Annotated in this window: 52 protein-coding genes and 1 riboswitch (1 of these 53 only partly in view); of the genes, 28 read left to right on the top strand and 24 right to left on the bottom strand. The window is 70.7% G+C overall.

Going from position 1 to position 56,614, the window contains the following annotated elements; translation table 11 throughout:
* From H483_RS34155 to H483_RS39705, 4 genes are all read left to right on the top strand, one after another.
* A protein-coding gene (locus tag H483_RS34155) for an HNH endonuclease signature motif containing protein (protein ID WP_017837863.1) crosses the window boundary here: on the top strand, positions 1–1,023 show its 3' portion. Its footprint begins 258 nt before the window's first position; the window shows 1,023 of its 1,281 coding nt (coding positions 259–1,281); the start codon falls outside the window, past its left edge; its stop codon occupies positions 1,021–1,023.
* Between the two features lie 55 nt (positions 1,024–1,078).
* Positions 1,079–3,385: a phosphate acetyltransferase gene (gene pta, locus H483_RS34150; protein ID WP_017837862.1), complete on the top strand. Its 2,307-nt coding sequence runs from the start codon at positions 1,079–1,081 to the stop codon at positions 3,383–3,385.
* Positions 3,382–4,593: an acetate kinase gene (locus H483_RS34145; RefSeq protein ID WP_017837861.1), complete on the top strand. Its 1,212-nt coding sequence runs from the start codon at positions 3,382–3,384 to the stop codon at positions 4,591–4,593. Before pta ends, H483_RS34145 begins: the two co-directional genes overlap by 4 nt.
* Positions 4,594–4,690: 97 nt before the next feature.
* The gene (locus H483_RS39705; RefSeq protein WP_193746894.1) at positions 4,691–6,313 is read left to right on the top strand and encodes a thrombospondin type 3 repeat-containing protein; all 1,623 of its coding nucleotides are present in this window, start codon (positions 4,691–4,693) and stop codon (positions 6,311–6,313) included.
* A gap of 95 nt (positions 6,314–6,408) precedes the next feature.
* Here H483_RS39705 and H483_RS34135 read toward each other — a convergent pair whose 3' ends face one another.
* Genes H483_RS34135 through H483_RS34125 form a run of 3 tightly spaced genes read right to left on the bottom strand, consistent with a single transcriptional unit; the run spans position 6,409 to position 11,449 of the window.
* Positions 6,409–8,883, bottom strand: a complete 2,475-nt coding sequence (locus H483_RS34135) for a serine/threonine protein kinase (RefSeq protein ID WP_017837860.1) — start codon at positions 8,881–8,883, stop codon at positions 6,409–6,411.
* The gene (locus H483_RS34130) at positions 8,880–9,986 is read right to left on the bottom strand and encodes a glutamate ABC transporter substrate-binding protein (protein ID WP_238556349.1); all 1,107 of its coding nucleotides are present in this window, start codon (positions 9,984–9,986) and stop codon (positions 8,880–8,882) included. The genes H483_RS34135 and H483_RS34130 overlap by 4 nt, the downstream gene beginning before the upstream one ends.
* Positions 9,983–11,449 (bottom strand): hypothetical protein, encoded by a 1,467-nt coding sequence (locus H483_RS34125; RefSeq protein ID WP_017837858.1) that lies wholly within the window; start codon positions 11,447–11,449, stop codon positions 9,983–9,985. The genes H483_RS34130 and H483_RS34125 overlap by 4 nt, the downstream gene beginning before the upstream one ends.
* Positions 11,450–11,622: 173 nt before the next feature.
* Between H483_RS34125 and H483_RS34120 the strand changes: the two genes are divergently transcribed.
* Complete coding sequence (locus H483_RS34120) at positions 11,623–12,705, top strand: NUDIX domain-containing protein (protein ID WP_017837857.1); 1,083 nt, start codon at positions 11,623–11,625, stop codon at positions 12,703–12,705.
* Between the two features lie 63 nt (positions 12,706–12,768).
* Entirely contained in the window at positions 12,769–14,589 is a 1,821-nt protein-coding gene (locus tag H483_RS34115; protein WP_017837856.1) for an alkaline phosphatase D family protein, read from the top strand.
* A gap of 48 nt (positions 14,590–14,637) precedes the next feature.
* Here H483_RS34115 and thiE read toward each other — a convergent pair whose 3' ends face one another.
* On the bottom strand, positions 14,638–15,363 hold the full coding sequence (gene thiE / locus H483_RS34110; protein ID WP_017837855.1) for a thiamine phosphate synthase: 726 nt from the start codon (positions 15,361–15,363) through the stop codon (positions 14,638–14,640).
* 40 nt (positions 15,364–15,403) lie between these two features.
* On the opposite strand from thiE, the gene H483_RS34105 reads away from it, so the two are divergent.
* From H483_RS34105 to H483_RS34095, 3 genes are all read left to right on the top strand, one after another.
* Positions 15,404–16,645, top strand: a complete 1,242-nt coding sequence (locus tag H483_RS34105; RefSeq protein ID WP_017837854.1) for an FAD-dependent oxidoreductase — start codon at positions 15,404–15,406, stop codon at positions 16,643–16,645.
* Between the two features lie 77 nt (positions 16,646–16,722).
* Positions 16,723–16,923, top strand: coding sequence for a sulfur carrier protein ThiS (thiS, locus tag H483_RS34100; RefSeq protein WP_017837853.1), 201 nt, complete (start codon positions 16,723–16,725; stop codon positions 16,921–16,923).
* A gap of 22 nt (positions 16,924–16,945) precedes the next feature.
* Complete coding sequence (locus H483_RS34095) at positions 16,946–17,713, top strand: thiazole synthase (protein ID WP_256378857.1); 768 nt, start codon at positions 16,946–16,948, stop codon at positions 17,711–17,713.
* An 87-nt stretch (positions 17,714–17,800) separates the two neighbouring features.
* Here H483_RS34095 and H483_RS34090 read toward each other — a convergent pair whose 3' ends face one another.
* Positions 17,801–18,451 (bottom strand): DUF1707 domain-containing protein, encoded by a 651-nt coding sequence (locus tag H483_RS34090; RefSeq protein ID WP_017837851.1) that lies wholly within the window; start codon positions 18,449–18,451, stop codon positions 17,801–17,803.
* An 86-nt stretch (positions 18,452–18,537) separates the two neighbouring features.
* Between H483_RS34090 and H483_RS34085 the strand changes: the two genes are divergently transcribed.
* A complete protein-coding gene (locus tag H483_RS34085; RefSeq protein ID WP_017837850.1) occupies positions 18,538–19,452 on the top strand; it encodes an ABC transporter ATP-binding protein in 915 nt (304 codons plus the stop codon).
* Positions 19,449–20,213 carry an ABC transporter permease gene (locus H483_RS34080; RefSeq protein ID WP_017837849.1) on the top strand — a complete coding sequence of 255 codons (765 nt, stop codon included), beginning with the start codon at positions 19,449–19,451 and terminating at the stop codon, positions 20,211–20,213. Before H483_RS34085 ends, H483_RS34080 begins: the two co-directional genes overlap by 4 nt.
* A gap of 112 nt (positions 20,214–20,325) precedes the next feature.
* Here H483_RS34080 and thiC read toward each other — a convergent pair whose 3' ends face one another.
* Complete coding sequence (thiC, locus tag H483_RS34075) at positions 20,326–22,029, bottom strand: phosphomethylpyrimidine synthase ThiC (protein WP_042330043.1); 1,704 nt, start codon at positions 22,027–22,029, stop codon at positions 20,326–20,328.
* A riboswitch (TPP riboswitch) is annotated at positions 22,025–22,139 on the bottom strand. Its footprint overlaps the gene before it by 5 nt.
* Before the next feature lie 73 nt (positions 22,140–22,212).
* Between thiC and H483_RS34070 the strand changes: the two genes are divergently transcribed.
* A complete protein-coding gene (locus tag H483_RS34070; RefSeq protein WP_017837847.1) occupies positions 22,213–22,509 on the top strand; it encodes a GNAT family N-acetyltransferase in 297 nt (98 codons plus the stop codon).
* 49 nt (positions 22,510–22,558) lie between these two features.
* Positions 22,559–23,014: a CD225/dispanin family protein gene (locus H483_RS34065; protein ID WP_017837846.1), complete on the top strand. Its 456-nt coding sequence runs from the start codon at positions 22,559–22,561 to the stop codon at positions 23,012–23,014.
* A gap of 76 nt (positions 23,015–23,090) precedes the next feature.
* Here H483_RS34065 and H483_RS34060 read toward each other — a convergent pair whose 3' ends face one another.
* The 5 genes from H483_RS34060 to H483_RS34040 form a co-directional block, all read right to left on the bottom strand.
* On the bottom strand, positions 23,091–23,507 hold the full coding sequence (locus H483_RS34060) for a CoA-binding protein (RefSeq protein WP_017837845.1): 417 nt from the start codon (positions 23,505–23,507) through the stop codon (positions 23,091–23,093).
* 123 nt (positions 23,508–23,630) lie between these two features.
* Positions 23,631–24,524 carry a polyphosphate kinase 2 gene (gene ppk2 / locus H483_RS34055; protein WP_017837844.1) on the bottom strand — a complete coding sequence of 298 codons (894 nt, stop codon included), beginning with the start codon at positions 24,522–24,524 and terminating at the stop codon, positions 23,631–23,633.
* A gap of 37 nt (positions 24,525–24,561) precedes the next feature.
* Positions 24,562–25,362, bottom strand: a complete 801-nt coding sequence (locus tag H483_RS34050) for an exodeoxyribonuclease III (RefSeq protein ID WP_017837843.1) — start codon at positions 25,360–25,362, stop codon at positions 24,562–24,564.
* A 13-nt stretch (positions 25,363–25,375) separates the two neighbouring features.
* Entirely contained in the window at positions 25,376–26,512 is a 1,137-nt protein-coding gene (locus tag H483_RS34045) for a GNAT family N-acetyltransferase (protein WP_017837842.1), read from the bottom strand.
* The gene (locus tag H483_RS34040; protein ID WP_017837841.1) at positions 26,505–27,179 is read right to left on the bottom strand and encodes a peptide deformylase; all 675 of its coding nucleotides are present in this window, start codon (positions 27,177–27,179) and stop codon (positions 26,505–26,507) included. The genes H483_RS34045 and H483_RS34040 overlap by 8 nt, the downstream gene beginning before the upstream one ends.
* Positions 27,180–27,277: 98 nt before the next feature.
* On the opposite strand from H483_RS34040, the gene H483_RS34035 reads away from it, so the two are divergent.
* The 3 genes from H483_RS34035 (at position 27,278) to H483_RS34025 (ending at position 28,716) form a co-directional block, all read left to right on the top strand.
* Positions 27,278–27,613: a DUF3263 domain-containing protein gene (locus H483_RS34035; RefSeq protein ID WP_017837840.1), complete on the top strand. Its 336-nt coding sequence runs from the start codon at positions 27,278–27,280 to the stop codon at positions 27,611–27,613.
* Between the two features lie 15 nt (positions 27,614–27,628).
* Positions 27,629–28,312 carry a LytR C-terminal domain-containing protein gene (locus tag H483_RS34030; RefSeq protein ID WP_017837839.1) on the top strand — a complete coding sequence of 228 codons (684 nt, stop codon included), beginning with the start codon at positions 27,629–27,631 and terminating at the stop codon, positions 28,310–28,312.
* An 89-nt stretch (positions 28,313–28,401) separates the two neighbouring features.
* Complete coding sequence (locus tag H483_RS34025) at positions 28,402–28,716, top strand: hypothetical protein (RefSeq protein ID WP_017837838.1); 315 nt, start codon at positions 28,402–28,404, stop codon at positions 28,714–28,716.
* Between the two features lie 91 nt (positions 28,717–28,807).
* On the opposite strand, the gene H483_RS34020 is transcribed toward H483_RS34025, so the two are convergent.
* From H483_RS34020 to H483_RS33980, 9 genes are all read right to left on the bottom strand, one after another.
* On the bottom strand, positions 28,808–29,176 hold the full coding sequence (locus H483_RS34020; protein ID WP_017837837.1) for a monovalent cation/H(+) antiporter subunit G: 369 nt from the start codon (positions 29,174–29,176) through the stop codon (positions 28,808–28,810).
* Positions 29,173–29,466 carry a monovalent cation/H+ antiporter complex subunit F gene (locus tag H483_RS34015; RefSeq protein WP_017837836.1) on the bottom strand — a complete coding sequence of 98 codons (294 nt, stop codon included), beginning with the start codon at positions 29,464–29,466 and terminating at the stop codon, positions 29,173–29,175. The genes H483_RS34020 and H483_RS34015 overlap by 4 nt, the downstream gene beginning before the upstream one ends.
* Positions 29,463–30,140, bottom strand: a complete 678-nt coding sequence (locus H483_RS34010; RefSeq protein ID WP_017837835.1) for a Na+/H+ antiporter subunit E — start codon at positions 30,138–30,140, stop codon at positions 29,463–29,465. The genes H483_RS34015 and H483_RS34010 overlap by 4 nt, the downstream gene beginning before the upstream one ends.
* 1 nt (position 30,141) lies before the next feature.
* Positions 30,142–31,767 carry a Na+/H+ antiporter subunit D gene (locus tag H483_RS34005; RefSeq protein WP_017837834.1) on the bottom strand — a complete coding sequence of 542 codons (1,626 nt, stop codon included), beginning with the start codon at positions 31,765–31,767 and terminating at the stop codon, positions 30,142–30,144.
* Positions 31,764–32,402 (bottom strand): Na(+)/H(+) antiporter subunit C, encoded by a 639-nt coding sequence (locus tag H483_RS34000; RefSeq protein WP_017837833.1) that lies wholly within the window; start codon positions 32,400–32,402, stop codon positions 31,764–31,766. The genes H483_RS34005 and H483_RS34000 overlap by 4 nt, the downstream gene beginning before the upstream one ends.
* Entirely contained in the window at positions 32,399–35,443 is a 3,045-nt protein-coding gene (locus tag H483_RS33995; RefSeq protein WP_017837832.1) for a Na+/H+ antiporter subunit A, read from the bottom strand. Before H483_RS33995 ends, H483_RS34000 begins: the two co-directional genes overlap by 4 nt.
* A gap of 132 nt (positions 35,444–35,575) precedes the next feature.
* A complete protein-coding gene (locus H483_RS33990; protein WP_017837831.1) occupies positions 35,576–36,100 on the bottom strand; it encodes a hypothetical protein in 525 nt (174 codons plus the stop codon).
* Positions 36,101–36,290: 190 nt separating this feature from the next.
* Positions 36,291–38,609, bottom strand: coding sequence for an AAA family ATPase (locus H483_RS33985; protein ID WP_017837830.1), 2,319 nt, complete (start codon positions 38,607–38,609; stop codon positions 36,291–36,293).
* Between the two features lie 118 nt (positions 38,610–38,727).
* The gene (locus H483_RS33980; protein WP_017837829.1) at positions 38,728–40,194 is read right to left on the bottom strand and encodes a M20/M25/M40 family metallo-hydrolase; all 1,467 of its coding nucleotides are present in this window, start codon (positions 40,192–40,194) and stop codon (positions 38,728–38,730) included.
* An 81-nt stretch (positions 40,195–40,275) separates the two neighbouring features.
* Here H483_RS33980 and H483_RS33975 point away from each other — a divergent pair, with 81 nt between their 5' ends.
* A complete protein-coding gene (locus tag H483_RS33975) occupies positions 40,276–40,971 on the top strand; it encodes a hypothetical protein (protein WP_031265072.1) in 696 nt (231 codons plus the stop codon).
* A gap of 68 nt (positions 40,972–41,039) precedes the next feature.
* Here the strand turns inward: H483_RS33975 and H483_RS33970 are convergent, their stop codons facing one another.
* Complete coding sequence (locus H483_RS33970) at positions 41,040–41,795, bottom strand: hypothetical protein (RefSeq protein ID WP_017837827.1); 756 nt, start codon at positions 41,793–41,795, stop codon at positions 41,040–41,042.
* Between the two features lie 5 nt (positions 41,796–41,800).
* Positions 41,801–42,277, bottom strand: coding sequence for an SRPBCC family protein (locus H483_RS33965; RefSeq protein ID WP_017837826.1), 477 nt, complete (start codon positions 42,275–42,277; stop codon positions 41,801–41,803).
* A 283-nt stretch (positions 42,278–42,560) separates the two neighbouring features.
* Between H483_RS33965 and groL the strand changes: the two genes are divergently transcribed.
* The 7 genes from groL (at position 42,561) to H483_RS33950 (ending at position 48,196) form a co-directional block, all read left to right on the top strand.
* Complete coding sequence (groL, locus tag H483_RS33960; RefSeq protein WP_017837825.1) at positions 42,561–44,183, top strand: chaperonin GroEL; 1,623 nt, start codon at positions 42,561–42,563, stop codon at positions 44,181–44,183.
* Between the two features lie 304 nt (positions 44,184–44,487).
* Positions 44,488–44,631 carry a hypothetical protein gene (locus tag H483_RS39700; protein WP_017837824.1) on the top strand — a complete coding sequence of 48 codons (144 nt, stop codon included), beginning with the start codon at positions 44,488–44,490 and terminating at the stop codon, positions 44,629–44,631.
* Positions 44,632–44,697: 66 nt separating this feature from the next.
* Positions 44,698–44,856, top strand: coding sequence for a hypothetical protein (locus H483_RS39695; protein WP_017837823.1), 159 nt, complete (start codon positions 44,698–44,700; stop codon positions 44,854–44,856).
* A 378-nt stretch (positions 44,857–45,234) separates the two neighbouring features.
* Positions 45,235–45,387 carry a hypothetical protein gene (locus H483_RS39690; protein ID WP_017837822.1) on the top strand — a complete coding sequence of 51 codons (153 nt, stop codon included), beginning with the start codon at positions 45,235–45,237 and terminating at the stop codon, positions 45,385–45,387.
* 116 nt (positions 45,388–45,503) lie between these two features.
* Entirely contained in the window at positions 45,504–45,665 is a 162-nt protein-coding gene (locus tag H483_RS39685) for a hypothetical protein (RefSeq protein WP_017837821.1), read from the top strand.
* A gap of 369 nt (positions 45,666–46,034) precedes the next feature.
* The gene (locus H483_RS33955) at positions 46,035–47,144 is read left to right on the top strand and encodes an alpha/beta hydrolase family protein (RefSeq protein ID WP_017837820.1); all 1,110 of its coding nucleotides are present in this window, start codon (positions 46,035–46,037) and stop codon (positions 47,142–47,144) included.
* Between the two features lie 152 nt (positions 47,145–47,296).
* The gene (locus tag H483_RS33950) at positions 47,297–48,196 is read left to right on the top strand and encodes an alpha/beta fold hydrolase (protein WP_017837819.1); all 900 of its coding nucleotides are present in this window, start codon (positions 47,297–47,299) and stop codon (positions 48,194–48,196) included.
* Here the strand turns inward: H483_RS33950 and H483_RS33945 are convergent.
* A complete protein-coding gene (locus H483_RS33945) occupies positions 48,156–50,351 on the bottom strand; it encodes a prolyl oligopeptidase family protein (protein ID WP_256378856.1) in 2,196 nt (731 codons plus the stop codon). The two genes, H483_RS33950 and H483_RS33945, sit on opposite strands and share 41 nt — an antisense overlap.
* A gap of 134 nt (positions 50,352–50,485) precedes the next feature.
* Here H483_RS33945 and H483_RS39680 point away from each other — a divergent pair, with 134 nt between their 5' ends.
* Both H483_RS39680 and lpdA read left to right on the top strand, forming a co-directional pair.
* Positions 50,486–50,638 (top strand): hypothetical protein, encoded by a 153-nt coding sequence (locus H483_RS39680; RefSeq protein WP_017837817.1) that lies wholly within the window; start codon positions 50,486–50,488, stop codon positions 50,636–50,638.
* A 123-nt stretch (positions 50,639–50,761) separates the two neighbouring features.
* Positions 50,762–52,156 (top strand): dihydrolipoyl dehydrogenase, encoded by a 1,395-nt coding sequence (gene lpdA, locus H483_RS33940; protein WP_017837816.1) that lies wholly within the window; start codon positions 50,762–50,764, stop codon positions 52,154–52,156.
* A gap of 178 nt (positions 52,157–52,334) precedes the next feature.
* Here the strand turns inward: lpdA and H483_RS33935 are convergent, their stop codons facing one another.
* Entirely contained in the window at positions 52,335–53,111 is a 777-nt protein-coding gene (locus H483_RS33935; protein ID WP_017837815.1) for a hypothetical protein, read from the bottom strand.
* 226 nt (positions 53,112–53,337) lie between these two features.
* Here H483_RS33935 and H483_RS33930 point away from each other — a divergent pair, with 226 nt between their 5' ends.
* Both H483_RS33930 and H483_RS33925 read left to right on the top strand, forming a co-directional pair.
* Positions 53,338–54,066, top strand: a complete 729-nt coding sequence (locus tag H483_RS33930) for an HAD family phosphatase (protein WP_017837814.1) — start codon at positions 53,338–53,340, stop codon at positions 54,064–54,066.
* The gene (locus H483_RS33925; protein WP_017837813.1) at positions 54,063–56,564 is read left to right on the top strand and encodes a glycoside hydrolase family 65 protein; all 2,502 of its coding nucleotides are present in this window, start codon (positions 54,063–54,065) and stop codon (positions 56,562–56,564) included. The genes H483_RS33930 and H483_RS33925 overlap by 4 nt, the downstream gene beginning before the upstream one ends.
* The last annotated feature ends 50 nt before the right edge of the window (positions 56,565–56,614 follow it).

Genomic DNA, 56,614 nt, shown 5'->3' with positions numbered 1-56,614 from the left:
CTGCTGGCGGAGAACCTGGGGTTATCCAGAGGAGCCGTCCACGGGCGGATCGAGGCGGGCGGGAGGCAGGCCACCCCGGCCGGGCGGGCGGCGGCGGTCGGGGAGATCACCGCCGAGCACGAGCGGGTCATCGCTAAGGCGGTCTCCGGGCTCCCCGGGTCGATCGGCGGGGCCGCGGCGACCCGGTTCGCTGAGGAGCTCACCGAGTTCGCGCGCACCGTCGCTCCGGCAGAGTTGCGGGCCGAGGCCGCCCGGCGCGTTTCGGCCCTGTGCCCTGGCCGCGGCAAGGATCGCGAGGACCATCAGGAACGACAACGGTCGGCGCGGCTCGGCGCGGTCCGGCGCGACGGGACCAGCACTCTGACCATGACGCTGACGCCGCGCGGACGAGCGCTGGTCGAGCGTGCGCTGTGTGACTTCGGCGGACCCGGCGGGGCCGTGGCGGGTGAACCCGGGTCGGACCAGCGAACCCCGGAGCAGCGGGCGCACGACGCGCTCGTGCACCAGTGGGCTCTCGGCTCGACCGTCGACCCCGCCCGGCCCAAGGGGATCGCCACCATCGTGGTGCGCGTAACCCCGGAGCAACTCGAGCACCCCGACGCGCTGGTGGAGACCGACTCCGGTACCCAACTCAGCGTCCGTCAGGCCGTCTCGATGGCCGGGACGCTCCCGTGGTTCGTCTCGTTGCTGCGCGACGGTCTCGAGGAACTGCACCGGATCGACGTCGATTCCCACCCCGGCCGCCGCCTGGCCTCCGCCATTCAGCGCCTGGTTCTGTACGCCGCGCACGGAGGGTGCACCTTTCCGGGATGCTCCGCGCCAGCCAGAAGAAGCCAGTTCCATCATGTGAAGGAGTGGTCGAGAGGCGGGCCGACCACGGTCGGAAACGGTACGTTGGGCTGTCCCGTGCACCACGCCTTCGTCGGTGACGGCCCGTCGGCATGGACCACCCGTGCCGACCCCGCCGCTCCTGGTCGCTGTACCTGGGTGCCGCCCGGGGTCGACAGGCTCACCGATGTCTAGGGCCGCACGGGGTGTACTGGGTGTGCCGGGCCGCTCGCGCTGTCACAATGCCCTCGTGCCCGATTCCGCCGTGCCCGATTCCCCCGTACCCGAGACCCTCCTGGCTGAGCCCTCCGCGCCCACGATCCCGTCCCCGGTTACCGAGGTCCCCCTGTCCTCCTCCGCGGTCTACGTCGCCGCGCCCGAGGGCGACACCGGGAAATCGACCGTCGCTCTGGGCCTGCTGCGGATCCTCGCCGGGACCGTCCAGAGGGTGGGGGTGTTCCGTCCGGTCACCGTCGCGCCACGCGTCGCCGATTCCGGGACCGGACAAGGCGCGGACTCCGCCAAGGGAACAGACCCCGCGCGCGACCGCATCGTGGAGATGCTGCTCCAGCACACCACCGTGGATCTCGACTACGAGGACTGCGTCGGCGTGACCAACGTCCGGGTGCACGAGGATCGCGAGTCGGCGCTCGCCGAGATCGTGGACCGATACCACGTGGTGGCCAGGCAGTGCGATGTGGTGGTGATCCTCGGGACCGATTACACGGGCGTGCCCAGCCCCACCGAGTTCGACTTCAACGCCACCCTCGCGGTGAACCTCGGCGCGCCCGTTCTGCTGGTGCTCCGCGGCGCCGATCGGACTCCGGGGGAGATCGGCACCAACGCCCGATTGACCCTGGAGGAGCTCCGGCAGGAGCACGCCCACCCAGTGGGCGTCGTCGTCAACCGGTGCGACCCTGAGGACCTGGAGGCCGTTCAGGCCGAGCTCGCGCCCCTGGACCTGCCCGCCTGGACGCTGCCCAGCCAGGCCCTTCTCACCGCGCCCACTATGGGCGAACTGGTCGAGGCCGTGGACGGCACGCTCTACTCCGGTGACCCGGCCCTGCTGGACCGCGAGGTCATGAACCTCATGGTGGGCGGGATGACCGGCGAGCGCATTCTGGAGCGGTTGGTGGACGGCATGGTCGTGATCGTGCCCGCCGACCGGACCGATGCCGTGCTCGCGGTCCTCACCGCGCACGCAGCGGAGGGGTTCCCGTCGTTGGCCGGGATGATCTGGAACGGCGGTCTCATGCCGAACGCGGCGATGGACCGACTGGTCAGGGGGATGCGCTCGACGTTGCCGATCGTCTGCACCTCCCACGGCACCTACGACACCGCCCGCCTGGCGGCGGACACACGCGGGCGCGTCTACTCCGGGTCCGGGCGGAAGGTCGAGACGGCGCTGAGCCTGATGGAGACCCACATCGACACCGAGGAGCTGCTGGCCCGTCTGCGCGTGGACACCCCCAGTGTGATGACGCCGCAGATGTTCGAGCACCAGCTCCTAGAGCGTGCCCGCGCGGACAAGCGTCACATCGTGCTCCCCGAGGGTGACGACGACCGCATCCTCCACGCCGCGGGTCGGCTGCTGCGTCGAGATGTCGCCGATCTGACCATCCTGGGCGATTCCGAGACCGTGCGCCGACGCGCGGACGAACTGGGGATCGACCTGGCCGGGGCGCAGATCCTCGATCCGCGACACAGCGAGCACGCCGAGCCGTTCGCCCGGCAGTACGCGACGCTGCGCGAGCACAAGGGCATGACCCTGGACGTCGCCCGCGACCGAATGCTCGACATCTCCTACTTCGCCACCATGATGGTGCACACCGGCCTCGCCGACGGAATGGTCTCCGGCGCCGCCCACACGACCGCGCACACCATCCGGCCCGCACTGGAGATCATCCGGACGAAGCCGGGCGTGAAGACCGTGTCCAGCGTGTTCCTCATGTGCCTGTCCGACCACGTTCTGGCCTTCGGCGACTGCGCTGTGGTCCCCGCTCCGACCGCCGAACAGCTCGCCGACATCGCGTTGTCCTCCGCCGAGACGGCATCCCGGTTCGGCGTGGAGCCACGGGTCGCGCTGCTCTCGTACTCCACCGGCGACTCAGGCAGCGGAGCAGACGTGGACAAGGTGCGCGAGGCCACCGAGATCGTGTGCGCGCGCATCGCCGCCGCGGGCGAGGGGGACCCGGTGGCGGACCTCATGGTGGACGGGCCGCTGCAGTTCGATGCCGCCGTCGACCCCACCGTGGCTCGCAAGAAGATGCCGGACTCGCCGATCGCCGGCCGCGCCACCGTGCTGATCTTCCCCGACCTCAACACGGGCAACAACACCTACAAGGCGGTGCAGCGTACCGCCGGCGCCGTGGCGATCGGCCCGGTCCTGCAGGGGCTCCGCAAGCCCATCAACGACCTCTCGCGTGGTGCGCTGGTCGAGGACATCGTCAACACCGTCGCCATCACCGCCGTTCAGGCGCAGGGCTCAGGCGTTAAGGCGCAGGGCTCGGCCGTTCAGGCGCAGGGCTCGGCCGGCGACCAGGCAGGCGACTCGTGACCCGCGTCCTCGTCATCAACTCGGGGTCGTCCTCCCTTAAGCTTCAGATCATCGACACCGCGGTCGAGGCGGAACTGGCGTGGGCGCTGGTCGAACGGATCGGAGAACCCGTCGGCACCCTGGCCGTGCGTCGCGGTGACCTGGCCGGCTCGCCGGGTGAGGAGAGCACCGTCGAGGCCGCCTTCCCGGACCACACCGCAGCGCTGAGCCGGGTCCTGGAGGAGGCGGGGCGGCTCGGCGCTCACCCCACCGACCTGGGGGTCGAGGCGATCGGCCACAGGGTGGTCCACGGCGGGCCGGACTTCCACGAACCGGTCGAGGTCACTCCCGAGGTGGAGGCGGGCATCGAGAGGCTCGAGCTGCTGGCGCCGCTCCACAATCCCGCCAACCTGCGCGGGATTCGCGTGGCGCGGGATCTGCTTCCGGGCCTGCCGCACGTCGCGGTGTTCGACACGGGGTTCTTCCACACGCTGCCCGCCGCCGCGCACACCTACGCGATCGATCGTGCGGTGGCGAAGGCCTGGGATCTGCGCCGCTACGGTTTCCACGGCACCAGCCACGAATTCGTCTCGCGTCGCACGGCAGAGGTCCTTGGGCGCCCGTACGACGAGGTGAACCAGATCGTGCTGCATCTCGGCAACGGGGCCTCGGCCTCGGCGATCGCCGGCGGTCGGGCGGTCGATACCTCCATGGGGCTCACGCCGCTCGAGGGTCTGGTCATGGGCACCCGTCCCGGTGACCTCGACCCCGGTCTGATCATTCACCTCATCCGCGATCGCGGCATGTCGCCTGAGGACGTCTCCACACTTCTCAACCGTAGGTCGGGTCTGGAAGGGTTGGCGCGGGCGAGTGACTTCCGCGAGTTGCTCGCGCGGGTCGACGATGGTGACCGCGACGCCGCTCTGGCCTACGAGGTGGTCGTCCATCGCCTGCGCCGCTACATCGGCGGATACTGGGCGGTTCTCGGCGACGTCGACGCCATCACCTTCACTGCCGGCGTGGGTGAGAACGTCGCCCGACTGCGTGCGGACGTGTTGTCCACCCTCGGCGGTTGGGGGGTGGAACTCGACCCGCAGGCCAACGAGGACGGGACGGGCGAGCGGATCATCTCGCGCGCCGGTGGCCGGGTCGCGGTCCTGGTGGTCCCGACGGATGAGGAGCTGGCGATCGCCCGGGCGTGCGACACGGTCCTGGGGTTGGGAAGATAGGCTGGCGGTGCGGAGCGCCCTTTACATAAGAACGTTCTTAGTAATAGGGTGTGGGTTCTCCTCCCGCGCGTCAGGCCGGGACTGACGAAGCTGGTCGATGACGAAACCTCCAGGATCCGAGCCTGCCGCCGGATGCGCTGCCGAGAGTGCCGCCGAACCCGCCCGCGAATCGCGGCGCGGCCGGCCACGCCGTCGTCGAAGGAGCGGTCTGATCCCTGTCGCCCTCGCGGCCGCGGTCACCCTGGTGCTCGGCGGAGCATCCGTCGCCCGGGCCGTCTCCGCCTCGCCCCTGGACGCTCATACCGACCTCGAGTTCTCCCTCGACGGCACCACGTGGTCGGACGCGCCGGACCTCGTCCTGGGGTCGTGGGGGTGCGACCTCGCCGGCGGGCCCGCGCACACCGATCCCGAGGGTGCGATCGGGGGCACCCCCGGGGTGGACCCGTGTTCGATGGCGCCGGGCCAGTCGATCGACAGGACCTATCACGTCCGCAACGCCACCTCGACAGGGCGGACCGGGCGATACGCGGTGGGGGTCGGCGACTACCTCGTCTCCGGCGAGGCCGAGTTCGACGTGGGCAGCACCCTCACAGGCGCCGTTGAGGTCGACTCCCGGACCGTGACCCTCTACGGCGCCGACACGCCCCGCGCCGACGAGTCCCCGGCTCGCGGGACTACGGTGGCGGCTCTCGACCTCGCTCCCGGGCAGACGGCGACGGTGGTCGACCAGGTGTCCGTGCCCCTCGATGTGGAGAACTACACGCAGCGGCAGAGCGTGAGTCCGATGATCTGGGTGTCCTTCTCCGACATCGGTGTGGTGGACACCGACGGAGACGGTCTGCCCGACCTCGTCGAGGACCAGCTCGGCCTCGATCCCACCGACCCGGTCAACCGCCTGCCCGACGGCAGGACCGGCCGGAGCTTCGGGCCCGAGCCGTTCCTGCCTTTGGCGTCCGAGGGGAGTGTGCTCGACGTGGATAACTCGACCCTCCCGCCCGGTCTCAGGCTCGAGGACGGGGTCCTGGTGGGCACGCCCACCAGGGCCGGGACCTACGACATCGGGTTCACCGTCACCCTGCCCGACGGGGCCACCTACGAGTCCATACGACGAGTGGTGATCCGTCCCGGACCCGGCGGTGGCTCCGTGGACCTGCCCGACCTCATCTGGCCGGTGGTGATCGTCGGGGTGATCGGACTCATCCTGGGTCCGGCGCTCGGGTCCCTGGGTGGGTCCCTGGGTGGGGTGATCGGGGACTCACTCGGCGGCTCACTCGGTGGAGGGACGGGTGGATGGCCCGGTGGGTCGGCCGGCGGGTCCCCGGACGGGTCCTCCGACGGCTCGGCCTCATCCGGTTCCGCACCCGGCGAGGCTGCGCCCGCCAGCCCCGGACCCGGACCCAGCCCCGGACCCAGCCCCGGACCCAGCCCCGGACCAAGCCCCGGACCCGGCCCCGGCGACTCTGCGCCCGTGTCCCCGCCGCGCTCCCCGTCCTCCCCGGCGGGCCCCGGTGGCACCGGCGAGCTCCCCGCGAACGTGGTGACGCCGCGCGAGGGCGCGCCGTCGTCGGAATGGTCGCGTGCCAACTCCCAGGTGCACGGGTCGCTGGCGGAGACCGGTGTGGGAGCGACGGACCTGCTGCTCTGGGCCCTCACCGCCGCTGCGGCGGGAGTGACCCTGATCCTGCTGGCCAGCCGGCGGCGCCGCGAGCCCGAGAACTGAGACGACGAGAGGTGGGGACCCGAGGGCCGGGGTCCGGACACCGGGAAACCGATCGCCGGGCATCCGAGGTCCGGGGATCCGACACCCTGACGGCGTCAGAACAGGGTTCGAGGCCGGATGCTGTTGGCCTGGTCCACCAACCGGAAGCGCTGCTGTCGGGTCTCGGTGGACCGCGCGAGCGACCGCAACACCGTCTCCGCGCCCGTTCTCAGACCGAACTCGGTGAACGGCACCCCGCGCATCAGTGGCGAAGGTGAGGGGTCGTTTCCGGGGAGCTGGATCCAACTCAGTGCCGTGGTCAGCACGGTGAGGCGGATCTGGACGGCCCGGTGCTCACCGGCGGACAGGTTGGCGACGCGGCGGGCGGCCTCGCGTAGGTGGGATTCCTCGGTCTCCCGCAGGGGCCGCCCCTGGCACAGCAGCAGGATCGCGGTGAGATTGGCCAGGGCCGAGTACCGCGAGTTGGGCGGGACCCGGTCCAGCTCCTCGATCGCTGCCGCGACCTCTCCGCGCCTCTGCAGCTGCCGCGCCAACCCGAATGCGGAACTGACCACCGACCGGTCCACGGACCACACCGTGCGGTAGAAGTGCTCGCTCGACCGCGCCCACCGTGCCCGGTCCGCCTCCGGGCAGACGTCGAGGATGAGCTCGGCGGTCGCCGCGAGCGCCAGCTTGGGCCCGTTCTCCCCCGGCATGGCAGACAACACCTGCTGGAACTTCGGATAGGCACCCACGGGATCCCCCTTGAGCAGGGCGATCACCCCGACGTACCAGACCAGGCGCCACTCCGAGCGGAGCCGATCGGAGTTCTCCTCCAGCAACGCCTCGGCCGAGGCGAGGTCTCCGCTCTCGAGGTAGGCGCGGGCGAGCGACATGATCACCCCCACGCTGTCGTGGGCCTCGGACTCGGAGTCCGAGTACAGCTCGCGGAGCGTGTCGATCCGCTGCTCCACGGAGGTGTAGGAGGTGGCGGCCAGGATGCGCCCGGCGGGATCGGAGGACTCCATCAGCGGCACGGGCAGGGCGTCGACGAGCTCGGCGCCGGTCAGGGTGGTGTCGCGGGCGTGACCGTCGACGAGGAAATCGGTCGGCTCCACCGTGAACAACGTGCCGAACGTGGACCGCTGTGGTGAGAACACCGAGGAGAACGCGGGATGCGGGATCCCGGTACGCAGCGCGAGGACCTCGCGCAAGACGCCCATCAGCTGGCCGGCCATCCCGTTGGCGCTGCGGAACCGGGTGCTCGGGTCCTCGCTGGTGGAGCGCAACAGGAAGCGGTAGAGCGAGTCGTACCGGCTGAACACCGGCTCCTCGACGGGGGAGGGGATCCCGTCTGCGTAGCGGCCGTCGACCACCGGCAGACGGACGATCAACGACGCCAGGGTGCGCCCCACGGTGTAGAGGTCGGAGGCGATGGTGGGGCCGGTCTCGGGGATCTCCGGCGCCTGGAAGCCCGGTGTGCCGTAGATGTGCCCGTAGTCACCGACGCCCGAGACCGCGCCCATGTCGATGAGCTTGACGTGGTCCTCCGTGAGCATGATGTTCTCGGGCTTGAGGTCGTTGTAGACCAGCCCCACGGAGTGCAGGTAGGACAGCGCTGTGAGGGCCTCGAGGACGTACGCGATCGCCTTCTCCACCGGCAGGACGCGGCCGGGCGCCGACCTGCGCACGTCCCGCAGGCTGGGCCCGCCGACGTACTCCATGACGATGTAACCGCCGTGGGTGGGCGAGGTGGCCCAGTCGTCGTGGATGAAGTTGTAGATCCTCACGATCGACGGGTGGGAGAGTTCGGCCAGGATCTCCCGCTCCGCCACCGCCACCTCCTGCGCCTCCGCCTGGTCGGCGTGGAGCAGGCCCTTGAGCACGACCCACCGGTCGGACACGTTGTGGTCGACGGCGAGGTAGATCCAGCCCATCCCACCGTGAGCGAGCGCGCCGCGGACCTCGTACTGGTCGGCCACCACGTCGCCGGGTCGGAGTTCGGGCCGCGGGAGTCGTCCGTCGGAGGCCTCGCACTCCGCCTCGATGTCCTCCGGCGAGAGCATGGCCGAGTGGGGATCCACCGGGATGATGTAGGGCAGGTCCACCAGCCCCTCAGACGCCGGGCTCGGTCGGTCCTCGGGCTTACTGGGCTGTCGCATCCGGAACGGCGCCGAGCCGGCGCGGTCACCGGTGGGCAGGTCGCCGGTTCGGGCGGAGGGCCGCTCCACGGGGACCGCGCGGGTGCGCGACTCGGGGTCCTCGGTGGCGTCCTCGGTGGCCACGGGTCCGGTGACGGCGCCCGCCTCGTCCGCATCGGTGACCGGGGTGCCGCCGGAGTCCTCGAGGTATCCGGTCATCGAGACGACGCCCGTGGCCGCGATGGCGCCGGTCGCCGCCATCGCCCCGGTCGCTTCCATCGCCCCGGTGGCGGGCATCGCGCCGGTGGCGGGCATCGCCCCGGTGGCGGGCATCGCGCCCGTGACGGCCACGGCCGACGTGTCCTGCGTCGGCTCGGGCCGGAACGTGGCCTGGGTTCCGGCGGTCGGCTCGTCGGGGGCGGGTCCGTCATCCGCGCCGCGGTAGCTCATCGCGGTTCCTCCGGCACGTAGGTCGGCGCGGGCATCCCGGGGCTCGGGCCCAGTCCGGAGAGCCAGGTGGAGTACATCTGGTTCCACGTTCCATCGGCCCGGATCCGCTCGAGCGTCGAGTTGACCTGCCGGACCAGACCATCCGTGTCGTTCCCGGGGGTCGACTTGGCGATGCCCACCCCGTACGGCTCCGCGTTGAGCTGCGGGCCGACGATCTCCAGGTACGGATCCTGGGCGGTGATGCCCACCAGGATGGCGTCGTCGGTGGTGATGGCGTCCACCTGGTTCTGTTGGATGGCCACCAGGCAGTCGGCCCACGTGTTGACCGACAGCACCGTGAGCCGGTCCAGCTCCTCCCACAGGCGGGAGGCCGACGTGGTTCCCGCCGCCACGCACACGCGCCGGCCCTCGAGGTGCTCGATCTCGGTGATCCCGGAGCCCCGCACGGCCAGCACTCGCTGGTAGGCGCGGTAATACGGCACCGAGAAGGTGATCACCTCCCGGCGCGCGCAGGTGATGGACATCGACCGGATCACCACGTCGACCTGGTTGTTCTCCAACGCCTCGATCCGATTGGCCGAGGTCAGGGACCGGAACTCCACCTGGCCGGGATCCCCGAAGATGTCCCGGGCGATCTCCCGGGCCAGGTCCACGTCGAAGCCGGTGAGCTGACCGGTGGCCGGGTCACGGAAGGAGAACAGGTTGGACCCCTGGTCCAGGCCCACGATCAACCGTCCCCGATCGCGGATGCGGGGGACGCGTTCCTCGGGTGTGGCGTCATCCGGGCGCAGGCTCGGGAGCGGGTCGCAGGACTCGTCCGCCGAGACCTGGGGTAGCCCGGTCGGACTCTCGGTGGTGACGACCGCTCCGGCCGGGAGCGGCATCACTGCGGAGACCTCGGGGATGCCGACGTAGTCGGATCCGGTCACCACCGAGGCCGTCTCCCGGCCCGACCCGCCGTCGTCACCGCGCGCCTCGTCGTCGTCGTCGACCCCACACGCGCCGGAGACCGCCAGGGCCGCCACCAGGACACCCCCGGTCACCACGCGGGCGGCTCGCCGCCCGGCGCTCCCCCCGGACCGCCACGTCCCCCGCGCACTCACAGGTACTCCCTGATCCGGGGGGCGATCCCCACGATGACGGCGAAGGCGGCGAGCGCGGACAACGCCATGATGAGGTCCGGCCCTGTGGCAGAGGTACGCCGTGCGTTGTCGATACGTGTGCGCAGGGTGTCGCGGGCCTCCTCGATCGCGTCCTGCATCGACTCGTCGAACTCGTCGAAGGCGGCCCCCGAATCGCCCTCGCCCTGTCCCGAGGAGATGAGGATCGCCCCCTGGTAGTCACCTTGCTGATAGAGCGAATCCGCGCGGTTCTGCGCGGCCATCCACTCGTCCAGGGCCTCGATCGCGCTGGTGACGGCGCCGTCTCCGTCCAGGCTGGTGCGGCTGCGGGACTCCTCGTCGGAGTCGAGGTATACGGTCAACGTGTCGCGGACGCCGCCCAGGATGGCGGCCCGTTCGGCCGCGGACCCCTCGGGATCGGTCCGCCTCACCAGGTTCAACGTCTCCTGCGCGCGCACCTTCTGGGCGTTGATCCGCTGTCGGGTCAGTTCGTTCATCGGAGCCGCGCCCTCGGACAGTCCGCGCGCGTTGTTGTTGGCGGCCAGGAACCCGGCGATCATGGTGAGCAGGAAGGTCGCCACCATGAGCACCGAGGCCAGCGCCAACGCGGGGTTGACCCGCCGCCCGGTGATCTTCCACAACCACTGTTGCAGCAGCACCAGCACCGCGATCGCCAGCCCCAGCAGCACGAAGGATCCCCATGGCGGCGAGGACCACTCGCGGTCGGACTCCCCGACGGAAGTCGACTGGCGGTCGTACAGGTCGGCGGCCGCGGGAAGGATCGTGTCCTGCATGAGGGTGGAGGCCGACGCGAGGTACGCCGAACCGACCGGGTTGGCGACCCGGTTGTTGGTCCGGGCCGTCTCCACGAGTCCGGTGTAGGTGGTCAACTGGGCGTTGATGTGCGCGAGTTGGTCGATCGACTCCTCGTCCGAGCGGTCGAGGCCCTGCGAGGCGGCGATGATCGACGCCGAGGAGGCGGCGATGGCCTGCAGGTAGCGATCCCTGAGCTCGGCGGGTTCGATACCCCCGGTGATGAACGCGGTGTTGGCCGCCGAGTCGGCGATGGTCAGGGAGCTGTACAGGGTCTGGGAGGCGTTGGCCACGGGTTCGACCTCGGCCAGCAGGGTCTCGTGGTGGCTCTGGCGTTGGGTGATGGTCTGCGACGCCACGGTGCCGCCGAACAGCACCGCCACGATCGCGACCACCGCGAAGACCGACATCCGACCCGGCGTGGTGAGGGCGTCGTTCCAGAATCGTGCGGCCCGGCGGCGCACCGGACGTCGGCGGCTGAACGCGATGTCCTCGGAGCCGGATCCCACGGACGTGCCCCCGCCGGGACCCCCGCCCGCCCCCGGAGTGGACCCGGAGCGCGCGCCCGGAGTGGAACCCGGCTGCGAGCCGGGCCTCGCGTCGCGTCTCTGCGTGAGGGTCGGGAGGCCCATCTGGTCACTCACCTCCCGGTTCTCTCGCCGCCGATGCCGGGGATCCGGTGGGCGTGTGTCCCAGGTTAGTGAAGTGGCGCGGCGGCGTCGGGCAGACTGGACGAGGAGTGCGCGGTTCCGCCCGATCCGGGGCGGATCCGATCCGGTGAGGCGTCCGGTGGAGTGGAGGACCAGTGGCCACGAGTGAGGGTGACGGTAACGGCTGGGTCGTGTCCGCGGGCGGCGACCGACGATGGGGACGCTTCGGTGCCGCGGGCCTGCTCCTGCGCGCGGCCGATCCGACGGATCCGGACATCCCGCTCGTCCTGTTGCAGCACCGTGCGGTGTGGACGGCCTCCGGTGACACCTGGGCCCTGCCCGGAGGAGCGCGTGACTCCTCGGAGGACGCGTCGCAGGCGGCCCTGCGGGAGACGCAGGAGGAGGCCGAGATCAGGCCCGCCGACGTGGTGGTCCGGGCCGTGCGGGTGACGTCGCGGATGCCCGGCACGGTGTGGCACCGGCCCGGGCTGGACATGCGCCACGTGTCCGAGATGATGCGTCGCCTGCGGCCCGACCAGAAGCACTCGGACGATCCGGCGGTCCGCGCCCGGACGATCCCGCCGCTGGTGCAGGAGTCGACCGACGCGGTGGAGTGGACGTACACGACCGTGGTCGCCGACGCCCCGCGCGCGCTGGAGACGGTGCCGAACAACGAGAGTCTGGAACTGCGGTGGGTGCCCGAGACCCGGGTCGCCGAGCTGCCACTGATGCCCGCGTTCGCCCAGGCCTGGGCGAACGGGCTCCGCTCCCGACCGGTGGAACTCGTGGTGGACGTGGCCAACGTCCTGGGCTCCCGGCCGGACGGGTGGTGGAGGGATCGGGCCGGCGCCACCGCACGTCTGCTCGAGGAGCTGAGTACGACCATGCCCCGGACGATCGAGCTGCCCGACGGGTTCGGGTGGGTGGCCCGCGCGCACGCCGTGATCGAGGGGGCCGCCAGACGGGCCGAGCACTCCGGTCCGTTCGTTGTCCACCGCGCGTCCGGTTCGGGCGACGACGCGATCGTCGACCTCGCCACCGATCTCGCCACGGATCTCGCCCCAGGCATTGATATAGATCTCGATACAGGGTCCTCTGCCGTGCCCGCCGGAGACGGGGCCGGTGAGGGTGAGGCGGGCGGGTCCCGCCGGGTGGTCGTGGTGACGGCCGACCGGGGGCTGCGGGCCAGACTGCCGCAGGGCGTCGTCGCCGTCGGCCCCCGAGCTCTGCTCGACTAGGGACTGCGCCCCTTCCGCTGCCGTAGCACACGTCACGCCGCGGGCCGGGTGCACACTGGTGCAATGAGTCAGCCCCCCACACCGCCCGAGATCCTGGTCGGACCCATACTGCGGTACGTCGACAGCACGGACGCGACGGTGTGGCTCGAGGTGTCCGCGCCGTGCACGGTGACCCTCCGGGCCGGGGACAGCGAGGCCTCCGAGCGATCGTGGGGTGTCCACGGGCACCACTTCGCGGTGCTGCACCTGCGTGATCTCGAGCCGGGGGTCGAGACGCCGTACCAGGTGGCGCTGGACGGCGCGCCCGCCTGGCCCGTGGAACCGGGGCGCCCCAGCGTCATCCGCACCCCGAGGGCCGACGACACCGTCCGCCTGGCTTTCGGCTCCTGTCGACGTGGTGAGAGCCAGACCCCGGTGGCGTTGCGCCGGATCGGGGCCGACGCGCTGGTCGCGCTGGCGCACCAGATGGCCCGCACGCCGCACGACGACTGGCCCGATGCCATGCTGCTGCTCGGCGACCAGGTGTACGCCGACATCCCCAGCCGCGAGATCACCGAGCGGCTGGCCGCGCGTCGCCGTGCCGGTCAGGGGCCGCGGTCGGTGCGCGACTCCGCCGGGGACGGCGGTGACCGCGACGTGTCCGGGGAGATCTGCGACTTCGAGGAGTACTCCTGGCTGTACCACGAGTCGTGGCGGGACCCGGATGTCCGCTGGCTGCTGTCGACCGTGCCCAGCTGCATGATCCTCGACGACCACGACCTGCGCGACGACTGGAACTCCTCGCACGCCTGGCGCCGCGAGATGACGGCCCAGCCGTGGTGGCGCGACCGCGTGAGGGGGGCGTTCGCCAGTTACTTCGTCTACCAGCACCTGGGCAATCTCGCGCCGCGGGAGCTTGAGCAGGACGAGGTGTACCGGGCGGTCCGGGGTGCCCGGTCCGATGCCGAACGCGAACGGATCCTCGACGAGTTCGCCCTGTCCGCCGACGCCGACCGGGGCACCGCGCGGTGGAGCTTCAGTCGCGACTTCGGGCGGGTGCGGGTGGTGATGCTCGACGTGCGGGCCTCCCGCCGGCTGGACCCCGCCGACCGGCGCGTGATGGACCCGCAGGAGTGGGAGTGGGCGCGGGAGGCCTGCCTCGGGGCCGAGGTCGACCACCTGGTGATCGCGTCGTCCCTGCCCGCGTTCATGCTGCCGGCGCTGCATCATCTCGAGGGGTGGAACGAGGCGGTGAGCCGCGACCGGCCGGACAAGCCGCTGAGCGCCCGGATCGGCGAATGGGTGCGGCTGACGGTGGACCTCGAGCACTGGGCGGCCTTCCGCAACAGTTTCGACGACCTGATCGGGTTGCTCACCGAGGTGGCGGCCGGGGATCACGGGCGCGCTCCCGCCTCGATCCTCATGCTGGGCGGCGACGTCCACTGCTCCTACCTCGAGGAGGTCGAGCTCACCGCGCCCCGGGCGCGGAACTCGCCCACCAGGGTCCACCAGTTGGTCATGTCCCCGTTCCGCAATCCTCTACAGAAGTCGATCCGGATGGTCAACCGGATCTCGGTCCGGAATCCCGCGCCCGCGCTGACCCGCCGGCTCGCCGAGGTGGTCGGTGTGCGCGAGCCACAGGTCAGGTGGGACGTCACCGACGGGATCTGGTTCCACAACGGGGTCATGACCCTTGTACTGCGCGGCCGTCGCGCCACCGTCAAGGTGGAACACGCGTACGTGGAGTGGCCCGCACGCGGCCTGGGGAGGGTCCTCACGCTGCTACCCGGTCTGGCGCCGGACTCCTGGGGCCGGAGAGGACGACGACGACGAGGTGGGGACGACCTCGAGGCCAAGCCCCGTCAGGTCCTGCGCAGGACGCTGACCAAGGAGCTCACCGACTGACCGGGCACTCGCCGGCCCGCGACCTGTACCGCCCCGCGTGGTGGCGGGTCAGTCCAGCCCCGAGCGCAGGTCGCGCGCCGCGGCCGTGGGGTCGTCCGCGTCGGTGATCGCGCGGACCACCACCGCCCGCCGGGCTCCCGCGACCAGCACGTCGGGGAGGTTCTGCCGGTTGATCCCGCCGATGGCGAACCAGGGCTTGGCCCCGGGGTGGTCCGCCCTCGCCGCCGCGTGCCCGACCAGGTCCAGGCCCGGAGCGTGGCGGCCGGGCTTGGTGGGCGTGGGCCACACCGGGCCGGTGCAGAAGTAGTCGACCTGCGGGTCCGCCACCGCGGCGTCGACCTCCCCGGGGGCATGGCACGACAGGCCTATCACCACGTCGTCGCCGACCACGCGGCGCGCCCATTCCACCGGCAGGTCGTCCTGGCCCACGTGCAGTACGTCCGCACCCGACGCCACCGCCACGTCGGCGCGGTCGTTGACGGCCAGCAACGCGCCGTGCGAGTCGCACACCTCGCGCATCGCCGCCAGCGCGCGCAGCTCGTGGGCGGCCTCCAGCGGACCGTGCCCACGTTCACCGGGAGAGTTCTTGTCCCGCAGTTGCACGATGTCAACACCACCGGCCAGCGCGGCGGCGACGTCCCGGCGCAGCGCCGGGAAGTCTCCGGACCACCCCTGCTCGCGCGCCTGCTCGTCGAGGTGTCGTCGTGCGTCGATGCAGAGGTAGAGCCGGGCGTCGGCGAGGCGGGAGCGGAGTCGGTCGGCGTGGGTGGTCATGTGCGTAACCGTAGGCGATGGCCCCACTAGGCTGGACGACGTGACTCCCGACACCGGACCTGCCGTCCCGAGGATCGGCGCCCGCCGGCTGGCCGTGATCGGCGGTTCGGTGATCGGCCTGGCCTGCGCGTGGTCGGCCGCCAGGACCGGGCTGGCCGCGGAGGTGGTGATTCACGAGCCCGACGACTCCGGCCCCGACGGGGTGCCCTCCTCGGCCGCGGCGTGGGTGGCCGGCGGCATGCTCGCTCCGTTCAGTGAGGCCTGGCCGGGGGAGGAGGCGGTGTTCGCCCTCGGCGTGGACTCGCTCCGCCGCTGGCCGGAGATGCTGAGCGCGCTCGAACCCTACGTCCCGCCCGGTCCCCCCGTCCGGACCGCCACCCGCACCCACATGTTGGCCGTGGACGAGGCCGACGCCCGGGACCTCGACATGGCCATGGAGTGGGCCGCCCGCCAGCCGGACCCCACCCGCGACGGCCCCGACTCGCGTCCGGGCTCCGCCGTGTTTCCGGGTTCGGCCGTACTGCGGTGCTCCGCGTCGCACCCGGACCCCGGCATCACCGAGGCCGACCTGCGCCGGGTCACGCGGCGGGAGCTGCGTGAGGCCGAGCCGTCCCTGGCCCGCGTCGCCCGCGCCGCCTATCGGATGGACTCCGAGGGGGCCGTCGACAACCGCGTCCTGCTGGCCGCCCTGACCCGCGCGTGCCGCGCCGAGGGCGTGAGGTGGGTGCGCAGCGCGGTGACCTCGATCGACGACGTCGACGCGGACCGCATCGTCCTGGCCGCAGGTTCCGGGTCCGCCGACCTTGCGGGGTTGCCGGTGCGCCCGGTCAAGGGCGAGGTGCTCCGGCTGCGCGCCCGGCCAGGCTGCGAGGACCCGCCCCGAGGGGTGGTGCGGGCGTTCGTCCGCGGCAGGCCGCTCTATCTGGTGCCGCGCGACGGCGGTCTGGTCGTGGGCGCCACGCAGTACGAGCACGGTGACGACCGGCAGGTCACGGTCGCCGGGGTGCGCGACCTGCTCGCCGACGCCGAGATGATCTTCCCCGGGATCGGGGAGTACGAGTTGGCCGAGGCCATCGCCGGTCTCCGGCCGATGTCGCCGGACAACCTGCCGTTCCTCGGCGCCGACCCCCGGGAACCGCGCCTCATCCACGCCTCCGGTCATGGCCGCAACGGCATCGCGCTCACCCCGGTGACCGTCGCGGCGGTCTGGGCGGAGTTGCACGCCGTGCGCGGCCCGGCGGCTGCGCGCGCCGCCGCGCCGGACCGCTTCACTCGCGGATGAGGTCTCCGGCACAGACCACTACGCTGGGGTCACACGTCACCACCCCGGGACGTCACGACCGTGCCGCAGGAGGCCCCATGATCGTCACCGTGAACGGCGAGGACCGCACACTCGCCGACGGCGCGACCGTCCGCGTGCTCGTCACCGAACTCGACCTCCCCGACGAGGGGGTGGCCGTGGCGGTCGACGGCGTGGTGGTGCCCAGCTCGGGCTGGGACCAGGCCGCACTGGGCGCGGGAGCGGAGGTGGACGTCCTCACGGCGGTCCAGGGTGGCTGAGGTCGCAGGCCCGGCCGAGGTCCTGGGCTCGCCGCTGGTCATCGCCGGTGAGGAGCTGGGGTCCCGCCTCATCATGGGCACCGGCGGGGCCGGCAACCAGGAGGTTCTGAGGGAGTCCCTCATCGCCTCCGGGACGGCACTGACCACCGTGTCCATCCGCAAGGTCGACCTGCGACTGGGGTCCGACGGGCTCGGGCTACTCGGGCTGCTGCGCGAACTCGGCATCCGGCCTCTGCCCAACACCGCCGGCTGCCGGGGTGCCGCCGAGGCGGTCAAGACCGCGCGACTCGCCCGTGAGGCGCTGGGCACCAACTGGGTCAAGCTCGAGGTGATCGCCGACGAACGCACGCTCCTGCCCGACGCCCTGGAACTGGTGGAGGCCGCGGAGGATCTGGTCGACGACGGGTTCGTCGTCCTGCCCTACACCACCGACGACCCCGTCCTGGCCCGCCGCCTGGAAGATGTCGGCTGCGCGGCCGTGATGCCGTTGGGCGCTCCCATCGGCACCGGCCTGGGGATCTGCAACCCGCACAACCTGGAGATGATCGTCGAACGCGCCGGGGTGCCGGTGATCTGCGACGCCGGGATCGGCACCGCCTCGGATGCGGCACTGGCGATGGAACTCGGCTGCGACGGGGTCCTCTTGGCCACCGCCGTGACCCGCGCGGAGAACCCGCCGCTCATGGCGGCGGCGATGCGGGAGGCCGTCCGCGCAGGCCACGCCGCCCGCGCCGCCGGACGTATCCCGAAGAGGTTCTGGGCGCAGGCGTCGAGTCCGCCGGTGGACTGACGCCGACGGGGTCGACAGGGTGAGAGTGCCCCGTGCCCCGTGCCCCGTGCCCCGTGCCCGGTGCTCTGTCGACGGCGCCCGGAGGGTCTACCGGGTCCGGGGAACCCTGCGCACCTCCACGCCGCCCATGAGCGCGAGCCCCGTGACCCGCACGACCGGGGCGCCCGGAGAGGCCTGCCGCACCGGTCGGGGGTCGGGCTTCCACCTGCCGGCCTCCTCGCCGAATCCGCCCATCAGACCGAGCCCTTCCACCACGACGTGGATGTCGTCCGGTACATAGATCTCGACCCCGCCCATGATCGCGAAGGCGCGGATCGTGGTCTCGTGCGCCTGAAGAGAGGCCTGGCGCAGGTCGAGTTCGACCCCGCCCATCACGGCGAACGCCGTGTGCTCGGCCGGGAGCGTCCACGCGCCCCTGCGCTCGCATCCACCCATGAACGCCAGTGACGACGACGGACCGGTGCCGCCGGTGACCCTCCGCTCGGGTGCCGCCTCGTGGTGGAGCCCGGGTCGGGACACGCCGTCGCCGCGGGCGGGGGAGAGGTCGCGGGTGAGCTCGGCCAGGTCGGACTGGAACAGCGCCCCGTACGCCTTGGTGGTGCGCTCGTCGAACTCCGCCAGGGTCAACCGTCCCTCCGAGTAGGACTGCTGGAGGAACCGCGCCGTCGCCTCACGCTCGTGGTCCGATGCACGGATCGACGGGAGGTCAGGGCCGGGATCGTCGCGTGCGTCGTCCATGTCACGAGAGTAAGCCCTGACACACCTGGGCGGGAGCTGAGCGGGAGGAACCCGCTATCCGGACCACGGCAGGCACACTGGAGCCCATGATCGAGGTACGCAATCTCACCAAACGCTTCGGCGCCGCTACGGCAGTCGAGGACCTCAGCTTCGTGGTGCGGCCAGGCGTCGTCACCGGCTTCCTCGGCCCGAACGGTGCCGGGAAGTCCACCACCATGAGGATGATCGTCGGTCTGGACACCCCTACGTCGGGGGAGGCGCTGATCAACGACCAGCCGTACCGGACGCTCGCGGATCCCATCCGCACCGTCGGGTGCCTGCTCGACGCGTCGTGGACCCACGCCAACCGGTCCGCGCGATCGCACCTGAAGATGATCGCCGCCGCGGGCGGACTGCCCGACAGCCGCGTCGACGAGGTGCTGTCGCTGGTCGGCCTGACCGAGGTGGCCGGCCGCAAGGTGGGTGGCTACTCCCTGGGCATGCGGCAACGGCTCGGTCTGGCCACCGCCATGCTCGGCGATCCCGAGGTGTTGCTGTTCGACGAACCGGTCAACGGACTCGACCCCGAGGGAATCCTCTGGATCCGCCGTTTCATGCACGCCCGCGCCGCCGAGGGCCGGACGGTGCTCGTCTCGAGCCACCTGTTGTCGGAGATGGCTCAGACGGCCCAGGATCTCGTCGTCATCGGCCGGGGGGTCCTGCGCGCCCAGACGTCCGTCGAGGAGTTCCTCTCCGCGGCCCGGTCATCGGTCCTGCTGCGGACGCCGCACGTCGACGAGTTCACGGCCGCGGCCCGGGAGGAGGGGATCAACGCCACCTTCGACCCCGAGGAGGGGGTGTTCCTCATCGAGGGGCTGCCGGCCCACCGGGTCGGTGACCTCGCCGCGAGCCTGGGGATCACCGTCCACGAACTGCACGAGAAGCGGGCGTCGCTCGAGGAGGCCTTCATGGCGCTCACCGACCAGGACGTCGAGTACCACGGTCAGGAGACCACCCGATGAACCTGTTGAAGTCCGAGTGGATCAAGGCCACCACCACCAAGAGCGCCTACTGGCTCTACGGACTGGGAATCGTGCTCGCCGTCGGCCTCGCCGCGATCATCGGCCAGTTCGAGCAGACCTCCACCGGGGAACCGGTGGCCGGTGCGCCCGGCGGCGGCGGTGACCCGCTGTTCGCGATACTGGGGGTCAGCGCGTTCACTGTGATCCTGGCATGGATCGCCGCGATCGTCGCCGTGACCGGCGAGTACCGGTTCCACACGAACAAGGCCACCTTCCTCGCCTCACCGTCGCGGTGGCCGGCGGTGCTCGCCAAGACGGCGCTGTTCACCGTGATGTCGATGGTCGTGACCGCCGTGGCAGTGGTGGTCTCGCTGCTGGCCGCGGGGGCGCTGTCCGGTCTGGACTCGTGGACCCCGTTCTCGGGCGACGGGCTGACGTACCTCGTGCGGTTCCCCGTCTACGCGGCGGTGGGCACCCTCGCCGTGATGGGCCTGGCGTACATCATGCGCAACGCCGCCGGCACCATCTCGCTGTTCCTGGTGTGGACGTTGGCGCTGGAGGGCATGGTCTCCCTGATCCCCCGGGTGGGGCAGGACATCGCCGGCTGGATGCCGTTCGCCAACGGCGACTTCTGGACCCAGGGTGAGACCGCGCGCGGGTTCATCACGTGGGGCGAGTGGCCGGCGTTCGCGTGGTACGCGGCGGTCTGCGTGGCGCTGTGGGTCGCGGGTCTGGTGATCACCCTGCGCCGCGACGCCTGAACGGCACCGATGACACGGCCCGGGTGTAGGTACACCCGGGCCGCGTCTCGTCGCGGGCTGGGCCGCGCGCGGGCTGGGCCGACTCGCGGGGGGGCGGACGCCCTGTGGAAGGTCAGTGCTGACTGATCGGCAGGTAGACGCGGGAGCCCTGTTCGGCGAACTCCGCCGATTTCTCCGCCATCCCCGCCTCGATCGCCTCGACCGTCTCCATCCCGTGCTCGGCCGCGTAGTCCCGGATGTCCTGGGAGATCCGCATCGAGCAGAACTTGGGACCGCACATCGAGCAGAAGTGGGCGGTCTTGGCGGGCTCGGCGGGCAGAGTCGCGTCGTGGTACGCCAGCGCGGTGTCCGGGTCGAGCGCCAGGGCGAACTGGTCCCTCCACCGGAACTCGAACCGCGCGGTGCTCAGCGCGTCGTCCCGTCTCTGTGCGCCGGGGTGCCCCTTGGCCAGGTCCGCCGAGTGCGCGGCGATCTTGTAGGTGATCACGCCGGTCTTGACGTCGTCGCGATCGGGCAGGCCCAGGTGCTCCTTGGGGGTGACGTAACAGAGCATCGCCGTACCCGCCTCCGCGATCCGCGCGGCGCCGATGGCGGAGGTGATGTGGTCGTAACCCGGTGCGATGTCCGTGGCCAGCGGCCCCAGCGTGTAGAAGGGCGCCTCCTCGCACCACTCCTCCTCGAGCCGCACGTTCTCCACGATCATGTGCATCGGCACGTGTCCGGGGCCCTCGATCATCACCTGGACGCCGTGGCGCTTGGCGATCCCGGTGAGCTCACCCAGCGTGCGGAGCTCGGCGAACTGGGCCTCGTCGTTGGCATCCGCGATCGATCCGGGCCTCAGGCCGTCCCCGAGGGAGAACGTCACGTCATAGCGCGCGAGGATCTCGCAGAGCTCGGTGAAGTGGGTGTAGAGGAACGACTCGCGGTGGTGCGCCAGGCACCACGCCGCCATGATCGAACCTCCGCGCGAGACGATCCCGGTGACGCGCTTGGCGGCGAGCGGGACGTACCGCAGGAGCACGCCCGCGTGGACGGTCATGTAGTCCACGCCCTGCTCGCACTGCTCGATGACGGTGTCGCGGTAGAGCTCCCAGGTCAGCGCGGTCGGATCGCCGCCCACCTTCTCCAGTGCCTGGTAGATCGGCACGGTCCCCACGGGAACGGGGGAGTTGCGCATGATCCACTCGCGGGTTTCGTGGATGTCCCGCCCGGTGGACAGGTCCATGATGGTGTCCGCACCCCACCGGGAGGCCCACACCATCTTCTCGACCTCCTCCGCGATCGAGCTGGTGACCGCGGAGTTGCCGATGTTGGCGTTGATCTTGGTGAGGAAGCGCTTGCCGATGATCATCGGCTCGCTCTCCGGGTGGCGGTGATTGGCCGGGATGACGGCGCGGCCGGCCGCCACCTCGGTCCGCACCACCTCGACGTCGATCCCCTCCCTGGCGGCGATGAAGCGCATCTCCGGGGTGATGTGGCCCGCGCGGGCCCAGGCCAGCTGGGTCCGCACCGGCGTGGGGTCCTCCGCCGAGGCGGGCGCGGCCTCCGGGTGGGCCCAGCCGTCGCGGGTGGGCGGCAGTCCTGCGGCGAGGTCGTGGCACTCCCCGGCGTCGGCGTACCCGGTGTACGGACCGGAGGTGTCGTAGACGTCGAACGACGTGCCATTGGTCAGGGCGATCCGCCGGACGGGCACGCGCAGCGTGATGCCCTCCGCCGGGATCTCAAGGTAGGACTTGCTGCTGGAGTGGATCGGACCGCAGGTCACGGACTCGATCGAGGTGGAATCTGCGCTGGTGGTGGACGTGTGTGTGCCCATGATGCTCACTGCTCCCTACGCCGGCATGACCCGGACAGGTTCTACGGTCGACGGCCCGGCCGGCCGTCCTCTCAGCCCGCGCTCCGAAGCGGACTCCCGTGTGGACGAGTATGAAATTGTGCCGGGTGAGCGTAACCCGACGAGTAGCATCGGGTGTGGAACACACCCTGCCGAAGGAGTCCCATGTCCCGAGTGGAGTCACTGGTGTTGGTCCACAACACCGATAGAGACCGGTTCGAACTGTGGGACGGCGAGACCTTCATGGGCCTGGTGGGGTACGAGAAGGACGGCGAGGTCTTCATCCTTCTGCACACCGTCATCGAGGAGCATTTCGGTCAGCAGGGAATCGCTCGGCTGCTGGTCAGCCTGGTGCTCACCCGGATGCGCCTGGACGGGTGCAAGATCCGTCCGGTGTGTAGCTACGTCCGCCGTTTCCTCATCCGCTTCCCCGAGTATCAACTCCTCGTGGCCCCCCGCTGACCCGGGAAGGGTGTTTCGAGGAGCCCACTTGCGGGGATACGATTCGGGCATGACGAATCCGAGTTACCCCGGTTCCTCCTCCGACTCCCCGTACGGTGCCGGCCAGACCCCCGGGCAGGACTCCGGCTACTGGCAGGACTCGGGCTACGGCCAGGGCCCGACATACGGGCAGGGCGCATCGTCGTACGGCCAGCACCCGGGTTACGGGGCCCAGAGCCCCGGGGGGTTCACCGGCCCGACCGGAGCCGCTCGGCCGGGCCCGCCGTCGAACATCGGCTGGGCGGTGGCCTCGATCCTGTTCTTCTGGCCGCTGGCATTCGTCGCGATGACCCGGGCCTCGGACGTCTACCCGCTGTGGGCGGCCGGGCACCATGCGGAGGCCGAAGCGGCGAGCGCGTCCGCCAAGAAGCTCGGCCTCATCTCGCTCGGCCTCTTCGCCCTGCTGATCGTGCTCTACTTCGCCTTCATCTTCGCCATGATCGGACTGAGCGCCAGCGGGTTCTGACCCGCGGGCGGGCCGTTCCCGCCACGGCGGGCGTTCCCGCCACGGCGGGCGTTCCCGCTCAGGCAGGTGTTCCCGCTCAGGCGATGCCCAGACGTGGCGCCTCGATGGCCGGGCATGCGTCCATCACCACGTCGAGCCCGGCGTCGGCGGCACGCTGGGCGGCGGCCTCGTCTATCACGCCGAGCTGGAGCCAGACCGCCTTCGCGCCCCGGGCGATCGCCTGGTCCACGACGTCGCCCGCGAGCGCCGAATTGACAAAGACGTCGACCACATCGATCTCGCCGGGCACCGACGCGAGATCCGGGTACCCCTGTTGGCCGTGGACCGTCTCGGCCCTGGGATGAACAGGGACGATCTCGTGACCCAGGTTGAGGACATACGCGGCGATCCCGTGCGCGGTCCGGGCGGTGTTCGCCGACAGGCCCACGATCGCCCAGCGACCGGGTTCCGAGAGCAGACGTCTGACAACGGCCGGATCATTCGTGTGACTCATACCCGGTGCAATGCGCGCCGGCGCCCGGACATTCCCGACGGGTCGTGTGCGCGGGGCCTTCCTTCGCAGGCTCAGTCAGTCCCCGACGAAGCCTGTGCGCGGGGCCTTCCTTCGCAGGCTCAGTCAGTCCCCGACGGCGTCCTTGGCGCGGCGGACGATCTTCGGGTCGGGGTCAAACACGACCTGGGGGTCCTTCTCCGGGTAGTCGAACTGGTGGAGGAAATGGCGCATGGCGTTGATGCGCGCCCGCTTCTTGTCGTTGGACTTGATGGTGATCCAGGGAGCCCAGTCGGTGTCGGTGCGGCGGAACATCTCCTCCTTGGCGGCGGTGTACCGGTCCCACTTGTCCAGTGATTCCAGGTCCATCGGGGAGAGCTTCCATCGCCGGACCGGGTCGAGCTGCCGGATCGCGAACCGGGTCTTCTGCTCCTCCTGGGTGACGGAGAACCAGAACTTCGTCAGCCCGATGCCGGAATCCACGAGCATCTTCTCGAACATCGGTGCCTGCTCCATGAACGTGGAGTACTGGGCGTCAGTACAGAACCCCATCACCCGCTCGACGCCGGCCCGGTTGTACCAGGACCGGTCGAACATCACCAGCTCGCCGCGGGTGGGCAGATGACTGATGTAGCGCTGGAAGTACCACTGGTACAGCTCGGTCTCGGTGGGCTTGATCAACGCCACCACGCGGGCCTGTCGCACGTTGATGTACTCGGTGAACCGCTTGATCGTCCCACCCTTGCCGGCGGCGTCCCGGCCCTCGAACACGATCACGTGCCGGTGACCCGACTCGGCCTGCCAGTTCTGGAACTTGAGCAGCTCGATCTGCAGCAGGTACTTCTCCACCTCGTACTGGTTGCGGTCCAGTCGGTGGTCGTACGGGTAGTTCTCCCGCCACGTGTCGACGGCCCTGCCGTTGATGTCGATGAGGTCGGGGTCCTCACCGTGGTCGTCGCGGACGGTGAAGCCCTCGGCGCGCAGCCGGTCGATGTAATGGCGGAGTTGGAACGTGGACATCGGTGGGGGCTCCTGGTGCTGAGACGAGGTGGCGGTGTTAGTCGAGGTCCACGACGACGGGCGCGTGGTCGGAGGCGCCCTTGCCCTTGCGTTCCTCGCGGTCGATGAACGCGCCGGTCACCCGCGACGCGAGTTCCGGCGAGTGCAGCTGGAAGTCGATACGCATGCCCTGCTTCTTGGGAAAGCGCAGCTGGGTGTAGTCCCAGTAGGTGTAGACGCCGGGGCCCGGGGTGTACTCGCGGGTGACCTCGCGGAAGCCCGCCCCGTCGAAGGCGGCGAAGGCCTGGCGTTCGGGCTCGGACACGTGGGTCTTGCCGTCGAAGACTTCCATGTCCCACACGTCGTCGTCGTGCGGTGCCACGTTCCAGTCGCCCACCAGCGCCACCTGCGCCGACGGGTCGGCGGCGAGCTCGGCGGACGCGTGGTCGCGGAGCCGGGCCAGCCACTCGAGCTTGTAGGTGTAGTGGGGGTCCGCCAGCTCGCGACCGTTGGGCACGTAGAGGCTGTAGACGCGGACGCCGTCGCACACCGCCGAGATGGCGCGCGCCTCCGGGTCCTGCGTGACCTCGGGGTCCTTGTGGAAACCGGGCATGTCGTCGAAGCCCAGCCGGACGTCGTCGAGCCCCACCCGCGAGGCCACGGCCACGCCGTTCCACTGGCTGAGCCCGTGGTGGGCGACCTGGTATCCCAACTCCTCGAACGCCTCGTGCGGGAACTGGTCGTCCTTGCACTTGGTCTCCTGCATGGCCAGGACGTCGACGTCCGAGCGTTCCAGCCAGGCCGTGACGCGGTCCCGTCGAGCTCTGATCGAGTTGACATTCCAGGTGGCCAGGCGCATGGCGAGCAGTCTATTACCCGGCGTCGGATCGCGTGGACCGCGGAGTGGAACCCTCGACGACGACGAGGTGACGCATCGAATGGTGCGGGGCCAACCCGAGTTTGGCCCACAGGCCGCGGCCGGCCGAGTTGTCCGCGAACACGTGGAGGTGGCACTCCTCGGCGCCCAGCGACCGACCCCACCCGACGAGCGCGCCCGTGACGACCTCGGCCAGCCCGCGTCGGCGGTGGGCGTCGGCGGTCTGCACGCACGAGACCGCGATGCGCGGCGCCCCGTCGGGCCCGGTGGTCACGGCGCCCCGGGCGATGGCTGCCAGGTCGCCGTCGTGCTCGACGCGCGCGAACACCACGTGCCCGCCCGGTCCCGGCTGCTCCTGGTCTGTCCCGCCCGTCACTGTCCCACCCAGCCCCGCTCCATCCAGCCCCGCGGTCGCCAGCATCGCGGGCCGGACCCGGTCGGGGTCCAGACCGGCGGTGGCGTGGTACAGCGCGAGCCAGTCGTCGTCGGGGGAGTCGGCCAACACCACCGGGGGCCGCGCGTCGGCGGGGACGGTGGCGTCCACGCGATCCAGCAGTTCGCGGCTGTCGACCGTGCACAGCACGAGTTCCCTGTCCGCGTGCACCCGTGCGGGATCCACCGGCCGACCGTCGAGCAGCATCCGGTCGGCGTCCACGAGCCGGTCCACGGCCACCAGGCGCAGCGGCAGGCCGCGGGCCGCGTACCAGTCGCGAACCCCGTCCAGCTCCGAGCAGCTGGCCCACGGCAACACCGGGACCGCGGAATTCCCGCGGTAGGACCAGTCGTCGCCGGCGCGGCAGAACCAGCCGTCGACGAGCTCGAATTCCGTGCCCGGCCAGGCCAGCGCGCCCGCGTACTCGTGGGCCCGGATGTCGCGTGCGCGGACCGGCCGGGGCGGTAGCACCTTGAGCACCGCGATGTCGGAATCGGGGATCCGCACCTCCTCGCCCGATTCGCGGCGCACCACGAGTTCGGGATCCAGCGCGAGAACGTGCCCGATGACGTCGGTGTAGAGGTGCGACCCCTGCCCGGCCTCCAGATGGCGCCGGACCACCACGCGCATCCCCACCTCCACGCGTCGGCCGGCGTTCCACCGGGACCGTTCCGCCAGACCCCGGTCCTGCTCAGCCACGGGGGGCGGTGGCCTCGTCGTCGTCCCACCCGTCACCGTCGTCCTCGTCGGCGAACGGATCGGGATCGGTGGTCGGGTCCCAGCTCAACCCGGGCACCCCCCAGCCCGCGTCCCGGATGTGGCGTTTGGCGGCCTTGCGGTGACGGCCGATCAGGTGGTCGGTGTAGAGGTACCCGTCGAGGTGACCGACCTCGTGCTGCAGGCACCGCGCGAACAGGCCGTAGCCCTCGACCGAGACCGGCTCGCCGTTCTCGTCGGTTCCGGTGACCCGGGCCCACCAGGCGCGCCCGCGCGGGAAGTTCACACCGGGGACGGACAGGCACCCTTCGAGGTCCTCCTCCGGGTCCGGCATGGTCTCCGGGATTTCGGAGGTCTCCAGCACCGGGTTGACGATGCAGCCGCGGCGGTTGAGCCACCCGCCGCGGGCCTCGACGTCCTCGCGGGAGACGCCCTCGCCGTCCTCGGTGTCCAGATCGGGGCAGTCGTAGACGAACACCCGCTTGCGCACCCCCACCTGGTTGGCGGCCAGACCCACCCCGTTGGCGGCGTCCATCGTGTCGTAGAGATCCCGGACGAGGTCGCGGATCTCCTCCGGGGACTCCGTGACGGGGTCGGTGGGGGAGTGGAGGGCGGGATCGCCGAGGATGACGATGGGCAGGACGGCCATGGCAGACGATCCTAGTGCGCACCTGGCAGGGTGTCGGATCCGTGTGGTTCACTACGGGGGAATCACAACGGTGTGATCCGGGCACAGGAGGCGAGCGAATGGGTCGATCAGCAACCGCGGCACGCCGACCGCAGGTCGAGGGCGGCTCGCCGCCCGCGGACGAGCTGCACGCCGCCGACCCCGTGCTGTCCGACAGGGACCAGGCCATGCTCGAGTTCGAGCGTCAGTGGTGGAAGTTCGCCGGCTCCAAGGAGGAAGCGATCCGGCAGAAGTTCGACATGTCCGGGACCCGCTACTTCCAGATCCTCAACGGCCTCATCGACCGCCCCGAGGCGCTGGCCGCGGACCCGCTGCTCGTCAAGCGGCTTCGTCGCATGCGCAGCAGCCGTCAGAAGGCACGCGCGGCGCGCAACCTGGGAATGCGGCTCGACTGACCTACACTCACCGGCGTGAGCTCCCAGCCCGAAACCTCGCAGTACGACCCCTACGGTCCGGGTGCGCCCGCCGGCGACGCCGGGGCCGGCCCCGACCAGGATGAGCCGACCGGCCCTCCGTACCGGGCCATCGCGATGGTCCTCCTCGCCGCGGTGGTCCTGGCGATAGGCATCGGGCTCGTCCAGTTGTTCGGGGGCGACGACGAGACCCCGACCGCCACCGATCAGGACAGTGCCCAGGTCGAGCAGGCCGACCCGCCCGCGGCGCCTGCCCAGCCCGGGGACGCCCCCGCCGACCCGCAGGACGCTCCCGACGGCCAGGCGGTGCCCGGCCAGCCCGGCCAGCCCGGTGAACCCGGTCAGGCCGCCGAGCAGCCTCCGGCCGGCCAGCCCGGCGTCCCGGCCGTGACCGCGGTACCCGTGCAGGTGTTCAACAACAGCACCGTCTCGGGGCTCGCCGGGAGGACCGGCGAGACGCTCCGCGAGTCCGGTTTCGCCGTCGGCGAGGTGGCCAACCTGCCCTCGAACCGGCCGGTGGTGTCCGAGTCGACGGTCTACTTCGGAACCGGTGCCGGTGAGCGGCAGGCCGCCGAGGCCGTCGCGGCCCAGCTGGGCATCCCCGCCCTGCCCCGGCCTGCCGATCTCGAGGTGGGTGCCCCCGGTGTGATCGTGATCGTCACCCAGGACCTCGACCGCTGACGGCTGAGGATATGATGAGTCCACGCACTCCGCCCGTCGGGACGCGTGCTCATAGCGACCTGCAGCTTTCCGAGATCGAAGGAGCCCTCATGGCCCCGCGTCAGACCGCCCGCCGCCTCATGGTCGCGGTTCCCGCATTCGCACTCGCGTTCGCCATGACCGCGTGTACTCCGCCCAACGAGGAGCCCGCGGATCCCGACGCCCCCTACACCCTGCCCACCTACACGGGGGAGGCCGACGCGGAGGCGGAGGACGCCGCCGTGGTCGAGGGCGCGGAGGTCGAGGGTGCGGAGGTCGAGGTCGTCGAGGTCGAGGAGGACGTCCTCGTGGAGGTCCCCGTCGGGGATCAGCCCGCCCAGGGTCAGAACGGGACCGCGGTGTCGCCCGCTCAGCCCGCCCCGTGATAGACCGGTAGCCCGGCACCACCGGACGAGCCCCGCCCCCGCGAAGGGAGCGGGGCTCGAGTCGTCCCGGGGCCCGGACCGGATCGGCGAGCTAGGGCGTGTTCTTCCGGTTGGCCTCGCTGGCCTGGAACTTCTCCAGCACCGGGGCCTCGTGGGTGATCGTGCCGTCCTCGACGCTCTCGTGGTACGCCAGGTTGCCCACGCGGTTGGCGATCACCGGGGCGGTGCACACGGCCACGATGCCGGCCAGCAGCAGCATTCCCAGGTCGATGTGGGGGAAGATCCGGACACTCGCCCCCAGCAACACCAGCACCAGTCCCAGGACCTGCGGTTTGGCGGCCGGGTGCATCCGACTCAGGGTGTCGCGGAAGCGCACCAGACCGATGGCGCTGGCGAGGGTCAGCAGCGCCCCGGCGAGGACGAAGAGCGCCGAGACGATCTCTCTGGGGTCGTCGGTCATGTGAGGGCCTCCTTGTCGACCCCGGAGGTGTCGCTCACGCGGAACCGGGCCACGGACACCGATCCGAGGAAGGCGACCAGGGCGAGTGCCACGAGGGCGGCCGCCGCCGTGGTGTCCTTACTCCATGCGATGTACACCCCGACGCCGCACTGGGCGATCGCGGCGAGCATGTCCAGCGAGATCAGTCGGTCGAGGGTGCCCGGACCACCGATCAGACGGATCATGGTGGTGAACAGTGCGAGCGTCAGGGCGACCACGGCCGCGCTCCACAACAGCAGTGACAGGCTCATCGGTGCTCCTCGCTGTCGGACACGGGACCGGACACGGGATCGGACACGGGTTCCGGCTCGGCCGTGCGGTCGTGGATGCGGTCCGGGCCGTCGGCCTCGTACTCCTCCGACGGGGCGCAGTAGTGCTGCGGGCTCGGTTTCCAGTCCTCGGGCCGCTCGAACGCCCGAGAGTACAGCTGTTCGACGTGGGCGGTCTGGCGCCGGAACCGCTCGACCGCCTCGGGGCTGCCGGCGTCCAGGACGTGGACATACACGTACCGGGCCACCGGATCGACGCGCACGACGACGCCTCCGGGCATGAGGTTCAGGGTGTTGACGGCCAGGGCGAGCGTGAAATCCGACCGGAGGCTCATCGGCGCCCGCAGTACCGCGGAACGAGGCGGCGCCTGCGGGCGCACGGACAGCCACGCCACGGCGAGCGAGGAGCGGACGAGATAGTAGGCCACCACGATCACCAGCCACACCGTCGACAGAGGTCTGACCAGGCCCTCCACGGGCACACGGGGGAGCGGGAGCAGGACCATCACCACGATCGCCACGAGGACCCCGGCGGCGACGGTCCCCACCTCGATCGGGCCCCACAGCATGACCCACGCGACCGTCAGCCAGAGCATCATGAACAGGCGGGAACCGATCACGCGGGGTTCGAGACGGGTCGTGATCCTGCGGGCCATGTCAGCGCACCCCCGTCACGGAACCGGTGTAGCGGTCGGGCGTCGCGTCGAGGGGGATGGTGTCCAGATAGTCATGCCGCTCCATCAGACTCTCGGCGGCCCGGTCGGTCACCCCGAGCAACGGGCCGGCGAACACTGTCATCAACAAGGAGACCACGATCAGGGCCATGGTGGGCGCGACCATGCTCAGCGGCATCCGGCCGACCTCCTCGCGCTCGTCGAACTCCACGTACTCGTCGGAGGGCAGCAGCGCCAACGGCTTGGCCAGGGCCACCGCACCCTCCGGGGCGTCCGCCCGGGGACGCCAGAACGCCTTGGACCACACGCGCACCATCACGTAGAGCGACAGCAGGCTGGTGACCATCGCCCCGGCGACGAGGACCCACATGAGCGCCCCTCCGACCTCGGCGCCGGCCTGGACCACCGCGAGCTTGCCGATGAACCCCGAGAAGGGCGGGATGCCGCCGAGGTTGAGGGCGGGGATGAGGAACATCACCGCGAGGACGGGGCTGGCCACCGCGAGCGAGCCGAGGCGGCGCAGGGAGGACGACCCGGCCTGCCGCTCGATCAGTCCGACCACCAGGAACAGGGTGGTCTGGACGATGATGTGGTGCCCGACGTAGTAGATCGCCGCACTCAGCCCGTACCCGGTCGACAGGGCGATGCCGAAGATCATGTAACCGATGTGGCTGACGAGGGTGAACGACAGTATTCGTTTGATGTCCGACTGCGCGATGGCGCCGAGGATGCCGATGACCATCGTGAGCAGACCCGCCACCAGCAGGACGCCGTCCATGGCGCCACCGGGGAACACGAGGGTGTGGAAGCGGATGATCGCGTACACACCCACCTTGGTCAGCAGTCCGGCGAACACCGCGGTGACGGGGGCGGGCGCGGTGGGGTAGGAGTCGGGCAGCCAGGTCGACAGTGGGAAGACGGCGGCCTTGATGCCGAACGCGACCAGGAAGACGGCGAAGATCGTGTTCCGCAGCCCCTCCGGGACCTCGGCCATCCGCACGGAGAGCTGGGCGAGGTTGAGTGTGCCCGCGGCCGAGTAGGTCAGGGCGATGCCGAGCAGGAAGACCATCGAGGACACCATCGACACGACGGTGTAGGAGACCCCGGCGCGGACGCGTTCCTGACTGGCGCCGAGCGTGAGCAGGACGTAGGAGGCGGCCAGCAGCATCTCGAACCCGACGAACAGGTTGAACAGGTCGCCGGCGATGAACGCGGCGTTCAGTCCCGCCGCGAGCGCCAGGTAGGTGGGGAGGAAGATGGAGGTGGGCTGGTCGCCGTCGCCGTCGCGGACACCCTGTCCCACGGCATAGATGATCACCGTGAGCAGGACGATCGCCGACACGCAGAGCATGAGCGCGCTGAGCCGGTCGGCCACCAGGGTGATGCCCACGGGCGCGTCCCAGCCGCCCACCTGCACCGTGTGGACGCCGTGCTGGTCGGTGAGCACCAACAGGACGCCGGCGATCACCAGCACGACGGTGAGGGTGACGACGGTGATGATGTTCTGTACCCGGGGTCGGCGGGAGACCACCAGGCACAGTGCCGCGGCGAGCAGGGGTATGAGGACGACGGAGGGGATGAGGTAGCCGAAGAGGTCGGGGGAGATCACCGGTCGCCCTCCCTTCCGTCGTCTCCGCGGTCCCCGTGGTCTCGGTCGTCTCCACGGTCTCGGTCGTCCCCGTCGCGCCGGTGGGTGGTCCTCCGGGGGCGTCGGGCGGGCACGTCGCGCCCGCGGGCCGCCTCTCTCGCCTCCGCTTCGGCCTCTGCCTCGGCCTCTGTCAGGTCCTCGTCGTCGTAGTCGACGTGGTCCCCGAGTTCGGTGGGTTGACCTGTGCTGTGGTCGTCGGACAGGTCCCGGTCGGGCGCGGACCAGGCGTCGGTGGGTGAGCGCTTGGCGATCTTGGTGTCCTCGGCGTCGTCGGCGACCTCGTCGGCGGTGGTGAACTGGTAGGAGCGGTAGGCCAACGCCAGGATGAAGGCTCCGACGCCGGCCGTGATGACGATCGCGGTGAGGATCATCCCGTGGGACAGCGGGTCGGAGTCGGCGGCGTCGGGACTCCGGCCGCGGCCCATGATCGGCGGACTGCCGGGCGGGCCCCCCGCGGCCAGCAGGAGCAGGTTGATGCCGTTGGAGAAGATCATGATCCCCAACAGGATCTTGATGATCGCCCGCTCCAGCAGCAGGTAGACCCCGGCGGCGCAGAGGAGCCCGGCGAGCAGCAGCAACCCGAAGTCGGCGGTCATGACCTGCCTCCTGACGGGGCGCCCTGGTTCTCGGCGGCCTCGCGGCGGGCGGCGCGGTGGGCGGCGAGGTCGGAGCGTGCGCCGTCGGCGTCGACGCCGGGGACGCTGCGCAGTGCGGCCGTGGACGGCGACTCGGTGGCGTCCACGTAGATGGCGCGCAGCTCCTCGAGATCCTCGGCGTCCAGATCGAGTCGGGCGCCCAGGCTGCGGAGGATGTCCAGGACCAGACCCACGACGATGAGGTAGACGCCGGCGTCGAAGAGCAGCGCCGTGACGAACTTGACCTCGCCGAACACCGGTAGCGTGGCCTCGAACGTCGCGCTCGACAGGGCGGGGGCACCGAAGAACATGGAGGCGGTGGCCGTGCCTGCGGCCAGGAGCAGGCCGAGGCCGAGGATCCGTCCCGCGTCGATCGGGATGGCCTCACCGAGCTCGTAGCGCCCGCCCGCGAGGTAGCGCAACACCAGTGCCAGGCCGGCGACCAGACCGCCCGCGAATCCGCCGCCGGGGTTGTTGTGACCCGCGAAGAAGAAGAACAGGCTGAGCACCATCATCGTGGGGAACACGAGTCGGGTGGTGACCTCGAGGACCAGCGAGCGGGCGCGCGGGTCTCGGACGGTGGCGCCGACGAGCCACCGGCCGGGGGTCGCGCCGGGCGCCTCGATCACGATCCGGGCCGCCTCGACGCCGCGCCGACCGGAGCGGGTCTTGTCGACGTCGGCCAGGCGCGGACCGGAACCGTAGCGACGGTTGCGGAAGACGAGACTGGCCACACCGGTGGCCGCGACGAGCAGGACGGTGATCTCCCCGAGAGTGTCCCAGGCCCGGATATCGACCAGGGTGACGTTGACGGCGTTGGCGCCGTTGCCGATCCGGTAGGCGATGTCGGGGAAGTCGAGCGAGACGGCGGGGTGCTGGCGCGCGTTGATGGCGTAGGCGCCGGTGACCACCACGAGCAGACCGACGCCGATCCCGAGCCAGGCCCGGAGTCGGCGGTAGCCGTGCGAGAGCGGCACCTCGGCGGGCATCGTGCGCAGAACCAGCACGAACGCGACCATCAGGAGCGTCTCGACCAGGGCCTGGGTGAGCGCGAGGTCCGGCGCGCCGTGGAAGGCGAAGATCACGGCGAGTCCGTACCCGGTGACGGACATGCAGATCACCGCGGCGAGGCGGTTGCGCAGCACCGCGGCGGCCACCGCGGCGAGTGCCATGGGGATCATGACGATCAACACGACCGGGTTCGCGGACAGCTCCATGCGCAGGCCCTCGCGCGTCCCGGCGAGGAGCGAGATGAACGGGAACAGCACAAGGGTCACGAGGATGATCCCCAGGGTGAGCGGGAGCGAACCGCGCTGGATGCTCGCGGTCAGCCGCAGGGAGAGTGTGTCGAAGAACCTCAGGACGGCGTCGTAGATCCGGTCGGCGTTGCCGAGCGCCGGTGAGTCGAACTGCATCCTCTCCACGGTCCGTTGCGCCACGTAGAGCAGGGTGCCCAGCACGTAGACCACCAGGGTGAGCGCGAGCGGGATGCCGATCCCGTGCCACAGTCCGAGGTGGTACCCCTCGGGGCCGCGCCACGGGCTCCCGGGCGGGAACGCCACGTCGACGTAGCGGGCGATGAGGTTCTCGACCGGGGCGTTCCACAGGCCCAGCACCAGTCCGGAGACCGCGAGCACCGCGGGCGCCGAGAGGAACAGTGGTCCGGCCGGACGGGATCCGGCGACGGCGGGGCTGATGCCGTCGGGGAAGGACCGCTTGGATCGGAACGCGCCCATGACCAGGCGAGCGGTGTAGGAGAACGTGAGGACGGATCCCGCCACGAGCCCTGCCGTGACGACGAGCGACGGCATCCCGTGCAGGCGCTCCTCGGACAGGACGGTGGCGAACGCGGCCTCCTTGCCGACGAATCCGAGGAAGGGGGGCAGGCCGGCCATCGAGGCGGCGGCGAGGGTGAAGACGAGAGCGAGTGCGGGACGTCGATGTCCCAGCCCCGACAGGTCGCGGATCTCGCGGGTGCCGGTGGTCTTGTCGATCACCCCGACGGACATGAACAGGGCCGACTTGAACAGCGAGTGCGCGAGCAGCATCGTCAGTCCGGCGAGCATCGTGTCGCGCGAGCCGATACCCACCAGGACGAGGAGGAATCCGAGCTGGCTCACGGTGCCGAACGCGAGCACGAGCTTGAGGTCGGTCTCGCGCAGGGCCCGCCACCCGGCCATGAGGAGCGAGACCAGGCCCAGCACGATGAGCGGGAGCTGCCAGGTGGACGAGCCCGACAGGCCGGGGGTCAGGGCCGCGACCAGGAACACTCCGGCCTTGACCATCGCTGCGGAGTGCAGGTAGGCGCTGACCGGGGTGGGGGCGGACATGGCGCCCGGGAGCCAGAAGTGCAGCGGGGCGATCGCGGACTTGCTGCCGGCGCCGACGATCACCAGCACGAGTGCCCAGTGGATGAGCGGGCCGGACGGCGGCGAGGCGACCACGTCGCTGATCAGGTAGGACCCGGCGGCCTGGCCGAGGATGATCATCCCGACGAGCATCGCCAGACCGCCGAGGGTGGTGACGAGCAGCGCCTGGGTGGCCGCGCGGCGAGCGGTGGCCCGCGCGGCGTAGTGGCCGACTAGGAGGAAGCTCAGGACGGAGGTGATCTCCCAGAAGATGTAGAGGAGGATCATGTTGTCGGCCACGACGAGGCCGAACATGACGCCGGCGAAGGCCACGAGTTCGGCGGCGAACAGGTGCAGCCGGGGTTCGTCGTCCTCGAAGTACCAGGTGCAGTACACCAGGACCAGTGCGCCCACGCCGAGGGCGATGAGGGCCAGGAGCGCGGAGAGGGCGTCCATCCGCAGGTCCAGCGCGAGGTGGATCTCGGGCGCCCACCGGACGGACTCGGTGGGGACGCGGTCCAGGTTGGCGGCGACCCACACCGCGCTCGCGGCGGGCACCAGGGCCAGGGCGAGGAACGCTCGACGGCCGAATCTCAGGACCAGGGGGATCGCGATCAGGGTGGCCACGGCGTGGGCCGAGAGGATCGCGATCACCGGCGGCTCCTCTCGTGATGTGGACCGGGAGACGACGCGCGTGCGCTCCCGCCGTATGGGGCGGGATGCCGGTGGTCGACCAGGGTCGGGGTTCGCCGAGAAGTTTACAGAAGGCCTCCGACGCGACCCTTTTCAGCGCAGGTGGAGTACGGTGGCCGCGCTCAGGAGTGCGGCGATGGAGGCCTCGGAAGGGGACCGCCCGAAACCCATGGCCCAGGTCGCACGGCGGCCGCAGGTGGCCCTCAGGATCGTGCACCAGGACTCGGACCCGTCGAACGCCTCGCCCTCGTACTGGTGGAAACGCTCGATCTCCACGCGGGCCCCGACCCGGCCCAGCATCTCGGACATGGCGGTGAGGTCCCCGCAGGACTCGGTCGTCAGGCGGTGGGCGGTGAACTCACCCGGCGCGGAGGGATCCCGGGTGGCCAGGATCGCCTCGTAGGCGAAGATCCCACGGCCCAGCGGGCGGCGCGAGAAGTCGGCCAGGTGGAAGTGGTCGGTCGACGGTGCGTAGGTGTCGAGCAGCTCCCGCCAGTCCAGTGTCTCCGCCTCATCGGCGAAGCCGCGCGGCAGGCGGCGCCCGAACCGCTCGGCGAAGGGGCAGGAGTCCGACCGGGTGGAAAGACCGGCCGAGTGGTCTGGTGTGGTGGTGCGCATGGTGTTCTCGTCTCAGACGTCGGTTCGGAGACCGACGGAGATCGAGCAACCACGCAACGGGGGTGCCGGTCTTCAGGCCCCGTTACGTCCGGTTACTACGAGAATCTTCCGCATGGCGGGAGAGTCTAGACGGCGGGGCGGCCGGCGACAAGCCGGCCCGAGCGCGAGCTCCGACCTCCCGGCACCGGTCCTAGGACTCCCGTCGCTCGGCGTACAGGCGCAGGCTCTCGACCTGCTCGGGGTCGAGGGAGGGCGGGACCACCCGCCGCGCGCGGGCCACATCGTCCGCGGTGACCTCCGCCGCGTCGATGTCGCGTCGCATGGCGGTGAGGGCCGACTCGCGGAGGAGCGCGGCGCAGTCCGCCGCGGAGTACCCGTCCAGATCCGCGGCGAGCGCGGCCAGGTCCACGTCGTCGGCCAGCGGCACGCTGCGACCGGAGGCGCGGAGGATGTCGGCCCGCGCCTCGGCGTCCGGTGGGGGGACAAAGACGAGACGTTCGAGCCTGCCCGGCCGCAGCAGCGCCGGGTCGATGAGTTCGGGACGGTTGGTCGCGCCGAGGATCACCACGTCGCCCAGCGGCTCGGCGCCGTCGAGCTCGGTGAGCAGTGCGGCCACCAGGCGATCGCCGACACCGGAGTCCCCGGACTGGCCCCTGCGGGGCGCCAGGGCGTCGATCTCGTCGAGGAAGACCAGCGACGGAGCCGAGTCCCGAGCCTTGCGGAACAGGTCCCGCACCGCCTTCTCCGACGAGCCGACCCACTTGTCCATGAGTTCGGCGCCTTTGACCATGTGCACCGTGAGGCGGCCACTCGCGGCGAGCGCCCGGACGACGAAGGTCTTCCCGCACCCGGGGGGCCCGTAGAGCAGCACCCCTCGCGGGGGTTGGACTCCCAGGCGCTCGAAGGAGTCGCGGTGTTGGAGCGGCCACAGGACCGTCTCGGTGAGGGCCTGACGGACCTCCTCCATGTCGCCGACGTCGTCCAGCGTGATCGATCCCAGACTCAGCTCCTCGGTCCCCGAGCGGGAGAGCGGCCGGATCACGGTGATCGCGCCGAGAAGGTCCTCCTGCTCGAGGCGCACCGTGACGGCCCCGCCGTCCGGAGCGCTCTCGCCGTCTCGGTCCGTGGCCCGGTCCGTCGCCCGGCCAGTGGACCGGTCTGTCGCCCGTTCCGTGGCCCGGCCCGCGGCGCGCAGGGCGGCCTCGCGGGCCAACGCCCTCAGGTCGCCCGCCACGTACCCGGGCGTCCGGTCCGCCACCGCGGGCAGGTCGAGTTCGCCGGTGGGCACGTCCCGCAGGAGCACCCCCAGCAGCGCGGCGCGGTCGGCGGCGCCGGGCAGCGGCAGGTCCAGCACGCGATCGCAGATGTCGGGCTCCCGCAGCCGGGAGTCGGCGTCCTCGGGACGCACACAGGTGGCCACCAGCACCGATCCCGGGTGCGCGACCACCGAGCGCAGCCGGTCCAGCACCAGGGTGGACACCGGTTCGGTCTGCGCCGGCAGGAGTGCATCCACGTCGGTGACGAGCAGGATCCCGCCGTTCTCCCTGGCCCGTTCGGCCGCGGCCCGGACGGCCTCGAGCCGACCCGCCGCGTCCAGGGACCCCACGGACGGACCGTCGAGCACCTCGAGCCGCCGGCCCGCCGCGACCGACCGCACCAACGTGGCCTTGCCGACGCCGGGCGGTCCCGCGATCAACACCCCGAGGTGCGGTGAGGTGCCCAGTGTGCGCAACAGGTCCGCCCGATCCAGGGCGAGGGTGAGCCACTGCTCCAGCACCTCCGCCTGGTCGGCGAACCCCACCAGGTCCCGTCGGTCGACGGCGGTGATCGTCGGGTCCGGGGCGGGGTCGCCAGAGTTGTCCGCCGAGCGTGGCGAGTCACCACGGGCGCTCGCCGTCGTCACACCGCGACCGGGGCCCGATGATCCAGCGGCTCCTGCGGCTCCCGCGGTTCCCGCGGCGACCACCGCGGTCGTGGGCTGGACGGAGACCACCCCGTCCGGCACCGTCGCGGTGACGGTGAGCAGCGCGGTGCTCCACTGCGCCCCCATGGTGTTGCGCAGGGTGCGGGAGGTGTCTCCGGTGGGGAAGTCTGGGCCGAGGTCGCGGGGCAGCAGTGTCACGGAGTCACCCACGCGCAGCACCTTGCCCAGCAGCGCGGACCGCAGTACCCGCTCGCCCACGCCCCGTCCCGCGGGCGGCAGGCCCTGGACCTCGACGGACTGGGCGCCGGTGACCCGGGCGGCCCGGACGGTCACCCGCGCGTCCCCGCCCAGACCGCAGTTGGCGGCGATCACCTCGTCCACCACCAGGATCCCGCTGGGGGCACCGGTCGCGGCGGCGGCGACCACGGCCGCCGTCGTGCGCGCGCCCACGATCTCGAGGGCGTCCCACTCCCGCATCCCCAGTGCCAGGATCACCTCCGGGTGCGCCCGGACGATGCCCCGGCGGGAATCGGCGGCGGAGGCCGAGAGGCGCAGGGTCAGGTCCAGGTCCGGGCGGGGGTTCACGCGTGCGAGCGTATCGCCGATTCCGTCACGGCCTCGTCACGGCCTCGTCAGGGCCTTGTCAGGGCCTCGTCGGGGCCTCGTTTCGGCCGCGCCACGCACCAGCGCGTGGCCCCCGGGGTCAGCGGAAGCGCTGGAGGAACGCCGCCTCGGCCAGCGCGATGCGCTCGATCTCCCGCGGATCCACGCTCTCGTCCGGTGAGTGGATCGCGGCGGCCGGATCCTCCACACCGAACAGCGCGATACCGGCCCGTGGATGGGCCTCGCGCAGAGCCGTACACAGCGGGATCGACCCGCCTGAGCCGACCTCCGCCACGCCCGCCGCCCCGTACGCCTGCGCGAGGCACTCCGAGAGCAGGTCGTGTACGGCGTCCGAGCCTCCCGCGGGGACCGAACTGAACGGGTACCCGACCGTCTCCCTCTCCACCGACACGCGAGCGTTCCAGGGGCGGCGTCGCTCGATGTGCGCCGCGAGGAGATCCTGCGCCTCGACAGGGTCCGTGCCGGGCGGGACGCGGAGGTTGACCAGGGCGCGGGCCCGCGGCTGGACGGCGGCGATCGCACCCTCGACCGGTGGGCAGTCGATCCCCAGCACCGTGACCGCCGGGCGCGACCACACCAGATCGGCCACCGGGGCGGCCGTCGACGGGTCCACCCCGTCGAGGATCCCGGCGTCGGCGCGGAAGGACTCCTCGGGATAGGGCTGCCCGGTCCATCGTCCGGAGAAGTCCAGGCCGTCGACGGTCGTGGCGCCGGTCCCGGGGTCCCGGAGCGAGGCCAGGATCGCCACGAGCGCGCCCAGGGCGTCGGGCGCCGCGCCACCGAACTGTCCCGAGTGGACCCCGGCCTCGAGGGTGTCCACGACGACGACGACGTTCGCGATCCCCCGGAGACTCGTCGTGAGCGTGGGCACGCCCACCGAGACGTTCCCGGAGTCCGCGATGAGGATCGCGTCGGCGTCCACGAGGTCGGGCCGCGTGGCCACCAGATCGTCCAGTCCCCCGCCGCCGGTCTCCTCCGAGCCCTCGACGACGATCCTGATCCCCAGACCGTTCAGCGGGTCCGGCGGGCCCTGTCGGCCGGTGCGCGCCTCGTCGTCGTCGTGCTCCCTGCCGTCCACCCCGCCCAGGGCGGCCAGGGCTCGCAGCGCGGTGAGGTGGGCGACCAGGTTGCCCTTGCAGTCGGCGGCCCCGCGGCCGTACCAGCGGCCGTCACGCTCGGTGAGCTCCCATGGCGGGGTGGTCCACTCGTCGGGATCGCCGGCGGGTTGCACGTCGTAGTGACTGTAGAGGAGCACGGTGGGGCGGCCCGGGGCGGCGGGACGGTGGGCGAACACCGCCCGCGAGCCGTCCGAGGTCTCGACGACCTCCACGGCGTCCGGACCCAGGCCGGGCACCGGCAGCTCACCGAGCAACCTGCGGACCAGTTCGCAGGCCCGCGCACACGCCTCCGGTTCGGAGCCGTGAACCGACGGCAGTGCCACCAGCTCGGCGAGGTCGGTGCGGGCGCGACCGAGCTGCGCGACCACCGCGTCGGCGAGCGGGGTCAGAGACGGGTGTGGGGCCCGGAACGGGGAGGAGGCGGACATGGGGTCAGCCTAGTTTCGAGATGAACAACTCGCGACCAAGGTGAACGGAAGGTGAACCGGGAATGAAGTACAGTGTCCGTCATGAGCTACGTGATCGTCGTCACCCCAGCTGATCCGGCCTGTCGCGACGCGGCCCACCTCGATGATCTCCCCGACCACGTCCGGGCCGATCTCCTCGAGCTCCGCGACCAGGTCAGTACCCGCTTTCCCGAGGCGGACGCGGTGGGCGAGACCGGCGCACTCACCCGGCGGCCGCACATCGAGGGCGTCGGTGTGGTGATCCATCCCGGGGTGATCACCCGGCCCCTGGTGGTCAACGCGGTGATGCGGTACGCCGCCCCCCACCAACTCCTGGTGACCACTCCGGAACTCGGGCTGGTGGCCGATCCGCGCGTGCGGATCGACATCGACGTCCACCGCCGGCCCACCACCGCCGGCGCCGGCATCACCGACCACGCCGTCCGCGGTCGGCCGCACGGGACCCTGCCGTGGGTGACGCACGAACTGTTGGAGCAGCTGGTGCGCGCGCTCGAGGTGGAGGGGGACCGGCTCGAGCTGGACGTCGACGAGGACCGATGGTTCCGATACGAGCGCGCCGGGGGCGCCCTGCGCATCCAGGTGGCCGACGGGCCCGGTGTTCCGCTCGTCGACCGGGCTCTCGCGGTGGCGGAGGGCGATTCCGCCGCCGCTGCCGGGTGGGCCTGGGCCCGGGGTGACCGGGCCTGGCTCGGTGAGGTGCCGGGAGTCCCCGTGGCCGACGAGGTCACCGCGGCCTGAGCGACCTGAGCCGCCTGGGTGACCCGGGTCGGCGTAACCAGGGTCGGCGTAGCCCTGGTCGGAGGGGGTCAGACCGAGTTGTCGTAGCGCAGGGACGCCACCACGGCATCGATCGTCGCCTCCGGCTGGACCCCCGGCTCGTCCTCGTCGGACATCAGGACGAACACGATCGAGGCGGGAGATCCGTCCGTCGCTCTCGTCGACACCGCGATCGTGTCGAACCGGATGGTCGGCGGGGTGCAGGAGTCGCGGGGTGGCCGGACCGCGCCTCGGAGCGAGACGTACCACGCGGGAACCCCCGAGACGCCGATGCTGCGGGCCTCGGGCACCGGGACGTCGGCGCCGTTCCTGGTGAAGCGGCGGTCGATCGAGTCCGCCATGGCGCGCGAGGCGGACTCGGCCTGCTCGCGTGCGTCGCCCGGGAGCAGCGTGCTGATGCCGGACAGGGTGCGGAACGACAGCCCTGACGCGGCGCAGTAGCCGCGGTCGGCGATCGCGTTGGCCGTGGTGACGTACCCCGAACCCCAGTCCGACCCCGGGTCCTGCGGGACGTCCGTGTCACCCGGCGCGGGTGCGCCGAACGGGTCGCCCACCTCCCAGTCGGGCGGGACCGAGTAGACCAACCCGGTCGGACTGCGCACGTCCTGCCATCCGCCGGGCGGCGGACCCGCGGCCAGGGTGGGGCCGGGTTCCTCGCGGTCGGGGGTGTCGGGGTCCGGGCTGTCGCCCCAGAGCGCGCACCCGGTGAGCGCCGCCGTGAGGCAGCCCGCGACGACCGTCGAGATCCCGCTCCGGACCCCCGCGGCGACGCCTACCCCGGACATGCGGGTCAGCCCTGCTCGACGAGCGCCTTGATCCTCTTCAGGGAGGTCGACACGCCCCTGTCCATCTCCTTGGTGAACGAGGGCTGACCGCCGAAGAGCTTCTCGGTGAGGAACGTCGAGATGAAGGTCAGTCCGCTCGGGACCTCGCGGCGCTCGGTGAGCCGGGTCCCCCCTCCCGGGAGGGGGTCGAGCTCGAAGACCCAGACGGTGGTGTTCTCGGTGATGCGGTTGGCGAACCGGCGGCCGGGTTCGAACTCCACGACCCGGCTGGTGGTGGGCCAGAACAGGGGGCCGCGCCTGTTGATGTTGAGTGCTCGGGTGCCGGCGGTCGTGCGACCGCCGAGCGCGACGACCTGGTACGCCTGGGTGCTCCACTGGGGTGCGTTGCGGACCTCGGAGACGACCTCCCAGACCCTGGCGGGTGGGGCGTCGATCTCGATCGAGCTCTCGATGGTGTCGACGGGCGCGGACTCGGGGGACATGGAAGGCCTTCCGAAGGGTGTGGGCGGGATCGAGTCTCGATCGTAGGGGACCGGGCCCCGGTGCGCGTGTCGTTCGCCCGTCGCGAACAGGGCCGTGCGCCCTTTGCACTCGTGGGGGGCGAGTGCTAGAAAAGCGCTTGGCACTCGGCTACCCTGAGTGCCAGTAACACCTGAACTGAGGTCGCAAGGTGAGGCGCGGATCTGACACGGTCCGCACCGTCCGTCGCGGGCGCCGACGCCGACCACATACGTGTCACCCCACACCCGGAGGATGATTCACCCAATGGCAAAGATGATCGCGTTCGATGAAGAGGCCCGCCGCGGCTTGGAGAGCGGTCTCAACCAGCTCGCCGACGCCGTCAAGGTCACGCTCGGCCCCAAGGGGCGCAACGTCGTGCTGGAGAAGAAGTGGGGCGCCCCCACGATCACCAACGACGGCGTCTCCATCGCCAAGGAGATCGAGCTCGAGGACCCGTACGAGAAGATCGGTGCGGAGCTCGTCAAGGAGGTCGCCAAGAAGACCGACGACGTCGCGGGCGACGGCACCACCACCGCCACCGTCCTGGCCCAGGCGCTCGTGCGCGAGGGCCTGCGCAACGTGGCCGCCGGTGCGAACCCCATGGGCATCAAGCGCGGGATCGAGAAGGCCGTCGAGGCCGTCACAGCGCACCTGATCGACTCCGCCAAGGAGATCGAGACCAAGGAGCAGATCGCCGCGACCGCCGGTATCTCCGCCGCCGACCCGGCGATCGGCGAGCTCATCGCGCAGGCGATGGACAAGGTCGGCAAGGAGGGCGTGATCACGGTCGAGGAGTCCCAGACCTTCGGCCTGGACCTCGAGCTCACCGAGGGCATGCGCTTCGACAAGGGCTACATCTCGCAGTACTTCATGACGGATCCCGAGCGCCAGGAGGCGGTCATGGAGGATCCGTACGTCCTGCTGGTCTCGGGCAAGGTCTCCACCGTCAAGGACCTCCTCCCGCTGCTGGAGAAGGTCATCGGCGAGGGCAAGTCGCTGCTCATCATCGCCGAGGACGTCGAGGGCGAGGCGCTGTCCACGCTCGTCGTCAACAAGATCCGCGGCACCTTCAAGTCCGTCGCCGTCAAGGCCCCGGGCTTCGGTGACCGGCGCAAGGCCATGCTGCAGGACATCGCGATCCTCACCGGCGGTCAGGTCATCTCCGAGGAGGTCGGCCTCTCGCTCGAGACCGCTGACATCTCGATGCTCGGCAAGGCGCGCAAGGTCGTCGTGACCAAGGACGAGACCACCATCGTCGAGGGCTCGGGAGACCAGGGCCAGATCGAGGGACGGGTCAACCAGATCCGCGCCGAGATCGAGAACTCCGACTCGGACTACGACCGCGAGAAGCTCCAGGAGCGTCTCGCGAAGCTCGCCGGCGGCGTCGCCGTCATCAAGGCGGGCGCGGCCACCGAGGTCGAGCTCAAGGAGCGCAAGCACCGCATCGAGGACGCGGTCCGCAACGCCAAGGCCGCGGTCGAGGAGGGCATCGTCGCCGGCGGTGGCGTCGCCCTGGTCAAGTCCGAGGTCGCCGTCGACGGACTGTCCCTCGAGGGCGAGGAGGCCACCGGCGCGAAGATCGTCAAGTTCGCGCTGAGCGCCCCGCTCAAGCAGATCGCCTTCAACGCCGGCCTCGAGCCCGGCGTCGTGGCGGAGAAGGTCCGCAGCCTCCCGGGGGCCCAGGGCCTCAACGCGGCCACCGGCGAGTACCAGGACCTCCTGGAGGCCGGTATCAACGACCCGGTCAAGGTGACCCGCTCCGCCCTGCAGAACGCCGCCTCGATCGCGGCGCTGTTCCTCACCACGGAGGCCGTCGTGGCCGACAAGCCCGAGCCCGCCTCGCCCGCCATGCCGGGTGGCGACGAGATGGGTGGCATGGGCTTCTAGTCCAGCCCGACCATGCAGTGGGGCCGTGGCCCGCACCGGAGAGTCTTTCCGGTGCGGGCCACGGCCTTTCCCTCATTTCGCGCACCCCGCCCGGGCCTGCTCGCCCCCACCTCGTCCGTGGTGGCGCACACACCATTTCCGTGGCGGGACGTAACACCGACGTAATCTATCGGGCTTCGCGTAAAGAGGCTGTGATCTGCGGTTAAGGTGCGGTTTCGTCCATTGTGATGGACATGTGTCTCTTTTTAGAGTCGCTGACAGGCGCCTCAGAGGGCGCCGTGAGCGCACGAGAACGGAGAACACCATGCCCGACTTCGGTCAGCTGTCAGACCTCTTCGGAGGGATCACCGACATCCTCGGAGCCGTCGTCACATTCACCGGGTCGCTGGGAGGCGAGGGGGGCATGAACGACTTCTTCGATGCACTGTCGAGCATCAGCGCCGACTGATCCCGCCGGCCGATCCCAGAGTCACCTTCTCCAGAGACACACACCCAGCAGACCCAGGAGTGCACCATGTTCTTCCCCGAGTTCGGATCCCTCATCGGCGTCAGTGACGCCCTCGGCTTTGTCAACGACTTCCTCGGCGCGTTCGGAGACCTCTTCTCCGGCCTGGCCTACTTCACCGGAGGAGACTTCGAGGAGGCCCTCGCCGGCGGCTTCATGATGTGGTGACCTGAGCCTGCCGGGGGCGGCCATGCCCCCGGCACGAGGAGCGGCCCGCGCGATCTCCCTCGCGCGGGCCGCATTGGTGGGTGCGGGGAAGCCCGGGAAACCGAGATGTCCCGGGGGTGAACAGTCAGTGCGCTCACGCCAGGGTGAGGAGAAGCTAACGCAACAGCGTATGCGCATTCGTTTGAGGGGTTTTCGCAGCTGAGAACGGATGTTAGGATTTCCTCGCATCCGTGATCTGGACCACTAAGGGTGGCCTCAGTTCGCCTCGTCGTCACCTTGGCGGGGGGGAGACGGACGTCACAATTGACATCGGAGTCGCTCAGATTACTCTGACTCTGGCCCCATGAGCCGGGGCACCACTTTCAAAGGGAGACACACATGCCTGACTTCAGCGCCATCAGCGCCGCCCTCACCGCGGTCAAGAACCTCATCGACGGCGTCGTCGGCTTCACCGGTTCCATCCAGGGCGACGGTTTCATGAACGCGCTCGGCAGCCTCGGTGGCGGCGACGTGGACGTCACCGGCCTCTGATCAGCTACTGCCGTAGCGCTCCGGCGCGAACGCCCCGGCTGCGGCGCACAGCAGCCGATCTCAGCATCATCCACTGATCCGGATCTCGCCGGATTGCAACTTTAAGGGAGAACAATATGGGCATCGATCTCGGTTCCGTCGGCGACATCTTCGGCAAGGACGGCATCGTCGACCTCGCGGGCGGCCTGGTCGGCAACACCAACAACATCGTCAAGGGGATCGGCTACTTCCTCGGCGGCGACTTCCAGAAGGCCTTCGACGCCGGCTTCATGGCCTGAGTCTTTCGGCCGAACGGGATGGGGGCTCCGGGCTGTGCCCGGGGCCCTTTCTCGTGTCTCGACCGGTGTGGCGCCCGGGCCCGGGCCCCGAAGGTTGTATAGGAATTTGTTCATATCGGTAACGGCGGGCCGAATGGCGTCGATAATGTTGACGTGAACCGCAAGGGTGGTCCCGCGGTTACCGACGGGCCGCCCGGGTATGGAATCCTCGGATGAGTGCCCCGCGGGCGCGAGACTCGGCCCTACAGGCGTGCTTCCGCCGGGAGTGTGCTTAGTGGGTCTTGTGTGACTACTGGGAATCGGGTTAGCTGTGCAATGCGGGTCTGCCCGAGTCCGTCTGTGAACAACGAGAAGGTTAGGCGTCGGAATATGCGTTCAGTCAAGAGCGGTCGGTTGGGCACCAAGGTCGCTGCGGCGTCCATCGCCGCGGCCATGGTCCCCGTCGTTGCCACGGGCACGGCCCAGGCACAGGGTGGAAACATCCAGTACACCAAGGCCACCGCCCAGAACAAGGTCGTCGAGACCCAGCTCCCCGACGGTCGACTGATCGTCTCGGTGTGGTCGGACAAGATGGCCATCGAGGTCCCGAACATCGTGCAGCGCCCGCGTGACGGGAACAACGGCGCGCCGGTGCTCTACCTCGTCAACGGCGCCGGTGGTGGAGAGGACTCGGCCACCTGGCAGGCACAGTCGGACGTCCGCGCCTTCATGGCGGACAAGGACGTCTGGACCGTCACCCCGATCGGTGGTGCCTTCTCCTATTACACGGACTGGCAGCGCCACGATCCCAACGTCCAGACCCGCTTCGCCCGCGAGACCGACCGCCCGATGGCGTTCGAGACCTACCTCGCCAGGGAACTCCCGGATCTTTTCGAGGGCCGGTACGGCGGGAACTACCCGAACCGCAAGCGCAGCCTCGCCGCGATCTCCATGACCGCCACGTCGGTCCTGACGATCGCCCAGAACCACCCCGGCCGCTTCCAGGCCATCGGCTCGTACTCGGGATGCGCCGAGACCTCGACCCCGATCGGCAACCAGTTCATCAACATCGTCACCGGCATGCGTGGCGGGGCGAACCTTGACAACATGTGGGGCCCCTACCCCGGTCCGGGCTGGGTGGCCAACGACCCGGTCGCCCAGGCGCCCAAGTTCGTCGCCCAGCGCGACAACGGCACCCTGCCGGCCATGTTCATCTCCACCGGCAACGGCCTGCCCGGGCCGCACGAGACCCTGGAGAACTGGCGCCTGCGCAACAGCATCCCGGCCCTGGCCAACCAGGCGATCGTCGGCGGCATCATCGAGGCGGCCACGCAGTACTGCACGGCCAACCTCGCCCGCCGGTTCGCCGAGCTGCAGATCCCGGCCCACTTCGACTTCGCGCCCAACGGCACGCACTCGTGGGGCTACTGGCAGGACGACCTCAAGCAGTCCTGGCCGATGATGGCCCAGGCCATGAACGCGCGCTACGGCCCGATCTGATCGGCTGACGCACCGGCGACCTCGGGTCCCGGACCCGACGGACCCCGTCCCACCACCATGGTGGGGCGGGGTCCGTTCTCATTCGCCGCGGATGGCGGCGGGAGGCCCCCCTGGAGTGGGCTCCGAAAGTGGGCCACTGGCAAACTGTACGCATGACCAAGACGGACGACCCGCGCCGTACCGAGCTCCGCCACACCGATGGCAGCACGAGCCCGCTGCTCATGGTGGAGTCCGCCGTCCCGGATCGGACCAGGCCCGCCGTCCTGGTCCTGCCCGGTATCGCGGTCGGCGCCAGGTACTACCTCCCGCTGGCCAGGGCGTTGGCCGCGGCAGGGGTGGACGTGGCGATCACCGAGCTGAGGGGCCAGGGCGAGAGCACCCACCGCATCGGCCGCGGCGGGGGAGCGGCCGGATACCACGAGAGCGCCGCCGAGGACGTCCCGCTGGCGCTGGACGCGATGCAGCGCGAGCTCGGCGCCCGGCGGGTGGTGCTGCTGGGCCACAGCATGGGCGCACAGATCGGGGTGTACCACCTGGCGCGGCGCGATCCCCGGGTGGCGGGCCTGGTGGCGGTGGCGGCGCAGTCCCCGTTCCACCGCGGGTACCCCCGCCGCGTCGGACGGCGATTGCGAGCGGGCTCGATCCTCCTGCCCGCCATCGGATCGCTGGCGGGACACGTCCCGGGACGGTTCTTCGGCGCGAGCGGTCGGATCCCCGCCGATCGCATCAGCGACTGGTCCCGTCTCGCGGCCCGGGGGAGCATGCAGCCGGCGCGCGCCGACCTCGACTACCGGGAGGGTCTGACCCGCGTGACGGTGCCCGCGCTCGCGGTGGTGATCGCCGACGACCCGCTCGCCCCCGAGAGCGCGGCTCGCGGGCTGCTGGCGATGCTCCCCGCTGCCCGGACGAGTCTCGAGTTGGAGCCGGAACCGCTGGGCCACAACACGTGGGCGCGCACACCCGCCCAGGTGGTCGCCCGGGTGCTGGCATGGATGGACCGGGAGGTGGCGCTCAGCCCGTCGGGGGACGACGACGAGGCAGCCGGCGCCTGAAGAACTCGTACGTGAGCACCGCTTTCCGGGCCTCCTGCGAGTTGTCGGCGGCGCCGGCGTGGCCGCCCTCGACGTTCTCGTAGTAGGCGACCTCGTGCCCGGCCGCCTCGAGCGCGGCCGTCATCTTGCGGGCGTGACCCGGGTGGACACGGTCGTCCCGGGTAGAGGTGGTCATGAGGACCGGGGGGTACGGGCGTTCGGAGGCCGGCCGGACGTGCTGGTACGGCGAGTAGGCGCCCAGGAAATCGTCCCAGTCCTCCGAGTCGGGGTCGCCGTACTCGGCCATCCAGGACGCGCCGGCGAGCAGCAGGTGGTAGCGCCGCATGTCCAGGAGCGGGACCGCGATCGCGAGGGCCCCGAACAGCTCCGGATAGCGGGTGAGCATCACACCCATGAGCAGGCCGCCGTTGGACCCGCCGGTCGCGCCCAGCTGGTCGCGGGTGGTGACGCCGGTGGTGACGAGGGCCCGGGCGACGGCCGCGAAGTCCTCGAACGCGCGGGGCCGGTTCTCCCGGACGGCGGACTGATGCCACGAGGGCCCGTACTCGCCGCCGCCCCGGATCCCCGCCACCACGTAGGTGCCGCCTCCGGTGAGCCACAGCGCCCCGCGCAGGGCCGCGTACGACGGTCGCATCGACACCTCGAAACCGCCGTAGCCGTAGAGGATGGTCGGCCTGGGCCCGTCGGGCCCGGGGCCGCGCATCACGGTGTAGGGCACCGAGGTGCCGTCGTCACTCACAGCCGTGTGACGGGTGACCTCGATCCCGGTGGTGTCGAAACGGTCCGGGGTGGACCCGAGCGTGGTGGTGGTGCCGTCCGCGCGGAGCAACACCAGCGAGGGCGGGACGATCGGACCGGAGACCGCCAGGACGGCGTCGTCGGGGTGGGGGCGCTCGTCGTCGTCACTCCCGTCCTCACTCCCGACATCGCCCCGGCCGGACAGGCGGTCGCACGACAGCACGTCCACCGACACGTGGTCCGGTAGTCCCTCGATCGGGCGGGGCTCCCAGGCCCCGTCCGCGGATCCCGGGATCGAGTACGCCTCGAGACGGGACTCGGCGTCGTCGAGGATCGTCAGCAGGATCCGGCCCCGGCCCCAGGTCACGTCCTCGACCGTGGTGGAGGGGGTGGGGGAGAACAGGACCACGGGCTCGGGCAGCCGCGAGGGATCGGCGTCCACGGCGGCCCACGGAACCACGAGGACCGAGCCGCCGGGGTGGGATCGGCCCGCAACCTCGAGGTCGGTGCGCGGGCGCAGCAGTAGCCAGTCCCCGCAGGAACTCACCCGGCAGTCCTCGGGCACCGGCACCCGGCGGGGCGCCGTCGCGGCGGGATCGGCCCCCGGGGACCAGAACCACTCCTCGGAGGAGTGGAAATCGGGGGCGCGACTGGCCGTGTACCGGCCCGAGGTGAGGTCGTACGAGGCCCCCACCGCCACGTCCTGCGTCCGCCCGGAGAAGATGACCGGGGCGTCGAGCGGGTCGGACCCGCGGTGCCACACCCTCGCCAGGCGCGGGTAGCCGGAGTCGGTGGCGTCCGCTCCCTCCGAGTCCAGTGGTGAAGACAGCAGCAGTGTGTCCCGGTCCACCCAGGACACTGAACTCTTGGCCTCCGACACTCGGAACCCGCCCTCGGCCTCGGGGACGAACCGGCGGGTGGTCAGGTCGAACTCGCGGACCTCCACCGCGTCCGCGCCCCCGCGGGACAGCCGGATGAGCGCCCTGTCGTCCGCGGGGCGCCGGACCACCGTGCCCGAGTAGACCCAGTTGACCTCCTCCTCGGCGGCCAGGGCGTCCACGTCCACGAGGGTCTCCCAGGCCGGGTGGTCGACGCCCGGGGCGCCACGCGAGAGCACGGACCACGGCACCCGTCGCCACAGGCCGCGGGGATGGTCGGCGTCCCGCCAGAGGGTGTAGGCGTGGTGGCCGCGCAGGACCGGCCAGGCGATGCGGTCCGAGGCGTCGAGGATCTCCAGGGCTCGGGCGTACGCGGTCTCGGCCTCCGGCCCGGTGGCGAGCGCCGCCACGGTCCGGTCGCTCCGTTCCCGGACCCACTCGAGGGCCCCGGCGGAGTCGACGTCCTCGAGATGCAGGAACGGGTCGGGCGACGCGGATGGGTTCATGCCCCGATGATGCCGTGTGCGGCCCGTCGGCAGCTGAACCGGTGTAAGAAATCCACAGGCTCTTGTTACCGGGGCGTAGCGTCAGTACCATCAACGCCATGCAGGGGTCGCCTGACCCGGCCATTCCCGAAATCCTCGGGAATGCACTCGATAAACGGAGATACACAATGGGTTCCCTCACCGACATCCTCAGCAGCGGCTCGGGCGAGCCCGGTTCGCTCAGCGGCAGCTCGACCGACACCATCACGGATCAGATCGCCGTGGCCATCGGCGGCCTCGTCACCACGGCTCTCAAGTCGGTCCTGGGCAACCTGTCCTGAGCGCACCCCACTCGGGCATCGTCGCCGCCCCTCCCCCCGGGAGGAGGCGGCGACGCTCATTTCGGGTGGGGTTCCGCGCCGCTCCGCCGCTCGGCGGCCATCGGGAGCGCTACCCTGTGTGTCGTGGCTGACACTCATTACGACCTCATCGTCCTCGGCGCGGGCCCCGGTGGCTACGTCGCCGCGATCCGCGCCTCGCAGCTCGGCCTCAAGGTGGCCGTGATCGAGGAGAAATACTGGGGCGGCGTGTGCCTCAACGTCGGGTGCATCCCCTCGAAGGCGCTCCTGCGCAACGCCGAGCTGGCCAACACCGTGCTGCGTGACGCCAAGACGTTCGGGATCTCCGGAGACGTCTCCTTCGACTACGGGGTGGCCCACGACCGGAGCCGCAAGGTCTCGGACAACATCGTCAAGGGTGTCCACTTCCTCATGAAGAAGAACAAGATCACCGAGATCGACGGCTTCGGTACCTTCACCGACGACAAGACGATCGAGGTCGACGGCACCTCGTACACGTTCGACAACTGCATCATCGCCACCGGCTCCGTGGTCAAGACGCTGCCGGGGATCGAGCTGAGCGAGAACGTGGTGGACTACGAGGACCAGATCCTCTCCCGTGAGCTGCCGGACTCGGTCGTGATCGTCGGCGCCGGGGCCATCGGCATGGAGTTCGCCTACGTCATGTCCAACTACGGCGTCGAGGTGACGATCGTCGAGTTCATGGACCGTCTCCTGCCGAACGAGGACGAGGAGGTCTCCAAGGAGATCGCCAAGCACTACAAGAAGCTCGGCGTGAAGGTCCTGACCGGGCACAAGACCACCAAGGTCACCGACAACGGCGACTCGGTGGAGGTGGAGGTCGAAAAGAACGGTGAGGAGGGCAAGTCCCAGACTCTGACCGTGGACAAGGTGCTGATGGCCGTGGGGTTCGCGCCCCGCGTCGAGGGCTACGGCCTGGACAAGACCGGCGTCGAGCTCACCGATCGCGGCGCCATCGCCATCGACGACAACATGCGGACCAACGTCAAGGGTATCTACGCCCTCGGCGACGTCACAGCCAAGCTGCAGCTGGCCCACGTGGCCGAGGCGCAGGGAGTCGTGGCAGCCGAGACCATGGCGGGTGCCCAGACGCAGACGCTGGGCGACTACCGGATGATGCCGCGCGCCACCTTCTGCCAGCCGCAGGTGGCCTCGTTCGGGCTCACCGAGGCCCAGGCCCGCGACGAGGGCTTCGACGTCAAGGTGGGCAAGTTCCCCTTCTCCGCCAACGGCAAGGCCCACGGGCTCGGCCACGCGGTCGGGTTCGTCAAGGTCGTGGCCGACGGGACGCACGGCGAACTGCTCGGTGCCCACCTCATCGGCCCCGACGTCTCCGAGCTGCTGCCCGAGTTGACCCTGGCGCAGATGTGGGACCTCACCGCCGAGGACGTGGCGCGCAACGTGCACACCCACCCGACCCTGTCGGAGGCCATGAAGGAGGCCGTCGAGGGCGTCAGCGGCCACATGATCAACCTGTAGGGCGCCGCCCGGCCCGGTCGGCTCTGCCGGCGTCAGGCCCAGGTCGTCCCGGCCGGCGTCAGGCCCGGGCCAACGAAAAGAGCGTTCCGCACACCGCCTCTCGGGCGACGTGCGCGGAACGCTCTTCTCGATGGCCGGTCAGCGGGCGACGGATGCCGGCAGCGGGCCCGCGGGCCTGCTATTCGGCCGTCGCGATCTTGGCCATCTGCGCCTGGTAGATGGCATCCAGCGCGCCGTCCGCCGAGGGCAGGACCGGGTCGGCCGCCGGGTCGTTGCCGCGGGCCGCGTACTCCACGCTCACCGTGGTCTCGCGGGTGTAGCCGTGGATCGCGATGGCCCGGCTCAGCGAACGGGTGCCGTCGGGCCGGGTGGTGATGAAGTCGCTGGTCACCCGGAAGCCCTCGACGCCTTCGAGGGCCGGGGCGTCCTCCACGGTCATGACCAGCTCGACGTCCGGGTTGGTGGTGCTGCGCGACGAGGTGCAGGCCTCGTACAGCGAGCGGTCCATGAAGTCGTCGAGCTTCTCGCCGACCATGCCGATCCCGAAACGGTGCTCGGTCTCGTCTTCCTCCGACTGCTTGTACCGCACCGCCGCGGTCAGGCCGTCGGTGGTCGCGAAGTTCGAGACCGTCTCCAGTCGGGAGACCCTGTCGCACGCCGGGTCCTCCATGAGCTGCTTGCCCTGGTCGGCGACGAGCTTGTCGACCGCCTCCTGGAGGAGAGCCGGCTCGATCACCTGCACCACACCGCCGCCGGGGGCCTCGCCCTCGGACAGGACCAGCTGGTCGAGAGGTGCCTGGGGCGCGGACTCGTTGACGGTCGTCGTGGTCTGGGCGTCGCCCGAGGCGTCGCCGTTCCCTTCGTCGTCGGACGTGCAGGCCGTCAGTGCGGCCGCGGTGACCAGTGCGAGGCCGGCGATCGCGACACGGCGGGGATTGCGGGTGCGAAGTCGCATCTCTCTCCTTCTAGTACAGAGTCATCGACCATAGTGCCACCGGGTACCCGACAACGGTGCATTGTGGCCCGCATGGAGCCGTGGTGTCCCGCCCTACACCCCCGCGGGTCAGTGAGATGGACCGCACGGGGGGAGGTAATGAGCTCGGTCCCCGGGTCGGGTGTTTACCCTTGATGCGTCACCGGTTGAGCCCGATCGGCCCACCGACCCGGAAGCAGGATGCGACATGGACCATCACGGCATCGATGCCGTGCTCTTCGACCTGGACGGGGTCATCACCCCGACCGCCGAGAAGCACATGCAGGCGTGGAATCGAATGTTCTCCGCCTACTTCGCCGAGCGCGGGATCGACCCCTACTCGGACGTTGACTACTTCCGCTACATCGACGGCAAACCCCGTGTGGAGGGCATCGCGTCGATGCTCGCCGCGCGCGGCATCACCCTGCCCGAGGGCGACGACGAGGACCTGCCCGACGCGGACACCGTCAGCGAATTGGGGTTGCGTAAGAACCTCGTCTTCCGCGAGCTGCTCGATGAGGGAATCGAGCCCTACCCGGGGTCGGTCGCCTACCTCGACGCCCTCGACGCCGCCGGGATCGCCTCCTGCGTGGTCTCCAGCTCCAAGAACGCGCGCCCCGTGCTCGAGGCGGCGGGACTGCTGGACCGCTTCGAGGTCATCGTCGACGGCCTGGTGGCCCAGGCTGATCGGATCCCCGGCAAGCCCCGACCCGACACCTACCTCCGGGGCGCCGAACTACTGGGCGTGCCGGCGGGCCGCTGCGCGGTGATCGAGGACGCCGTCTCGGGTGTGCAGGCCGGCGCCGCCGGCGGGTTCGCGCGCGTCATCGGTGTGGATCGCGGCGCGGGGCGCGAGGTACTGCTCCGGGAGGGTGCGGACCTCGTCGTCGACGACCTGGCGGACCTCATCCCCGGGCTGACGGAGGCACGGTCATGACACCCGTCCCACCCGGGCGCGGCCCGGTCCACGACACGATCGGGCAGTCCGTGCCCGGCAACATCCGGACGACCTACGGCGTCAACCTCCGCAGTCACCTCGAGGTGCCGGAGATCAACCGCTCCACGCACCCGGTGGACCCGTGGCGCTGGGTGGAGACCAGCCCCAAGGCCTCCGCGCTGGGGGTCTCGGAGACGCAGTTCGCCGTGGCCAACGGTTACCTGGGCATGCGCGGCAACCCGGAGGAGGGCCGCGACTCCCACACCCACGGCACCTACGTCAACGGGTTCCACGAGACCTGGCACATCAAGCACGCCGAGGACGCCTTCGGGTTGGCGCGCGAGGGCCAGACCATGGTGGAGGCCCCGGACACCAAGACCATCCGCGTCTACGTCGACGACGAGCCGCTCCGTGTGAGCGAGGCCGACCTCGAGCACTACGAGCGCAGCATCGACTTCCGGGACGGCATCCTGCGCCGTGAGCTGACCTGGCGCACGCCGGCCGGCAAGAAGGTGGTCATCCGCACCACCCGCATGGTCTCGATGGTGGAGAAGCACCTCGCGGTGATGACCTACGAGATCGAGCTACCCGAGGAGCCGGCGCCGGTCGTGATCTCCTCGCAGGTCCTCAACCGGCAGGACGGCGAGGACGAGTACCACTCCGCCGAGGCCGCGCCCGAGGGGTTCGATCCGCGCCGGTCGGACGGCTTCGACCACCGCGTGCTCGAGCCCGTGGTCTCCGACGGCCAGCGCGGATACCAGGTTCACGGGTACCGCTGCGCCAACTCCGGGATGTCGATCGCCGTGGCCGTGGACCACGTGGTCGAGACCGAGGACGAGATCGACATGAGCGTGGAGAGCGACGACGACGCCTCCAAGGTCGTCTACCACGCCCACGCCACCCCCGGTCGCGTCCTGAGGCTCACCAAGCTGGCGGCGTACCACACCTCCGAGAAGGTGCCCGCCGGCGAACTCGCCGACCGGTGCGCCCGCACCCTGTCCCGGGCCCGCGACCGCGGCGTCGAGGACCTGCAGCGCACACAGCGCGACTGGTACGACCACTTCTGGCACCGCGGGGACGTGGAGGTCGACGGCCCGCCCGAGACCCAGCAGGCCATCCGCTTCAACCTGTTCCAGCTGGCCCAGGCCTCCGCGCGCGCCGAGACCTACGGGATCGCCGCGAAGGGCGTCACCGGCAGCGGCTACTCGGGACACTACTTCTGGGACACCGAGACCTACGTCCTGCCGTTCCTCACCTACACGATGCCGCGCTTCGCCCGGAACGCCCTGCGCTTCCGGTATTCGATGCTCGACAAGGCCCGCGCCCGCGCCCGCTTCCTGTCCGTGAACGGCGCTCTCTACCCGTGGCGGACGATCAACGGTGAGGAGGCCTCCGCCTACTACGAGGCCGGCACCGCGCAGTACCACATCAACGCCGACATCGCGCACGCCATGGTCAAGTACCTGTGGGCCACCGGGGACCAGGAGTTCATGATCCGCGAGGGCGTGGACGTGCTGGTAGAGACCGCGCGGATGTGGGTCTCGCTCGGGTTCTTCGCCGACGACGGGTGCTTCAACATCCACGGCGTCACCGGGCCCGACGAGTACACCACCGTGGTGGACAACAACCTGTTCACCAATGCCATGGCGCGGTTCAACCTGGCGGCGGCGGCCGTCGCCTGCAAGCGCATCGCCGAACTGGGTGACGGCCGGTGGGCGGCGATCTGCCGGCGGCTGAAGATCGACGACGGCGAGATCGCGGAATGGCGGCGTGCCGCCGAGAACATGGTGATCGCCTACGACGAGACCCTCGGGGTGCACCCGCAGGACCAGGACTTCCTGGCCAAGGAGGTCTGGGACCAGGATCTAGAGCACCCGCGTCGCCCGCTGCTGCTGCACTTCCACCCTCTGGTGATCTACCGGCACCAGGTCCTCAAGCAGGCGGACGTGGTGCTGGCGATGTTCCTGCGCGGCGACGAGTTCACCGAGGAGCATAAGCGGGCCAACTTCGAGTACTACGACCCGCTCACCACGGGTGACTCCACTCTCTCGGCGGTCGTGCAGTCGATCATCGCCGCCGAGATCGGGTACTGCGACGAGGCGTTCGAGCACTTCTCCAAGGCGCTCGTGGTGGACCTGGCGGACGTGCACGGTAACGCCGCCCACGGGATCCACGTGGCCTCGGCGGGCGGGGTGTGGTCGGCGCTCGTGAGCGGGTTCGGCGGGATGCGCGACTACCGCGGCGACATCTCGTTCGACCCCCGGGTGCCGGCCGAATGGGGCGCGTTGACGTTCCGGCTGACCGTGCGCGGGACACACGTGCGGGTCCGGTGCACCCACACGGAGATCACGATCGTCAACCTCAACGGTGCGGATTTCGACTGCACCGTGCAGGGGCAGGCGGTGACGGTCCCCGCGGGCGAGACCCTCACGATGGGCTTGGACGAGCGGGCGCGTGCCTGTCTGCCACGCGCCGAGACCTCCACCGGGGAGGGCTGAGGGGAGCGCCGGGGCGGGAAGGCCCGGCGCCCACCCGGCCGGCTCCCGCC

This window comes from Dietzia sp. UCD-THP (assembly GCF_000349585.1).
In the GTDB taxonomy this organism is placed as follows: Bacteria; Actinomycetota; Actinomycetes; order Mycobacteriales; family Mycobacteriaceae; genus Dietzia; species Dietzia natronolimnaea_A.
Note: the sequence above shows the minus strand (reverse complement) of the source record. Positions and strands in the feature narration are given on the sequence as shown.

Excerpts from the sequence above, each read along its gene's own strand:
- H483_RS39700 (WP_017837824.1), top strand. The coding sequence starts at position 44,488 with ATGCCCGACTTCGGTCAGCTGTCAGACCTCTTCGGAGGGATCACCGAC.
- H483_RS34090 (WP_017837851.1), bottom strand. The coding sequence starts at position 18,451 with ATGGACGACGCACGCGACGATCCCGGCCCTGACCTCCCGTCGATCCGT.
- ppk2 (WP_017837844.1), bottom strand. The coding sequence starts at position 24,524 with ATGTCCACGTTCCAACTCCGCCATTACATCGACCGGCTGCGCGCCGAG.
- H483_RS34040 (WP_017837841.1), bottom strand. The coding sequence starts at position 27,179 with ATGGCCGTCCTGCCCATCGTCATCCTCGGCGATCCCGCCCTCCACTCC.
- H483_RS34065 (WP_017837846.1), top strand. The coding sequence starts at position 22,559 with ATGACGAATCCGAGTTACCCCGGTTCCTCCTCCGACTCCCCGTACGGT.
- H483_RS33965 (WP_017837826.1), bottom strand. The coding sequence starts at position 42,277 with ATGTCCCCCGAGTCCGCGCCCGTCGACACCATCGAGAGCTCGATCGAG.
- H483_RS33970 (WP_017837827.1), bottom strand. The coding sequence starts at position 41,795 with ATGTCCGGGGTAGGCGTCGCCGCGGGGGTCCGGAGCGGGATCTCGACG.
- H483_RS39695 (WP_017837823.1), top strand. The coding sequence starts at position 44,698 with ATGTTCTTCCCCGAGTTCGGATCCCTCATCGGCGTCAGTGACGCCCTC.
- H483_RS33975 (WP_031265072.1), top strand. The coding sequence starts at position 40,276 with ATGAGCTACGTGATCGTCGTCACCCCAGCTGATCCGGCCTGTCGCGAC.
- H483_RS39680 (WP_017837817.1), top strand. The coding sequence starts at position 50,486 with ATGGGTTCCCTCACCGACATCCTCAGCAGCGGCTCGGGCGAGCCCGGT.
- groL (WP_017837825.1), top strand. The coding sequence starts at position 42,561 with ATGGCAAAGATGATCGCGTTCGATGAAGAGGCCCGCCGCGGCTTGGAG.
- H483_RS33980 (WP_017837829.1), bottom strand. The coding sequence starts at position 40,194 with ATGTCCGCCTCCTCCCCGTTCCGGGCCCCACACCCGTCTCTGACCCCG.
- H483_RS34135 (WP_017837860.1), bottom strand. The coding sequence starts at position 8,883 with ATGAGCTACCGCGGCGCGGATGACGGACCCGCCCCCGACGAGCCGACC.
- H483_RS34035 (WP_017837840.1), top strand. The coding sequence starts at position 27,278 with ATGGGTCGATCAGCAACCGCGGCACGCCGACCGCAGGTCGAGGGCGGC.
- H483_RS33930 (WP_017837814.1), top strand. The coding sequence starts at position 53,338 with ATGGACCATCACGGCATCGATGCCGTGCTCTTCGACCTGGACGGGGTC.
- H483_RS34025 (WP_017837838.1), top strand. The coding sequence starts at position 28,402 with ATGGCCCCGCGTCAGACCGCCCGCCGCCTCATGGTCGCGGTTCCCGCA.
- H483_RS34015 (WP_017837836.1), bottom strand. The coding sequence starts at position 29,466 with ATGAGCCTGTCACTGCTGTTGTGGAGCGCGGCCGTGGTCGCCCTGACG.
- H483_RS33955 (WP_017837820.1), top strand. The coding sequence starts at position 46,035 with ATGCGTTCAGTCAAGAGCGGTCGGTTGGGCACCAAGGTCGCTGCGGCG.
- H483_RS34010 (WP_017837835.1), bottom strand. The coding sequence starts at position 30,140 with ATGGCCCGCAGGATCACGACCCGTCTCGAACCCCGCGTGATCGGTTCC.
- H483_RS33950 (WP_017837819.1), top strand. The coding sequence starts at position 47,297 with ATGACCAAGACGGACGACCCGCGCCGTACCGAGCTCCGCCACACCGAT.
- H483_RS34070 (WP_017837847.1), top strand. The coding sequence starts at position 22,213 with ATGTCCCGAGTGGAGTCACTGGTGTTGGTCCACAACACCGATAGAGAC.
- H483_RS33990 (WP_017837831.1), bottom strand. The coding sequence starts at position 36,100 with ATGCGCACCACCACACCAGACCACTCGGCCGGTCTTTCCACCCGGTCG.
- H483_RS34000 (WP_017837833.1), bottom strand. The coding sequence starts at position 32,402 with ATGACCGCCGACTTCGGGTTGCTGCTGCTCGCCGGGCTCCTCTGCGCC.
- H483_RS33925 (WP_017837813.1), top strand. The coding sequence starts at position 54,063 with ATGACACCCGTCCCACCCGGGCGCGGCCCGGTCCACGACACGATCGGG.
- H483_RS34050 (WP_017837843.1), bottom strand. The coding sequence starts at position 25,362 with ATGCGCCTGGCCACCTGGAATGTCAACTCGATCAGAGCTCGACGGGAC.
- H483_RS39705 (WP_193746894.1), top strand. The coding sequence starts at position 4,691 with ATGACGAAACCTCCAGGATCCGAGCCTGCCGCCGGATGCGCTGCCGAG.
- H483_RS34020 (WP_017837837.1), bottom strand. The coding sequence starts at position 29,176 with ATGACCGACGACCCCAGAGAGATCGTCTCGGCGCTCTTCGTCCTCGCC.
- H483_RS34080 (WP_017837849.1), top strand. The coding sequence starts at position 19,449 with ATGAACCTGTTGAAGTCCGAGTGGATCAAGGCCACCACCACCAAGAGC.
- H483_RS33935 (WP_017837815.1), bottom strand. The coding sequence starts at position 53,111 with ATGCGACTTCGCACCCGCAATCCCCGCCGTGTCGCGATCGCCGGCCTC.
- thiE (WP_017837855.1), bottom strand. The coding sequence starts at position 15,363 with ATGACCACCCACGCCGACCGACTCCGCTCCCGCCTCGCCGACGCCCGG.
- H483_RS39685 (WP_017837821.1), top strand. The coding sequence starts at position 45,504 with ATGGGCATCGATCTCGGTTCCGTCGGCGACATCTTCGGCAAGGACGGC.
- H483_RS34115 (WP_017837856.1), top strand. The coding sequence starts at position 12,769 with ATGAGTCAGCCCCCCACACCGCCCGAGATCCTGGTCGGACCCATACTG.
- thiS (WP_017837853.1), top strand. The coding sequence starts at position 16,723 with ATGATCGTCACCGTGAACGGCGAGGACCGCACACTCGCCGACGGCGCG.
- H483_RS34060 (WP_017837845.1), bottom strand. The coding sequence starts at position 23,507 with ATGAGTCACACGAATGATCCGGCCGTTGTCAGACGTCTGCTCTCGGAA.
- thiC (WP_042330043.1), bottom strand. The coding sequence starts at position 22,029 with ATGGGCACACACACGTCCACCACCAGCGCAGATTCCACCTCGATCGAG.
- H483_RS39690 (WP_017837822.1), top strand. The coding sequence starts at position 45,235 with ATGCCTGACTTCAGCGCCATCAGCGCCGCCCTCACCGCGGTCAAGAAC.
- H483_RS34085 (WP_017837850.1), top strand. The coding sequence starts at position 18,538 with ATGATCGAGGTACGCAATCTCACCAAACGCTTCGGCGCCGCTACGGCA.
- H483_RS34125 (WP_017837858.1), bottom strand. The coding sequence starts at position 11,449 with ATGGGCCTCCCGACCCTCACGCAGAGACGCGACGCGAGGCCCGGCTCG.